Raw genomic sequence first — 57671 nt, forward strand, 5'->3', positions numbered from 1 at the left:
CGGCATCTTCTTTCTCATCAATCCCTGTTGGGGTTCGCTTCATGCTTTTATCTGCGGTGGGTTTTGCGTTTATGTCTGCCTGCGTGAAATACATCAGCAATTACGGTATTCCGGTATTTGAAATTGTGGCGGCAAGGGCGTTGGTGTCTTTGATTATTAGCTACGCCGATGTAAAGCGTAAAGGCATCTCGGCATGGGGGAACAATAAGCCCCTGTTATTGTTGCGCGGTGTGGTGGGCACATCCGCTTTAATGTGTGTCTACTATGCAGTCACGACCTTGCCACTGGCGGAAGCGACAATTTTGCAATACGTACACCCCGTTTCGACCGCGCTGCTTGGGGTTTTATTCCTTAAAGAACGCATTCAAAAATCGACCATGATCTGCATCGGCTTTTGTTTATTAGGTTTATTGGTGATGGTGCAACCGAGCTTGGTTGAGGGCACAAGTGAGGTGCCTTTGTTCAGTATTGGTATTGCGCTGTGCGGAGCATTTGGCAGCTCTATTGCTTACATAATTGTCAGGAAGCTAAGTCAAACCGAGGATAGCTCGGTGATTATTATGTATTTCCCGCTGGTGGCACTGCCCGTATCTATCGTGTTGATTTGGAATCATTTTGTTTGGCCAAGCCTGTTTATGACTATCCTGTTGATTTTGGTGGGTATATTTACACAAATTGGACAATATGGCTTAACCAAAGCGATGCAAACCCAAGAAGCCGGTAAAGCGTCGGCTTATTCGTATGTACAAATTGTCTTTTCTGCATTGTTAGGGGTATGGATATTTAATGAAGTACCGTCAATTTGGACCTATTTAGGCGGCGGATTGATAGTGACAGGGGCATTGATAAATGTATTTGGTAAGCAGTTGCTAGGTCAACGCGTTCGCTAAGAGGGGCGCTATTTTTACTCGCTACATCTATTAAAAAGGCATGCACGATAAAATCGGCATGCCTTTTGTTTTGATTAAGCTGTTCTTTCTGCTTGTCTAGTTAATCAGACCAAACGCTCTAGGCAATGCCAAGCTGATTGATGGAATAAAGGTAATCAACAGTAGAGTTACTATTAATACCGCACAAAACGGCAATATAGCGCGAATTACCCCTTCAATCCTTGCGCCACTGACACTACAGCCAACAAATAATGCAGTCCCTACTGGCGGAGTGGCGATACCAATACATAGATTGAAGATCATCATCATCGCGAAGTGGATTGGATGCATGCCCAGTTGTGTAGCAATTGGCATGAATATTGGAGTGAAAATTAATACCGCAGGGGTTAAATCCATGAACATGCCGACAATGAGCAGGATAATGTTCATCAAGATAAAAATGATGATTGGGTTGTCTGAAATAGACAACATCCACTCACTTATCATGCTCGGCAGGCCAGTAAACGCCATTGCCCAAGACATAATGGTTGATGCGCCAATTAAAAACAGCATGATGCCGGTAATCTCAGCGGTTTCAACACAAATGGTTTTGAGCTCTTTTAAGCCTAACGTTCGATAACTCAGTGATAAACCAAACGAATACAGCACTGCGATACAGGCCCCTTCGGTTGCAGTAAACACTCCGCCAATGATGCCGCCAATGACTACCACCACCAATCCCATGCTTGGGATGGCGCGCCAGGTAATAATCAGTTTTTCGCGCATGGTCAGCTCAACAGCTGCGCTGCGGTAGCCACGTCTTTTGGCAATGATATAAGCCACCACCATACAGCTGAGTCCCATTAGAATGCCCGGCACGTAACCTGCGATAAATAGCGCCGCAATGGAAGTGCCGCCACTGACCACTGAGAATACGATCAAAGAGTTACTTGGTGGGATTAACAGTCCGGCAGGACAAGAGGCGACGTTTACCGCCGTTGAATATGATTTATCGTACCCCTCTTTTTCTAACTCTGGCTCTAAGGTTTTGCCGACGGCAGCGGCGGCGGCAACAGCTGAGCCGGATACCGAACCAAACAGCATGTTGGCTAACACGTTGACATGCGAAAGTGCGCCGGGCAAACGACCCACTAAAATCTTGGCAAATTGCACCAGTCGCGCGGCAATGCCGCCACGATTCATTATGTTACCGGCCAAGATAAAGAAGGGGATGGCCAGCAAGCTAAAGCTATCTATACCTGTGACTATCTTTTGTCCTGCGGTCATAAAGGCCACGTTACTCGGCAGAATAGAGCACATGATCACCAAAGACGACATGGCAATCGCAATGGCGATGGGAACGCTAAACGCAATTAGAAATAGGAATAAACACAACAGCCAGAAGCCAATTGAAATATCCATATTATTCACCTTCCTTAATCGCTTGTGCTGGGGCAAACATCTCAAGGGTGCTCAATAGGATATAAGTCAGCATGATAACGCCTGATAGCGGCAAAATGAGATAAACGTACGCCATAGGGATTTGTAATGCCGGTGAAAATTGCATCATAGTGCGGCTCATCAATAATAAACCACCTTTAACCATCGCAAGGCTAATGAAAGCCACAGAGATAAGGTTGATGACGATGTGAAAGTATTTACGGTGTTTGGCTTTGACAGAGCCAATAAAAAGGGTGATGGCAAGGTGGCCATTTTTACCAAACAAATAACTGGCGCCGGCAAGTCCAAACCAAATCATGGTGTAGCGGGCCAGTTCGTCGGTAAATGAACTAGGGTCGTTGAGTACATAACGGCTAAATACTTGCCAAGTTACGGTGATGACTAAAGTGACAATTGCAATGCCGCAAAATGTCAAAATAGCCTTATCTAGAAAAGTCTTGAACTGACGTAAAACTGAGAACATCCTTCCTCCACGTCAACAGCGGTAGATTAAGCCCTCCGTTAAGGAGGGCGTTGATATTAACGGTGCATATTAAATGGTGAGGTTACATCGCTTCGATTGCGTCGATGTAGTATTTCAATGCAGGGTCTTTCTTCGCATCGTTGATCATAGGAAGTACTTTTTCACGGAACTTACCCGTATCAACTTCGATGAAAGTTACGCCAGATTCTTTAGCGATTTTCATGTTTTTGTCGTCTGTCGCAGCCCAAATCTTGATCTCTTCTTCCATAGACTCAAGCGCCGCTTCTTTCACCAGTTTTTGCTGTTCAGGGTTTAAGCTAGCCCAAGTTGCTTCTGAAATCATGATCAAATCCGGTGTCATCATGTGTTGATCCATTGCATAGAACTTAGCCACTTCTGAGTGCTTCATTTCAACTAGGCTAGAAATGTTGTTCTCTGCAGCATCGATAACCCCTTGCTGCAGTGCAGTGTATACCTCTGTGAAAGGTACTGGCGTAGCTTTAGCGCCAAGTAGACGTACCATTTCCATCATAGTTGGTGACTCAGGGACACGGATTTTAAGACCCGCAAGATCGTCTGGAGAGTTGATAGGTTTTGAGCTGTAGAAGCTTCGAGAACCAGAATCATACAAGGTGATGCCGATAAAGCCTTTGCCTTTACTTGATGCTAGCAGTTTCTCTGCAGCGTCACTGCGCATGAATGTGTGCATGTGGTCTGAGTTGCGAAACAGATAAGGAATTGAAATCGCTTTATAAGTTGGTTCAAAAGACTCAGCAAGTGAGCCATTGATTTTCGCCATATCTAAGGCGCCGGTCACTACTTGCTCTGCTTGATCACGTTCCGAACCTAACATGCCATTAGGGAAGATTTTAACTGTGATGTCGCCATTGGATTTTTCTTTGACCTTATCAGCAAAAATGACCATACCCGCATGCGCCGCACTGTTTAAGTTCATTGCATGACCAAGAGTCAGTGTTTTTGCCTGTGCACCAACGGTGAATAGAACCGATGAAGCAATAAGCGTTATTAGAGACTTTTTCATTCCTGATATCCTTTTGTGGGAATTTTATGCATTTATTTGAATTAACCAATATATGCGTCTATTTGCACTGCAGAAGTAATCTTATATGACAAATAAAGCCCATTTGTGGATCTGACTCTCGCAACGGCGAGATTGAACGGTTTTTCTTCTATTTTTACGGTGGTTGATCACGTTTTGAGCGGGTGCGTAATGAAATGTGACAGTTGATTTGTCGGTTACAGCAAAATAATCGTTGGGTTTTTAAAAGACTAGAAATAAAAATGCAAAATGGAACGCAGGATTAGGAATTGAAAAAGGGGTTAGAATGTAAAATCTAACCCCTTGAGTTTTTGATCTTTAATTGCCTTTGTTCATGAAAATAGAAGCTTCATGTGGGCAAGTTTCGGTTTGAACTTCAAGCAGTGATAGCACTGAGCAGTAGAAGTTATCTTGAGAGAATGGTAAGTCTTTATTTTTCACCACATCCTTGTATTTAAAGGGCGAGGAGTCGTTTAACCAAGTGATAGCCGCAACGTGTTTTTGCACTTCTGGCGCAAATGCGTAAGGCATGCCATGCAGATAAATATCATCTTCCCCTAGCGATTCACCGTGGTCACTGATGTATAGCAAGGCGGTGCGATACTGTTTTGAATAAGTGTCTAGCCAATCGATACTTTGGTCGATGAAGTAGTCGGTAAATAACATTGTATTATCATACGCATTAATGATTTCTTCACTGGAACACTTATTTAACTGGTTGCCTTTACACACAGGGGTGTATTTCTCAAAGCGAGCAGGGTAGCGCTTGTAATACTCAGGGCCATGGCTGCCCATAGAATGCAGGACCACCACGATGTCTTGATTTGGGTGCTGGCTAACATAGTCATCAAGTCCAACGAGCATTCCAGTATCACGACATTCTGGGTCACAGATAGTATTGGTGTCTGGTGACTTGAATGACTGATACTCAACACGTTCAGCTACGCCTTTAGAGCTGGAGTTATTGTCCCGCCAAAGCACTGCAACATTGTTATCTTTGAGGGTATCGAGCGCATTGAGCTTGTTGTAAATAGACTTACTGCTAAATTGCGTGCGAGTATCTGACGAGAACATACAAGGTACAGATACCGCGGTAGAGGTACCACAGCTGGTCATTTTAGAAAAACTGATCACCCCTTTGCGTTTGCTAAGCAGCGGATTGGTTTCGCGAGGGTAACCGTTTAATGAAAAGTGATCAGCACGTCCGGTTTCACCCACAATAAGCACGATCAGTTCGTGGGTATCTTTTACCTTGTGCACGATTTTGGCATCAGGTGCTACGTTTTGCATTTGATCGGCAGGTTTAAGTAAATCTTTATGATCGCCCTTAAAGTATTTACCCGCCGAGTAAATAGGAAACAGAGGCGCCGAATAGTAACGTACGCTTTTGTATTCACGGAAGAACGAAGCGTAGTTTGCTGAGTACGCAAGTAAGGTCAGCAGGATAATGACCACCGACAGCAAAATAGAAATGAGTTTGGCTCTGCTTTCAACAAAGAGAGAGCGGTAATTTAAAGAGACTTTATAAATGAATAGCGCAGGCACAACCGCAAAGATAACCATCACTATGACAAGTTGTGTAGAGAGCAAACCAAAGGCTTCGGCTGTGTCGGTTTGTATCATGTTTTGCAACATGGTTTTGTCGACGACAACGCCGTACGTCCAAGAGAAATAAGCAGCACTTGCGCCAATGAAAAAACCTAAAATGAGCAGAGCTTTGGTAAAAAATCGTCCGCCTAATAGAGAAAAGAACAGAGCATGCACTGCAACTAACAGTACGCCAGCACTTATCACAAATCCGCTATTTCCGTCTGCAATTGGAAAAGCATCCATAAAATGTTTAAAGAAGCTTAAATTGAATAGAGCTGAAAACAATAAGGCGCAGCCCCATATCAGTCTATATTGCGGCGTAATCATCCGTGCCAGTACTTTCATTGTTCCCCCTGAAGGATGTGAGTTTTGTAAGCGCTAGTGTTAAACGCTCAATTACTGTGGTTGGCATTATGCAATAAGTTCACGAAATGACAATGTTGTGCAGCTAGCCAAAATTGAAATTAAGATTGTATAAAATAAATGGAACTTATTTAGATTAGGTGGTTTATGGGAAACTGACTAGTGGATAGGCGCTTGAAAATAATGAAGATAGCAAATTTTGCGTTTGGCAGAATATGATACCAAGTAGTGTGCTTGTCTACTTGGTATCTGACCATTAATGGATGAAGCTAAAAGACGTTATTGGCCTTCTAGTGGAACCACTAAGATATCGATGGGAGAGTTATGAATAAGATGTTTGGAGTACGAGATGATGGTGCTCCAAAAATCATGATGATGACCACAGATCAAAAGGTCACAGCCGTAGTCGGCAATGGTGTTAGGGAGCTTGTCGCCAAGATCGCCAGTACCAATAAGGAAGTGCTTTAATGGTACATCAATATCACTGGTCAACTGCTTTAGTTGCTCCATAGCAACCCGTTTGATTGGTGGTTCTTGGTCATCGAGGCATATATCCACTAATTCGGTATAAATCTCTCCATGTGACCCATCAATATGGACAAATGAAACATCCGCTTCAAATGTTTTTGCCAGAGCGGAAGCTTTTTCTATCAGTAATTTGCTGTCTTCAGATAGCTCTAGTGCGACTAGAATATGTTTGTAGTTCATAACGTCACCCCCCTTCGATTAATAACTCTTTAATCATAGTTATATTTGAAGAGAAAGTGTGCAGGTCAGCTCGCAAATCAGGCACTTAGCATAAAATGAAACACTTCTTATCGCTATTTGCGTCTTATACTCATCTACTGCTTATTCCCACTTTTGTTCCGACTATAAAGAAATAGTGAATCGCGGTAAGTTTGAACTAGGGGTGTTCGATATCATTTTGTTTAGTCGGGTTTTCTTTGTATTCATTGAAACCTGCAACAATGGCATCAATCACCACTTGTTGAGCATTAGTTTTACGCGCTCTATAGCGATAAACCAAAGAGATATCACGGCTTGGGAATTCATAGTCAGTCATCCACTCTATCAGTTCACCGTTTTTGATTGCGTTTTCGGCTATGTATTCTGAAACTAATGCGAAGCCGAAATTGTTTTTTGCCATCTGTACCACAGACTGTGCGCTAGTGAGCGATATCTTAGGGTACAGTTTTACTGTTTCAAGGTGGCTAGTCTTGGTGTTATAGCCGGTGATGAGTTGATGCTGTAAATGCCCGATATAGTCTAACTCTTTCAGTTGCGCTAGTTTCGTCGGTGGTGTTTGCATAAAGGTTGGCGAGGCAACGACTTTAACATCAATGGACATCAATTTTTTTGCAATCAGATTGCTATCGGGTAGGTCTCCTACTAGCACCCCAATATCGGCATCAGAGTCCAAAGTGGAGGTGTCAGAAGCGGGAATGAATTTTAGTTTTAGCTTAGGGTATTTTCTTAGCAGTTCTTCTACTTTGTCTTTAATAAAGTATTGATAAACAAAGTCAGTACAGTCGATGGAGACTCGGCCAGAAATGTCATTTTTGTCATTATTTATATTATCGATTTCTTCCGCGAGATTGAGAAAGTGCGGTGCGAGTCGCTGATAATATTGAGTGCCGGTACTGGTTGGTGACAAGGTTGTTTTAGAGCGGATGAACAAGCGAGTATTCACATCTTCTTCTAAGGTGGATATACGTCTACTTACGGTTGATAGAGGGATCTCTAGCTCCTCACTTGCGGCTTTCATACTGCCTAATTTAACTACTTGGCAAAAGATATAAAAATTGTCGAAGTGCTTAGCCATTAATTTGTTACCTCATCTCCAATAGACCGTTTTAACATACAGCACTGATACCTAAGTTTCGAATGATAATTGATGCAACAGAGCAACTAACTGTGCTTTCGGTTGATTTTAATACAATGACTGTTTAGTTATACAGATATATTAGGCGGAATGGTTGAGGGTTTTCGAGAGGATGGTTATAAAAGCATGACTCAGGGTTAATTTATCAAGCGAAACTTATCTAATAAAAAAGGCTCTAGATGCAATATCTAGAGCCTTTCACATTTACTTTAGCTTATCGAAATAATTACAGTTCGATAGTAGCTGTTTCGCCATCAACCGTTAGCTCAAGAGTGTTGCCAACGAGTTTGTGAGACACTTCAATTTGCTCGCCGTTGTTCTTATTAGGAACAAGAAGAGTCAGAATGTTGTGCTCTTTAGATGGTTTGAATTCCACTTCAACGTGACGGTGGATTTCAAGATCTTTGAATTCGTATGGGTCAACTTCGCCGAAGCCTTCAACATTTTTCACAGAAGTGATGTTGTCTGCAGATTCGTTGATGAAGTTCACGTCTAGATGCGCTTTCTCACCACGGATAGTGAATGATTTCTCAGCCACTTCGTTAGTGAAAGTAGTGTGCATTAGCCAAGTCATGTCTTTCTCTTCAGAAAGAGTTGCTTTGTCTTGAACTACGAATACTTTACCTTGTACAAACCAAATTTTACGTTTGTAAGATTCGATTTCAGGTACGAAGAATTTGTATGATGCAGTTGCATCACCTTCGATCATCTTAATATCAGATTCTGTATCGTAATCAGTGATGTTACCACCGGCTTCAATACAGTAGCGATCTTGGTGACCTTCAAACTTAGTATTCTTGTTCTCGCCGTACTGACCTTTACCGCCAAATAGTGGAAGGTTTTTAGAGAACGTGTGACGACGCCATTTAGTGTGCATGTCTACACCGAAACCACCGTAGTAACCAGTGATAGAAGCAAGAGTTTCACCAAATGCATGTAGAGTGAATGCGTTTTGATCAGCGTGAGAGTGGCTGATAGAACCAAATGGAGAACACTTGAATACCATGTGGATGTGTTCTTCGCGCTCAGTCATCTTGTTGTGGAATGCAGCCCAACCAGTGATTGGGAATACTTTCAACAATGGATCGTTTGAAGGCGCTTTCTCTTCTGGTGCATCCCAAAGGATGTTGAAACGAAGATCGTCGTAGCCAAAGTCCCACCAACCGAAGTTGTAGAATTTAGTGTGCGCTTCAGTATCACGAGCTTTAAGTTGGTTGTAGTACCAAACGTATTCTGGTTTTTGGTTAACACCCGCGTAGTGCTTGATGTTGTAAGCCAGTTTTAGACCAGGGAAGTCACCAATTGAAGACTGGTCACAGAAGCTAGCGCGCTTAGAGTGAACAGGCATGCAGTATAGTGGGAAGTCACCAGTGTTTTCGTAGAATGTTTTGTTGAACATGTCTACGCCACAGTATGCTTTCAATAGGTCGAATGCTTCGCCTAGGAATGCAGTTTGTGTGTTCCAGTAGTCAGGACCTTCAGCCCAACCGCCGTCTTCACCGCCCCATGGTGGGTAGTGTACTGCGTAGTATTCTAGCGCGTAAGCAATGTATTCGCCTGCTTTAGGGTGATCGTGGTAAAGCGCGATACACGTTGGGATAATAGCAGAAGAAATAGAACGAACACCGTGGCTGTTAAGTGGGTTGTTCAGTAGATCAACAGTCACTTTAAGGTGGTGCATGATTTCGTCTAGACGAGTGATCAGTGCGTTCTTAACGATTTCACGCTCTTCATCAGTGAAGTGTGCGTTTAGCCAGTCGTAACCCCAAGCCATAGCTGCAATAACACGGAAAGCCGCTTCGTCATTGTAACCACGAGATGTCACGCCATCTGGATCGTATGTAGCAAGTTTTAGAGTCCAAGCTTTTGCTTTTGCAATTAGAGCGTCGTCATCGTTAACAATACCAGCAATAGATAGGTTACGAGTCGCGTTCATTGCCATTTGGCAATCTACGTACATTTGACGCCAGTAAGGACGCCAAAGAGAAGCTTTACCTACTGTTTCTGGTGGGTATGCTTGAGGCTCGTCGTATGGTTCAGTGTCATAGAACTTTTCAGTAGAGTTCTTGATGAAATCATCATACATACAGAAAGAAGGATCGGCTTTTACTTTAGCTTTAAACTCTGCAAGGTCAGCACCTTGAACTAGAAGACGTGGACGTGCTTCTGAAAGAGTATCCAAGAATGATAGATCAAAGTCTCTCTTTTGTACTTCGATAGGCAGTAGGTCTACTAAGTTACCTGCTGACGTATCATTCTCTAGCTTCATCTTTCTGATAGCATCAAGTGCTTTGTCGTTGCTCATACGAACTCCCGTGAATAAATCGTAGTGTTGGGGGAACAAATAAAAATCTTATAAACCTTATTGTAATACAATTAAGGCGTAATCTCGATTACCATTTTAATAAATGATCAAATTTGTGACCTCTACCGCAGGTCGAGATATTAATTGCCACTCAAGATACCAAGAATATTGCGTTTGTTTTTCGACTTGTATCGGGTATTTCAAAGAGATAACACTTATTCCATCTTGGTAGATGTGCTGCGCTTTTTTATATGAAAGCTTATTTATGCTGCGGTATGTGTTTGATTTATTATGTGTACTAACCCTCACTTTGGCGATAAGCGACAAAGCAACGCCGTCCGTATGTCAGCAAATATAGTCACCATAAGTAATACTTTTCATATAAAAACGACGACAGAATACGCTAGAGGGATATATCTTGTTACACTTATCACCCAAAGGGGTCAGGTCTTGAAATTTGCAGGCGGGGCTTTTAAGCCCCGCCTGCAAATTTCAAGACCTGACCCCTTCACTTACATCCAAGTCCAGCTGCATCATGAGTGGAGTTGCATTGCTTTTTGGGAAGGAAAATTGTTCGCGACCAAAATATGCTGTCAAGCCAATGGATATTCAAGGGTAGAAGGGAAGAATATTTAATTACGAAGAAGTGAATCACAGATGTCTTTGAGGATTCTTGGTGAAACCCATCGTTGTTTGCTAAGTTTAAACCATAGAGTGATAACAAAGGTAGCGACAATGAAAGTAAATATTCAAACACATCATGTATCAATTACCGAAGATTCACGCGCAGAGATAGAAAGCAAATTCGATAAGGTAGAAAGTCACTTTCCTCAACTAATTAGCTGCGACATTATTATTACTAAACAACACGGTCATCATGAAGTTGAAGTGTTCACTAATTATGAAGGTGTACGAGTTTCAGCTAAATCTACCAACGACGTGATGTATCCAGCCATCACTGCTGCAATTAAGAAACTCGATGTAGGCTTAAGAAACCGCAAAGGCCAACTAAAATCAGACTTACACGAGAAACCTACTAGCACCAAACCAGAAATCGCTTCTGATATCATCCAAGAGATGAAACTGGTTTAATCTCCTCTAGGGGGTCAGGTCTTGAAATTTGCACGGGGCGCTTAAAAGCGCCCCGTGCAAATTTCAAGACCTGACCCCTCATTGCATTACATTAAAAAGTGATGAAGATTTGACTTTATAAAGGTCAAACATGTCATATCACACATTTCATTTATAACTCTATTGTAACGTATCGTTAACGATTAATATTTATAAAAATTATTAGCAAATTCAAAGGATTGAACTGCTCATGCGTTATGAGATGGGTTTTATAAATGGACTTAAACAAGGTGCAACGTTACTGGTCATTATTTTAACAGTGCTGATTATCGCCGAGTACTTCTTCTATGGCTTAAACCAATCAATAGTAGCATTTGGCTACGTTGATGATGTGTTTGAAGATTTTTAATAGGTACGGGGCTATTTGCGGGGTCAGGTCTTGAAATTTGCAGCGGCAGGTTTGCCGCTGCAAATTTCAAGACCTGACCCCGCTTTTACGGTTTCTTTTGTAAGCCGTAGGGGAGGGTATTGAATAGGTCTGGAGTAGTGGTGGTGTTTGGGCCTGATGTTGGGGAGTGCCAGTCGAGGAGTAAGATGGCGAGCAGGTTGCGGTGTTCGCCGTGGCTGTAGTCGGTGCTGCCTTTGGCTGAAGGGACTAGGCCTGCTTGCTTGTTGATCGAGTGTTGGATAGCCTTGCGCGCTTTTTCTACTGCGGGATCATTGTCGAATCCAGCTAAAAGAAGACTAATTCCTACTTCAGAAATCACATCTTGTTTGGTGTTGGCGATAATAGAGTCGATGTTCTGTTTAAAATACTTAAAAATCCAAGGATGATCTTGTTCGTTAACCCGGCGCTGATAATAGCCAGAGTCGGCAATTATTAGATGCGTCATTCCATAAATTTTATTTTCATATTGCTGGGTGGTGAGTTGGCTATCATTTTCATCCGGATAGGTGCGTCGCAGAGTTTGAGTAAACAAGCCCACATAGTCACCTAACTGCAACTGCTTTAACCAATACGCTTGGTTGGCCAATTGCGCGGCCCATGCTTTTGTCATTTCTTGATCGGTAAATAGTGCCTGAAAAGGGTACGCTTTTAAGTGCTGACGAAACAGCGCATCATCTTTGTGCTGCAATCCATAACTGTCAATTCGCACCATATAATGCAGAAGATCTAATCCCAGATAGAAATATTCAGGTTTGTCTTTGGTTACTAGCAATCGTCGTTGGCTACGCTCGCCGTTACTTTGGCGATACTCATTCAACCTTTGTTCGGCATAGCTTTTTAATGACTGATGGATCTTTAATGATTTATTAGCGCTGAGATCGCTTGCCAACTGATTAAGCTTAATAGAAATGTCTGCGATATTTTGCCGGATAAGAGGCAGATATTTAGGATCTTGCGTTTGTCTAAACATTCGCAACCCATAGTGCTCTTTTTTGTACGCCGATAGGCTGAAGAGGTCTTGCTCGTAAGTGTGTTTAATAAGGTCTGCTGATGCGCGATATGTTGTGGGCGTTGATGAGTGGGATTGCCAATAAAAAACAACCCCAATAGCCAATATCATCAGTGCGGCGATGAAATATCGTCGGTTCTTGGTCATGTATATAACCCTTTTACTAAAAGAAGCTGCAGTACTTAGCTTTATTTTAGTGGTTATTCAAAGATATAACCTAACTTTAATCGCATTCACACTTACAAAAATAGTGTCTAATTTAATCTGTACTATATAAAGAACAATAAAACGATTAATTGAAATCCAATATATTGAATACTGCGCTTTTACAGGCCTCGATATTGTCGACGTCTTGCGGGATAACCACTACAGTATCATCACCTGCAATCGAACCTAAGATTGAAGAGTCTGTATCAAAATCGATAAGTCGCGCAATAAGTTGTGCACTATCTGGTTTGGTTTTCACCACTACCATAGCTTTATTGTGCTCAATGGAGTCAATTTGAGAGGCAATCGAAGAGTTAAAACGTATCGGACTGCTCTCTGGGGCCAAATAATAGACTTTTTTACCGACAGAGTTCGCTACCTTGATAACGCCAAGTTGGCAAAGTAAACGAGAGACTGTGGATTGACTGATACCTTCAAAACCATGCTCAATTAAGCTTTTTCTTAATTCACTCTGATTATAAAAGCTATTATTTTGCAGGACTTGTTTACATACGCTTTCGAGAGTTCGGTCTTTATTTTGAATGCGATTTAATGTGGGGGTGTCCATAGAGCTTCTACCTTTATAGGGCGTTAAATAAGTGAATTATTTTGTGGCGGATACTAACATTGAAACGAAAAATGGTATTTGAACAAGATCACTGAATCAGAAAATATTTTTCATTTGTAATCAATGTGTTGCATATATTTATCCACCCTTAACGGGTTGGATAAATAGTGAGTTTTGTTGGATTATTATTACTTATTAAGCCACTGAATCTACGTTAATTTGTTGATCAAAGATGATGACCATATCTACTAAATTGCGCAGATTACTATATTTCATATATGAATTATTACCTTCCAATAATGCAAGCATCCTTATCTTAATTAGCCTGAACTTATCTTACTGTGCAACCTATTGAATAACTTTGGTTTATTTATAACCGCATCTAGTGTCAGATGCTTTGTTTCATAATAAAGTGACACGATTATCATAAATGGAATGATTGATGTCGATATTTGGTATTTTGATCACGGAATTTTAGGCGTAACTTAACGGTATCGAAGTTATAGCCAATGAGTTTTATATGGCGACGCTTCGTGGGGATGTATAGAGAACAATCAAGAATCAAGTTTTTGATAACGAGTCATTTTCGACTGTTTTTTATATATAAGTTTAACTGCCAAATACGAGGTTTATTATGAGGCTGGATGGAATCAGTGGTGACATTATTGTTGCTGCAAAAAGAGTTGTTCTTTGCCAAGTAGTATTAGCCGTCGGTGTAGTTTTATTTGAAGTTATTTTCGGTAATAAAGTAGATATGGAATCTGCAGTACTGGGTGTCGTCATTGCGATGATCCCGCCGCTGATTGGTTTTATATATGCAAGCCTTAAGGTTCAAAAGAATCCTAATTATAGCTTACGCGATCTTATGCAAATGAGTCGTGTAGTAAAAATCATATATACCTTTGTAATGTTTATCGTTGCATTCCGATTCTTCGGTCTAGATAACCCAGTTATTTTAGAAGCGTATGTAGTGACTATGATTGGATATTTCTTTGCGCCGTTTATTATCGGCTCACATACATCGGAGTACGCGTAGTATGGAACATATTACTACTGCTCATGACTATATAGAGCACCACTTAACTTTCTTTACTGCAGGTGATGGTTTCTGGGCATTGAACATAGATTCTATGTTGGTGTCTTGGATCACAGGTTTACTTTTCATTGGCGCTTTTCGATATGTTGTAACAAGAGGAACCAGCGGTGTTCCTGGACGTTTTCAATGTTTAATCGAACTTACGTTTGAATTTGTAAATAATCTAGTAAAAGAGATTTTTCAGGCAGAAGATAAATTGATTGGTCCTTTGGCATTAACCACCTTTGTTTGGGTGTTGTTAATGAATGCAATCGACTTACTACCTATCGATTTAATTTCGCAGCTTACTCAAGCCATGGGCTTTACACACTTTAGAGACTTACCGACAGCGGATGTAAACATCCCAATGTCGATGGCACTAGGTGTATTTATTCTGCTTTTAACTTACACATTCAAACACAAGGGACTGAAAGGGTTTATTAAAGAGTTAACAACTCAACCATTTGATAATCCGCTTTTATACCCAGTAAACCTTGTTCTTGAATTAGTAACGTTAATCTCAAAACCAATATCACTAGGTTTACGATTATTCGGAAACATGTACGCAGGTGAAATGATCTTCATCCTGATTGCATTAATGCCATGGTGGATGCAATGGGCACTAAGTGTTCCATGGGCTCTATTCCACATCTTAATCGTTTTCTTACAAGCATTTATTTTTATGGTTCTAACCATCGTCTACTTAGGCATGGCAACTGAAGAACACTAATTATTAACCAGATTTAATTAACAAATTTATATATCGGAGATACAAATGGATATCGTAAGCGCAGTTTTATATGTAGCAGGTGCATTACTGATCGGTCTTGGTGCGGCAGGTGCAGCATCTGGTATCGGTAACCTAGCAGGTAAATACCTTGAAGGTGTAGCACGTCAACCTGACCTAACACCAATGCTTCGTACTCAATTCTTCATCATGATGGGTCTTGTGGATGCTGTACCGATGATCGGTGTTGGTATCGGTCTATACATCATCTTCGCAGTAGCTTAACTCAAATTTTACAAGCTTAAAAAAGAACGATTTATAAGTATTCAAAATTTAGTTTAGTGGTGAAGGTATGAACTTAAATGCAAGCATGCTCGGACAAGCAATTTCATTCGTGATTTTTGTTTGGCTATGTATGAAATATGTATGGCCACCTCTCACAGCGATGTTAGACGAGCGCCAAAAAGAAATTGCTGAAGGCCTACGCCATTCAGAAAATGCAGCTAAAGAGCTAGAAATAGCCAAAGCAAATGGCGCTCAACTCATCGAAGATGCGAAACGCAATGTGACTGAATTGGTTGAACAAGGCAACAAACGCCGTAGTGAAATCATCAGCTTGGCTCAGCAAGAAGCTGAACAAGAAAAAGCACGCATCTTAGAACAAGGTAGAGCCGAATTAGAAGGCGAGCGTCAAAAATTACGTCAAGAACTTCAGGCGAAAATGGCAGACGCTGTAATTGAAAGTGCACAGAAGTTGATTAGTAAGAACCTGGATTCTGAAGCGAACCGAGCTCTAGTTGATCAATTGATAAGTGAAATCTAAGCGGAGGCAATATGTCAGAGTACACCAGTATTGCTCATCCCTACGCCAAAGCATCGTTTGACTTTGCTTTGAGCGAAAACAAGTTACAAGAATGGCAACAAATGCTGTCAATTCTTGTAGCTGTGGCAGAAGAAGAAACTATCGCAAGTGAAATTTCTTCAGCACAAGGTGCAGGCGCACAGCAAGCCGAAACGTTGGCCGGAATCATGATTGAGGTTTGCCAAGGACTAGTTGACGAACATGTCGTAAACCTAATTAAAGTCCTGGCAGAAAATGGCCGCCTTTCGGTTGTAAGAGAGTTGTATGACCTGTTTACCGAGCTAAAGGATGAACATGAACGTGTTATTCCTGTGACTGTCACAAGCTCAGAATCACTTACACAAGAGCAAGTTACGGCATTAACTGCCGCGCTTGAGAAAAAATTAGAGCGTCGAGTTGAACTAGAGCAAGTGCTAGATAACACGATGGTAGGCGGGATTATCGTCCAAGCTGGCGAAACAATCATCGATGGTTCAGTGAACACATCAATCAGCCGACTAGCTAGTCAACTTCACGCGAGATAGGTAACAGATATGCAATTAAATTCAAACGAAATTAGCGATCTGATCAGAGAGCGTATCGCAAAATTTAATGTGAGCACTGAAGCTCGCAATGAAGGTACTATCGTCTCTGTTCGTGATGGCATCATCACAATCAACGGTCTTGCAGATGTAATGCAAGGCGAGATGATTGAATTGCCAGGTGGTAAGTACGCACTTGCACTGAACCTTGAGCAATACTCTGTAGGTGCCGTTGTAATGGGCCCTTACACAGACCTTTCTGAAGGCATGAAAGTAAAAGGTACTGGTCGTATCTTGGAAGTGCCTGTAGGTAACGGTCTACTGGGTCGTGTGGTAAACACCCTTGGTGAGCCAATCGATGGTAAAGGCGCAATCAGCTTTGACCAATTAAACCCTGTAGAAGTTATTGCACCGGGTGTAATCGAGCGTAAATCTGTAGACCAACCAATTCAAACTGGCTATAAAGCCGTTGATACAATGGTTCCAATCGGCCGTGGTCAGCGTGAGCTAATCATCGGTGACCGTCAAACTGGTAAAACAGCAATGGCGATCGATGCAATCATTAACCAGAAAGATTCTGGCATCAAATGTGTGTATGTAGCGATTGGTCAGAAAGCATCAACTATTGCTAACGTAGTACGTAAACTTGAAGAGCACGGCGCTCTAGAGAACACTATCGTAGTAGTAGCATCAGCTTCTGAATCAGCTGCACTTCAATACCTAGCACCTTATGCTGGTTGTACTATGGGCGAATACTTCCGTGACCGTGGTGAAGATGCACTTATCATTTATGATGATCTATCAAAACAAGCGGTAGCTTATCGTCAAATTTCGCTACTACTTAAACGTCCACCGGGCCGTGAAGCATTCCCTGGTGACGTATTCTACCTCCACTCCCGTCTTCTAGAACGTGCGGCTCGTGTAAACGAAGCTTACGTTGAGAAATTCACTAACGGTGAAGTGAAAGGTAAAACAGGTTCTCTAACTGCTCTACCAATCATCGAAACCCAAGCGGGTGACGTATCAGCGTTCGTACCAACAAACGTAATCTCAATCACAGATGGTCAGATTTTCCTTCAGACTCAACTGTTTAACTCAGGTTTACGTCCAGCGGTTGATCCAGGTATCTCTGTATCACGTGTTGGTGGTGCTGCTCAAAGCAAGATCATCAAGAAACTGTCTGGTGGTATCCGTACTGCATTGGCTCAATACCGTGAATTGGCAGCGTTTGCACAGTTCTCTTCTGACCTAGATGAGACTACTCGTAAACAGCTTGACCATGGTGAGCGCGTAACTGAACTGATGAAACAGAAACAGTACGCTCCAATGTCTGTAGCGGCTCAAGCTGTAGTTATCTTCTCTGCTGAGAAAGGTTACTTGGCTGACGTTGAACTCTCTAAAATTGGATATTTCGAACAAGAGTTGTTGGCTTACGCAAACAGCCAAAACCCAGAGTTGATGGCTAAAATCAACGCAACGGGTGATTACAACGACGAAATTGAAGCGGGTTTACACGAGATACTGAAAGGCTTTATTTCAGTGCTGTCATTATAAAAGCTCTGGTTTGTTGACTAGAAATCGAAACAAATAGGAGCAGATAATGGCAAATACTAAAGAGATTCGCACCAAGATAGGCAGTGTTAGTAACACTCAGAAAATCACCAGTGCAATGGAGATGGTTGCGGCAAGTAAGATGCGTAAAGTTCAAGACCATATGGAGCAAACACGCCCATATGCCGAGAACATGCGTCAGGTTATCTCTCATGTCGCGTCGGGTTCGTTGGAATACCAACACCCGTACCTTCAACAGCGTGAACCAAAACGTGTTGCGTACATCATCATTTCATCTGACCGTGGCTTATGTGGCGGCTTGAACAACAACTTGTTCAAGAAAGTATTGGATGACATGCAGCAATGGCGCGCTAAGGGAGTAGAAGTCGATACCACTTTGATTGGTTCAAAGGCTATCAACTTCTTCCAACGCGGTGGTAACGTCGTAGCGCAAACTGCTGGCCTTGGTGATACTCCTAAACTGGAAGATATCCTAGGTACCGTCAACGCGATGTTGGGACACTATGATGAAGGTAAGATCGACAGTTTGTATTTGGTTTACAACAAGTTCGTCAACACCATGGTGCAAGACCCAACGACAGTACAATTGCTGCCACACCCGTCAGATGTAGAAGCCGATGCCAGTGCTAAAAAAGCACGTCGCTGGGACTACATCTACGAGCAAGCACCAAAAGACATTCTCTCTGAATTGCTACACCGCTACGTAGAGTCGCAAGTGTACCAAGGCATCGTAGAGAGCATCGCGTGTGAGCAAGCAGCCCGAATGGTAGCCATGAAAGCGGCCACCGACAACGCTGGTCAACTGATTGACAACCTACAGTTGATTTACAACAAAGCGCGTCAGGCTGCCATAACCCAAGAACTGAGTGAAATCGTCTCAGGCGCCCAAGCGGTATAGGGTTCGGAAAAGAATTTGAGGATTTAGACATGAGTGTTGGTAAAATAGTAAAAGTGATCGGTGCGGTGGTGGATGTCGAATTCAGCCACAACAACGGTCCACGCGTTTATGACGCATTAACAGTACGAGGCGATGCACTTGGTTCGCTAGTACTAGAAGTTCAACAACAAATGGGCGGCGGTATCGTTCGCTGTATCGCGATGGGTACCTCTGATGGTCTACGTCGTGGCCTTGAAGTTGAGAACACTGGCTCTCCAATCACAGTACCAGTAGGTGAAGAAACGCTTGGTCGTATCATGAACGTACTGGGTCACCCTATCGATGAATGTGGTGAGATTGGCCAGAAAGAAAACTACGAAATTCACCGTGCTGCGCCTTCTTATGAAGACCAAGCAAACAGCACTGAGCTACTAGAGACTGGTGTTAAGGTTATCGACCTTATCTGTCCATTCGCTAAAGGTGGTAAAATCGGTCTGTTCGGTGGTGCTGGTGTAGGTAAAACCGTAAACATGATGGAGCTTATCAACAACATCGCGAAAGCTCACTCAGGTTTATCAGTATTTACTGGTGTAGGTGAGCGTACTCGTGAGGGTAATGACTTCTACTACGAAATGAAAGAAGCAGGCGTTCTAGACAAAGTTGCCATGGTTTACGGTCAAATGAACGAGCCACCAGGAAACCGTCTACGTGTTGCGCTTACAGGTCTTACAATGGCTGAGCGTTTCCGTGATGAAGGTCGTGACGTACTACTATTCATCGATAACATCTACCGTTACACACTTGCGGGTACAGAAGTATCAGCACTGCTAGGCCGTATGCCTTCAGCGGTAGGTTACCAGCCAACACTGGCTGAAGAGATGGGTGTTCTGCAAGAGCGTATCACTTCAACTCGCCAAGGTTCTATCACTTCAATCCAAGCGGTATACGTACCTGCGGATGACTTGACTGACCCATCGCCAGCAACCACGTTTGCTCACTTGGATGCAACAGTTGTATTGTCTCGTAACATCGCAGCGCTAGGTCTTTACCCAGCAATCGATCCACTAGACTCAACTTCACGTCAGCTAGATCCTCTAGTTGTTGGTGAAGAGCACTACAACGTGGCACAAAAAGTTCAAACAACGCTACAACGTTATAAAGAACTTAAAGATATCATCGCTATCCTAGGTATGGATGAGCTATCTCAAGAAGATAAGCAAACTGTATCTCGTGCTCGTAAGATTGAACGTTTCCTAACTCAGCCTTACCACGTAGCAGAAGTATTTACTGGTCAGAAAGGTGTATTCGTACCTCTAAGCGAAACACTGTCAGGCTTTAAAGGCTTGCTAGACGGTCAATACGACGATATCCCAGAACAAGCATTCTTGTACTGTGGTTCTATTGATGAAGTGCTTGAAAAAGCGAAAACTATCTAAGAGGCAGAGTGCATTATGGCTATCGGAGTTACAGAGAATACATTTCAACTTAACATCGTAAGTGCGGAAGGTACGCTGTTTTCAGGGCCTGCACATGCCCTTGCGGTTTCAGGCGCTGACGGTGAGTTGGGTATTCGCCCAGGTCACTCGCCACTTCTTAGCAAAATTAAGCCAGGGGTAACTGTATTTGTTACTGGCGAGAAACAAGAAGAACAAGTTCTTTATGTTTCTGGCGGCTTAGTAGAAGTGCAACCTGATGTGGTCACAGTTCTAGCAGATACTGCTTTGCATGGTAAAGATATTGACCGTGCTCGCGCAGAAGAAGCAAAACGTGCTGCATTAGAAAACATCAATAAAGGCGATATGGACGCTAACTTCGCTCAAGCTCAGCTTGAACTAGCGAAAGCCATTGCCCAGTTGCGAGCTGTGGAGCTTACCGGCCCACACTCTCGCCACTAAGAGTCCTAGGACTCATTTATACCAACTTGAGAGTTCGCTCTTGAGTTGGTATCAGTTAATAGGCTGACTTGTTGTCTCTTACCGACAGGTTGGCCTCCCTAAGTAAGCAGTCGAATGTAAGACTTACCAAGGGAATACCGGTTCTTTTAGCAGAGAAACTTCAGAGCAGTAGTAGTTCTGATCCCCTAAGGCCTCAGGTGACTCACCCTCTCTCTGAGGTCCTTTCCTTTCTGCGATATACAAAACACAAATCTTTACACCTTACATATGTTTGCCATTAATTTATTATTGGCATGGGTAAGGTGTGAGTTGCATATGCAGTATGCTGCGTGCTAATGACTTGTTTATAAAGTGCTTTTTAGTTTGAATAGCAAAATATAGAGCATTCGAAAATTGCACTTTGTTTATGAGTGGTTGTGTGAATAAGTTAAAAAAACATCAGCACTGATGAAATTAAAGGCTTTACAGCCTGACAGATTAGTGTAGTATCCAATTTCACTCTGTGATTCAGAGTTATTAATGAAATATAAAGTAAAAGCAAAACCCTTAGAATTCCTTCGTTTGTGTAGTCATCCTCAGTGTTTCCTTAGCTTCATCGTAGCATTAAATAATTCAAAATTTCAGCGTCTCGCAATTTCGCGAAAAAATATGATTTTAAAAATAAGGGACACATTATGTCTAACAAAACTACTGGTATCGTAAAATGGTTTAACGAAGAGAAAGGTTTCGGTTTCCTAACTCAAGACAATGGCGGCCAGGACGTATTCGTTCACTTCCGTGCTATCGCTTCTGAAGGTTTCAAAACTCTAGCTGAAGGCCAAAAAGTGTCTTTCACAGTTGAGCAAGGTCAAAAAGGCCTTCAAGCTGCTGACGTTGTAGCTATCTAAGTTTTAGTCGGCGTAGATGGTCTGTGATCATCTACGCTAACTTTTCGTTGTACACCTATTAATCATTTATATCGTAACACCGCAAGTAAAAACCTGTCACACATCTGCAAGCTGTAAATGTTCGTCTAGTTAGTTATTTTCTTCGCTACATCAATATAAATCCAATTCAAAAAATTCGATCAATTTTAGTTCGTATCGTTATGTATTCGTCTAAAAAGGTAGGGCAAAAAACTTTAAGGAAAACCTATGTCTCGTTCTATGGGACGCAAACGTTTTTGGTTTCAAAAACTGCGTATTCAAACTAGCTCAAAATTTAAAAAAGTCAGCTAATTAATCGTTATTAGTCTGTTGTAAAAAATGTGGACTCAAGCCGTTTTCGTGATCCAGAACGCTTTGAGTTAATATTTCAGTTTCACTTCTCGTCTATTTTCTATTTCAAACAATTCCCCGTCGTTATTTATAAGCATTTTAGTGCTTATCAAATTATTAGTTATGCGTAAATCCCTTGAATTCATTGGCGTCAGGTATTAATTTAGCTGCCATCAGTAAATCCAAAGAAGAATGACCAATGACTACAGAAAACAATCAAAGTCAGCCATGGGCACAGCCTATGCCACAACAGCAATTTGAGTTCATGTCTAAAGTACTTTCTGCTCCTTCACCAATCGGTTTTGAAGCGGCAATGAGCTACGGCGTGATCAAACCAGAATTTGAATCTTTCATGCCACAAGGCTGGGGTATTCATCAATTTAAAGGCAGCGCGAGCATTGTTTTCGATTCTCATCTAGGTCGTGATGATCTAACTAGCGTTATGATCGTGGGTCACGCTGATAAAATCCGCATGCAAGTTCGTAAAATTGATGCGGATGGTAAAGTGTGGATCAACACCGATTCTTTCTTGCCAACCACATTGATTGGTCATGAAGTACAAGTTTTCTGTCAAGATCCTGAAAATCTTGGATCTTACAAAACGATCAAAGGCGCAACCGTTGAAGCGCTTGGCGCTATTCACTTCTCTACTCCTGCGCAACGTAGCGGTACTCAGGGCATTAAACCTGAATCTATCTACCTAGAGCTACAAATGCATGGTGAAGACCGTAAGGCGCAAGTAGAAGCACTAGGACTACGAGTGGGCGACCCAATCTTGCTAGATCGCCCTATCAAACGTGGCGTAGCGGCAGACACTTTCTACGGTGCTTACCTTGATAACGGCCTAGGCTGTTTCTCAGTGACTGAGATTGCGCGTACTTTAGCGGCAGAAGGTCTAGATAACGTTCGCGTTCTTTATACTATTGCAACTCATGAAGAGATTGGTCGCTTTGGTTCAACACAAGTTGTGGGCGAGCTAAAACCTGACATCTTGATTGCAACCGACGTTAATCACGATTACGAAGCGGCGCCTGGCATTGGCAGTCGCAACATGAACCCATTGAAAATGGGCGCAGGCTTTACCATTGGACGCGGCTCAGTATCATCTGAATACTTAGTGCAAACTATGGATGCTCTATGTCGTGAAAAAGGCATTCCATGCCAACTAGACTTCTCTGGCCGTGATATGGGTACAGACGGCATGGCGGCGGCGCTTGCAGGCGTAGACAGCGCGGCAATCACTATTGGTTATCCTATCCGTAATATGCACACTTCATCAGAATCTGCGCATACAGGCGATTTGCTAGCCTCTATCGAAGCGATCACTGAGCTACTTCGTCACTTCAATAGCATGAATGAAGGCAAAGGCATTCGCCAAGATGATCTGAAAAACAGCCATATCCGATTAGATACTCTTTAATCGAGAGCGCTGCTTCATCATCGATAATAAATAGATCAACGCTCGAATGATATTCGAGCGTTTTTACCTTCTATAAGCCAGTCAATACCCCTCTAGGTTCAGAATTTGTCGCTATTTCTGACAATTTGATCGTAGAGGATGATCAACCCTTTTTGACCTTGTATACTCTGGCTTGAAAGATCTTAAATGAGACAAGGGAATAACAATGCCTAAGGCAAGTGAAATCAAAAAAAGTGCTGCAATTGAGCACAACGGTAAAGTGTACTTCGTTAAAGAAATTAACAAACTAACGCCAAGTGGTCGTGCTGGAGCAAGCCTATACCGCATGCGTATGTATGACGTAGCGACAGGTGCTAAAGCCGATGAAAGCTTTAAAGCCGATGAAATCATTAACCTTGCTGATTTCAGCCGTCACCCATCGACTTTCTCATACGTTGATGGCGATGAATATGTGTTCATGGACAGCGAAGATTACACCCCATACAGCTTCAATAAAGAAAGCATTGAAGAAGAACTGCAATTCGTTAACGAAGAGACACAAGGTCTGTTTGTACTGCTCGTTGACGGTAGCCCAGTGGCACTTGAGCTTCCTTCAGTAGTGGAATTGGAAATTGTAGAAACTGACCCTTCAATCAAAGGTGCATCAGCAGCAGCGCGTACTAAGCCTGCAACACTGACTACAGGCCTTATTATTCAGGTTCCTGAATACATTGCTGGCGGTGAGAAGGTTCGTGTGAACACTTCTGACAAAGCATTTATGGGTCGTGCTGACAAATAAATCTCTATTAAAGGTATTTTCTGTTTAGCAGAATTAGCTTTAATACGAAAACGCAGTTGCTGTAAGGCGCTGCGTTTTTTTGATCTTAAACGAGACGAAAAGGGTAAAACAACTTATGCACTGTGGTGCAAATGTGCAAGAGCAACGCTATATTTATGAATAACTGTTAAATTTGTTGCGATGATGTTTATTTGGTGTGAGACTGATTTGCGAGACCTACATTTTAATAAGCTCGGATGAACCGTATTTACTGCGATTGCTTTTAGGTAGGGGCACTATTTTACGGAGTTGTATATGTATAAATCACTGCAAATTGCTATATCGAATATCTCTATATCTCAACTATCTATATCTCAACTATCCATAGCTACCGCACTTGCTGTGAGTCCTATTGCTGCGCACTCAACCGAGGGCGAAGCAAGCACTTACATTGTGAATGGCACGCCCATTTCCGTACAAATGTACCCGTCGTTTGCCAGCGTATATTTTGATCAGCTTGATACATCAGGTCTGTATCAAAACTATTGTGGCGGCACTATCCTCGACCAATATCATATCTTGACGGCCGCTCACTGTGTGGAAGGGGATTCTTACTACTACACCTACACTTCGGTTGCGCCGCAGTTGCAAAATGAACAGCAAGTCAAAAGCACAGTCGGCCTACTGCCTAAGGTGGATTTAATTCGAGCCAGTGAGTTTTATTATCCGAGCACTTTCATTGATAGCGCGAACTTAAGTTGGCCGGATGATATCGCTATTATCAAGCTGGAACAGCCGATGTCGGTATCGGCTTCCGACTATACTCGGTTAGCCTCACTAGCCGATGCCAGTGTTTATAACTTAGTGGGCACTGAAATGGTCTCCATTGGGCACGGTTATACTCGTTCAAATAGCGATAACGATAATATCTTGCAAGGGGTGACACAAAGGATACTGTCTAGCTCAGCCTGTGATTCGGCCAATATCAGTGATAAACAACTGTGTTTGCAAGGTGATATTGACCTAGACTCTCAACTGCGCAATTCCACCTGTGGTGGCGATTCTGGTGGCCCGTTGTTTTGGTATAACGGCAGTGAGTATATTCAAGTCGGAATTACCAGTTTTGGCCCTTCGCAATGCGGCGATCCAAGTGCTGATTATTCGTCAGCGTACACCGAAGTTGCAGAGTATCGAGATTGGATTGATAGTGTATTAGCTGGGCGAGAAACGCCGCAAACCGTGGTTACGGAATTTGATCGAGAAAACTACACCCCAGAAGATGAATCAGCCTCGAGTTTGTTAGAAGAGTCGGGTGGGACGCTGTCTTGGGGTTGGTTACTCACCCTGCTCGTTGGCCGACGATTGCTACAAAATAAGCAACGCAGCTAAAGTGATAAAGCACGCTAGATTAGCGTGCTTATGAGTTTTTAGCGTCGACTGTACAATTAGAAAATGTACTCGAATTTTGCTGCGCCATGCTGTTGGTAGAGCGTGCTTCTTGAGCCATATCGTACAAACCATTCATTGAGAAGCCGACAATTACACCTAAGATAACAAATTGTATTGGCTTTATATTCATACGTCCCTCAAATATCTATCGCCTAGTTACAAGTAATCAGTTACTAGCAATCAGTTACGACCAATCCTATTCTGATACGAACTGGCAGAACACAATTGCTATAATCGTAGACTCAAATGCGCAAGCACGCAAAAATCACAACATTATTTTTATTTAAAGCAAACATCGGCCCAGCGAGCGAGCCCTGCGGTGACTGAACCAAAATAGTTACCACTGACAATAGGGATATTCGGCAGTACCGATTTTACGGCGTTTTGCAGTGTTGTAGAACGTGCAGATCCGCCCGTCATAAATACCACATCGGGGGTAATTTGAGATTGATTTACCGCTTCGAGCACCAGTTTAGTGATTTTTTCTTGTGGCACCTTGATGGCTTCTTCCATTTCGCGCTGTAGCACTGGCACTTCAATAATTTCGGATAGCAGTTTGATTTGTGCTTGATAATGATCGGCTTCAGACAGGGCGATTTTGGTTTTTTCTGCCTCAGAAACAATGCTGTAGCCAAGCGCACCTTGATGGACTTCGATCATGCGTGCCAGTTTGGCAGGATCAACCGCTTCACGTTGCAATTGTTTAAGCACGGGCAGATTCTCTTTGGCGTAAAACTCTCGCTGTGCTTGCACGTTGTTAATCAAGATAGAATGCCAAAACTGACTGATAGGTAGTTCTAACCCAGAAAGCTTACGCCCACCTTTACCCAGCTCAGTCATAAACTGTTTATAGGCAATATGGATATCCAAATCATTGCCACCCACAAGTTGACCCGTATGTCCAAGCAGGGGTTGCTTGCGATCGCTTTTACCAAGCCAATCTGGCCCCATTTGAATCATTGAACAGTCGGTGGTGCCACCGCCGATATCCACCACCAACACGTTTTTGTTCTCAGTTAAGGTGCTTTCGTAATCAAGCCCCGCTGCAACAGGTTCAAATTGAAACTCAATGTTTTTAAAGCCCGCTCGGGTTGCGGCGCGCAGTAAGATATCTTGAGCTTGTTGGTTGGACTTTTCTCCGCCTCGCCCCAAAAAGTTAACCGGACGCCCGATAACCGTATCGGTGATGGAGCGCTCAAGAGAGGTTTCTGCTTGAGATTTGATGTTCTCCATCATGGCACACACCAAATCTTCAAAGAATGCGAGTTGCACCTCTTTTAAACCATGAGCGCCAAGAAAGGATTTTGGTGATTTGATGTAGTAAACATCTTTTGGCTCTTGCAAATAGAGGTCGAGCGCAGCCTGACCAAACAAGATATCTTCTTCCATCACGTCTATCCCTTCTTCTAGGTTGCTACGGATAGCACGCTTTAAGATAGCTTCACCATGCTCGGTGATTGGACGGATATTTTTACGACGAAACAGATACTCAGATATGGATTCTGAGGTGGGTGCACATAGAGTTGATGAAATGTATTTCTGATTGTTGTCCAATGGAATATGAACGGCTTGGTTATCGATAATGTGTGCGACTGAGCAGTTTGCTGTGCCGTAGTCAAAGCCGATTGCCATAATGTTCTCCAAAGGTCTATTTTCTAGAAAGGGGCGCAATTAAACACTGTTTCGACGGATAGGGTCAAGAAAATCACACAATTAATAAAAGCGTAATTTGTTAGCACAGGGAAAAATGATATTTATCTAGCATCTTAAAGATGACAGTCTGAGGTCTAGAGAAGGATATTTGCTGGCTTTATATAAAAATTTGTAGTGTAAATAAGCAGATAGATGAGATCTTTATTGCATCAAATGCTAGCAATCTCTAAGATAGCGGCCATTTATTGCAAATAATACCGCTTCTCATTTGCGTTTGTGTCACAATTTTGACTTTTAAGGGCGAGTTGTGCAGGTATTTTCGTAAACAATGGGGTGAGATCAAAGTGTTTCTACGACAGGTATTATTATATAACTCCAGTGAATAATCGTACTGAGCGTTTGTCTCAAAATGTATTTCCGTATTCAATACAAGCTAAATCAAAGATTTAATGAGAACCTTATGAACCACAATATAATGCGAGTTCTGTTAATAACGGGCTTATCTATGCTCAGTTCGCTCGTTTTCGCTTCTTCGCAGGCCACATTACAAAAGTCGCAAAAAATAGAGGCTCAAATCACTAACAGTGCGGCGAATAGCCAAAAAAAGGTGCTCAAAAGCAGTGAGCAGGCCATTCAACTGGAAGCGGATATTGCCTCTCTTAAACGCGAAGTGCACAACCTTGAGGTCTATCATCAGCACCTTAATGGTTTGATAGCTAGCCAAACTGAAGAGTTAGCCAGTTACGATTCTCAAATCTCAAAAATTGATGATACGCGCCAGAGCATTGTGCCTTTGATGTATGAAATGTTGGCAGGCCTTGAAGGCATCAGTGCCAATGACCGTCCTATCCGAACAGAGGCGCGCGCGAAGCGACTGGCTAGCCTGCAACATATGATGACGCAAGCGGACATCAGTGACGCAGAAAAATATCGCCGCATTTTGGAAGCCTACCAAATTGAAATGGATTACGGCACTAAGATGGGAGCCTATACAGGCGCGATTCAATTTGCAGGTAAATCCATGATTGTTGAGCAGTTATACCTAGGGCGCATCTCTTTGGTGGCACGTTCTAACGATCGCCAAAGATATTGGGCATGGGATGCTAATCAAAAAGTGTGGCTTGAGCAAAATAGCAGTGTTGGACATGACATTGACAAAGCCTTTGATATTGCCGCCAAGCAAGCCTCGCCGTCGCTACTTGAATTACCTGTATCGTTAACCCAAGGCCAGGAGAAGTAATCAATGAAACACTACCTAGCCATAATGACACTGAGTGTGGCGATGCTATTGAGCGCGGCGCCAAGTTATGCCAACCAAAGCCTGCTTAATCAAACCACGCAAGCCAAAGCCGCTGAGCAAAAAGCCAATAAACAGCGTGAAGGCGAGTTTGCCGCTACAGAAGCCAAGCTGAAACGCGAGCTAAAAGCCTTGCAAGCCAAGCGCAATAAACTCAATCAAGAGATTGAAACGCTCAGTGATACCTTCCAAAATAATGAACAAACACTGGCCGATAAAGAGAAGCAACTGACATTAGCCACCGGCAGTTTAGGTGAGATCTTTGGCGTGGTCCGTCAAGCAGCTAAAGATGTACAAATGGAACAGCAGCGCTCAGTGGCCTCGATTGGTTTAGAGAGTGATGTTGCTTTGGTGTCGGGCATTATCGATGCGAAATCCATTCCGGCAAAAGATGAGTTGTATGGTTTGTGGCGCTCTTATGCTCGCCAAATACAAGCCAGCGCTCAGGTGACGCGGGTGACGATCCCTTATGTGAACCAAGCTGGTGAAATTTCCCACAAACAAGTGCTGCGCATGGGCGCATTTGCGTTGGCGGATGAAAATGGCTATTTGGTTTGGGATGCCGCTCAGCAGATGGCGACCCGTTACAGCGTTCAGCCTGAGCATCCGCTCCTGTCGAGCATGGACCTTAGCAGTGGCACGCCAACGATTGCCGTTGATGCCACTCGTGGGGCGTTACTCGATCAACTGGCCAATAATCCAACTTTATTGCAACGCATTGAGCAGGGCGGCATTGTTGGTAAAATCATTATTGGTTTGCTATTGATTGGTTTGCTTATTGGTGTGTACCGCGCACTTGTTTTGATTTCTATTAAGTCGAAAATATCGAAACAGCTCAAACAGACAGATAATCCAACCTCAAATAACCCGCTAGGTCGCGTTATCTTGGTCCATCAAGAGGATAAAAGCCCCACTATTGAAGCCCTTGAACTGCGTCTACTGGAAGCGGTTATGGATGAGCAAGAGAATTTAGACAAAGGCATTTCTACCGTTAAGCTCTTGGCCGCTATTGCGCCAATGCTAGGACTATTGGGCACGGTAACGGGCATGATTGATACCTTCCAAACCATTACTCAATTTGGCAACGCCGATCCTCGTATTATGGCAGGCGGTATTTCTATGGCATTGATAACAACGGTGCTTGGCCTTATTGCGGCTATGCCATTGCTATTGGTACACAACATGCTGTCTAGTTTGTCAGAAGGCATTCGCAATATCATTGAGAAGCAAGGTGTGGGCCTAGTTGCCAAAAGAGCTGAGCAAGCCCAGCAAAGAAAACTCGCTCAATCTGATGCGCAAGGTGCTAGCCAAGAGGTTAGCGCGTAATGAGCGACGTATTGGCATTTTGGACTACCTTAATGGATCTCCCCATTTACGGCTCTATTGAGCAGTTGATGTTTCGAGGTGGCCCCGTTTTATGGTGGCTTGCCTTTGTGATGCTGTTTTTTTGGGTATTGGTGCTCGATAGGGTGATGTACTTTGTATGGGTGTTTCCCAAGTATCAACAGCAATGGGTCTCAAAGTGGCAACAGCGCAGTGACCGCCATTCATGGTTTGCCTTGTCGCAACGAGAAGCTTGGCTATCGGAATCAGAACTTAATTTGAATAAGTCATTGTCGCTAATGAAAGTGTTGATCTCTTTATTCCCTATGCTTGGATTATTAGGGACAGTGACTGGCATGATTTCCGTCTTTGATGTGATGGCCGCGCAAGGCAATAGTGAGCCGCGCTTAATGGCCGCTGGCATCTCAATGGCGACCATCCCCACTATGGCGGGCATGGTAGCTGCGCTGGTGAGCATGTTTATTTATTCCAGATTGTGTGGGCTTGCAGAGCGTAAGCAATTGCATTTAGAACGCTTGTTACGCACCCACACCGGTTAGCCAAATGCTAACCCAGTTTTTAAAGGTTTATTAAAATGAGATTAGGACGACGTCGCCAGCGCAATGATGAAGCGCAAGTGGATATGACCTCGATGCTAGACATCGTATTTATCATGTTGATCTTCTTTATTGTGACCAGCTCTTTTGTGCGTGAGTCAGGGGTGGAAGTGAACCGCCCGCAAGCGGCCAATGCCACTAGCCAGCAAGATGCCGGCATTTTTATCGCAATTACCGACAATAACTTGGTTTATATCGACAAACGTTTAATCGATATAGAGCGCGTGCAAGCAACGCTAGAGAACTTACTTATCGACAAACCGGATGCATCAGTGGTGATTCAGGCTGATAAATTTGCCTTTAATGGCACTGTGGTGAAAGTGATGGATGGCGTAAAAGGTGCAGGTATCGAGAAAATTGCCCTTGCCACTGTGGCGAAATAGAGACGGTTGATGAAACGATTATTGATCGCTTTGCCGATGGCACTATTACTGACATTTTTTGTATTTGGCTTTATGACTTGGTTGGTCAACTTAGGCAAAAGCCCTTTGCCTGAACAGCAGTCAATCGTGCGCTTTGATATCTTACAAGTAGAGCAAGATAGCCACTCCCAAAGGCGACAGCGCCAGTTGCCAGAGCCCCCACAAACGCCGACTAAACCCCCGGAAATAAAGACCAGTCACTCTAGTCAGGTTTCGGATACACCTTTTACTATGCAAAAGTTTGAGTTGCCGTTAGTGGCGGTGGATACTGCGGTGTCAGGGTTGGCGATTGCTAATCCGGGGCCGGTGAGTATTGGACAAAACCAACAAGTCATGCCATTACAACGAATTGAACCTCGCTATCCTGCTCGAGCATTGAGCCGTAAAATAGAAGGCTATGTGGTGATGAGCTTTACCATTAATGATCGCGGCCGACCGACTGATATTAAGATTGTAGATAGCAAACCAAAACGTATTTTCGACCGAGAAGCGATGCGCGCATTACAGCGCTGGAAGTATCAACCGCTGGTGGTTAACGGCAAAGCGATAGCGCAAAAAGGGCAAACCTTGAAGTTGGAGTTTAGATTGCAAAAATGAAGCACTTACTATTGGCTCTAACCCTAATGATTAGCCTAATAGGGGGCACAGTTCAAGCACAAACGTTAAGTCGTAATGTGGCTACTCGCGTGTATCAAGCCTATGAATTGCAAAGCAATGATCACAATGACAAAGCGATTAAAATTTTACAGAATATCTCAACGAGCCGCGTCTACGACACCTCTGTCGTACAAAGAATGCTCGGCATTTTGTATTGGCAACAAAAGCAAACCCATCTGGCAGAAAAGGCGCTTTTTAAAGCTGTAGAAGCTAATGGGTTACCAGTAGAACAGCATCTCGAAACCTTGCGTATGCTTGCCGATATTCAGCTCTCTAATGGTCACACTCGCTCTGCAATCAAGACTTATCATGAGATCATCGCGCAAAATAATACGCATAAAATTATTGCCATCAACGCCATCCAACAAGTGTGGCTGCGCATCGCACAAGGCAACTATCAGTTGCAGCAGTGGCAACCCGTGATTGATGCAACTAACAAATATGTCGCATTGGGCGGAGCCCCTCAAGTGTCCGTGTTAAATTTACGTTTAGGGGCAGAGCTGTCACTACAAAAATGGCATAGTGCACTTAAAACCACATTGGCCTTACGTGGGTTAGAGCCTGATATTGCTCGCTGGTGGGTGCAGACCATTAATTTGTATTTGCAAACAGAAAACTACCCACAAGCATTGGCCGCAATGAAGCAGTATCAACGAGCAGGTTTTACCTTAACTGAAGCTCAACGCCGCATGATGGCGCAATTGTATTCCAAGCAAAATGTCCCTCTTAAAGCAGCTGAAGTTTTTCACGCATTAAACAAAGCAGACAACACCCAAGCAAAAGATCTCGCCATAGAAGCGCAATATTGGCAACAAGCCAGAGCTTGGGACAAATCATTAAAAGCTTGGGCAAGAGCCACTGCAAAAGACAGTAAATATCGCTGGTCCTATATCCAATTATTAATGCAAAATAAACAATACAAAACCGCATTAACTCAACTGAAAAAACAAAAAACCAGCTCAAGAACTGAGCTCACCAGCGTTGAGGCCTACTACCGCCTAGGCGACATCCCCAACGCCCTACGCCACGCCCAAAAAGCAAACCAAATAAACTCAACCCCCTCAACAATCAATTGGGTCAAATACTTAACCCAATTAAGCGGGGTCAGGTCTTGAAATTTGCATTCTAGAATAAAATATCGCACCATTCTGCCATTATCACTTTGCTCACTAGAGAAAATACACATGAACAATGATGCAGACATTATTACCACGTTAGAAGAGCTTGAAGCGTTTTTAGTTGCGGTTGAAAATGGTGGCTTTAGCCTAACCAATGTGGCTGGACTGGCTTTAGCAACTAGCAATAAAGATGGTCGCCGTTTTGTTGCGGTGCTTGATGACAACCATCAGCTTCTACTTTCTCGTTGGGTCACAGAAGATGTATTTCAAAATGGCCAAGATCTTGTAAGAAGAGGTCCAACACGTCACTAATCTAATCGGGGTCAGGTCTTGAAATTTGCAGGCTAGATTTTATCTAGCCTGCAAATTTCAAGACCTGACCCCATTTTCTGCCCCTATTTCCTTACTTGGTAAGGCGAGGAATATCCTCTTTTAGAATAGTGAATACAGCTAGGTGTTTGCGTTGATTTCCAGCAACATAGCGTATTTGTAGGCCATTGTTTTTAGTAGACCCATCTAGCGTAGTTAAAACTGTTTCGGGTACATCAATACTGATTAGATCGTGTTCATTTGGACGTTGATTTAATGCATGAGATAACCATGCAGTAAGATCATTGTCTCCTGATACTTCGATTTGATAGTTAAGTGTATCGTCCCATAAATCAGTATTCGTCAAGTTAAACGAAATATTAATGCCATCGTTTTCACCTTCCGCGATGGTGATATCTTTGAATTGAGCGTGATTGATCAAGCTTTCTTGCTCAGAATCATAACTTGGTGTCGATAGTGTAAATGTTGCTTTATACCATAAGTGGTCTGAGACAAAATCACGTTCTTCGTATGTCGGTTCTCCATGTTCGTCGACATGCATTCCAGAGTGTTTTTCATCCCATTGATAAGTATCGTCTTCACCATGAGGTCCAGGGAAATAAGTGTTAATTCTTGGCCCAATTAATGAGGCATCTACCAACTCAATATCTTCAGCGTTCGCATTGTAGTAAATGAAATCAATACGATCACGGTCGTCTAATCCTCGACCACATTCATTGACGTATGATGCACCTTGTGTCCAGCTATCATTTATATGGAATGGCCAAGTTGCTCCCATATTGGTTGTTGGATCAGGATAGAGATGACGATAGCTGTCGGTATATCCTGCATCCAGAATGCGTCTATGAGTCATAAAGTCATGAACCGTTCCTTTTCGATCATACATATTGGCTGTATCTTCAGTCCAATCTAGTCCAGAGGCTTCATTTAAGTCTCCACCGAAAATGATAACTGCATTATTTTCAAGGTAAGGGGATAGCTGTTCAAGCATGTAACTAGCTTGACGTGGGCGGTATGATTGAAGATTTAATGCATCAAGATCTTCTTGACTGGTGATCGGGAGACAGCCGGCATGAGCTTGCCATGTTATACCGTTACCACCTCTTGCATCGTAAGTGATATAGCGTGTGTAATCTAAGTGATTTGAAAAGACAATAACGTCACGTCCATTAACATCAAGGACAGCACCAATATTTCCACCGTATTCATTATGAGCATCAATGGTATTTTTTATAGGATGCTTAGACAAGATTCCAACACTTCCAACACTATTATTTCCATGGTAATAGTGCATACCAAGTCGCTCTGCCATTCTTGCTGTTATTCCAGTCGCTTCTTGGAAAAAGATAATGTCTGCATTGGCATGTTGAAGTTCTTTTACAGCAACCTCGAACGAACTAGTATCATTGAAATCTCGATATAAATTTTGCCACATATTGGCAGATACTATGTTTAAAGTAGTAGTGTAACTTTCTGGAGGAGTGATCTCAGGAGCCGATGTATTGCTGTTATCGTTGCTGTCGTTACACCCAACTAGTAGAGCGGATAATAGAAGGGGGACGTACAGTTTATTGTTCATGATGATGCCTTTACAAAGAGAGTGAATTCAGGCACTGATATTAATCATGCAATATGACGGCAATAACGATTCTTCGGTTAGATTAATTTAGCTTTAGGTATAGATTTTATTAAATGCTACGTCATTAATTAGTCACATATTGGCTCATCACTATAGTCCTTGGTAAAAATTATGCGATTTTCCAAAATTAATTAAATTATCTTAATTAGTTAAAAAATTTGCCTCACTTATCGTATCTTGATAAGTTCCGTTTTATAGGTGTTTCACTAATCTAATTGGGGTCAGGTCTTGAAATTTGCATGGCTTGCTTGAGCAAGCCATGCAAATTTCAAGACCTGACCCCCTAGGGAAAAACAATGGCAAGAACAGCGCATGCGCTTCATATATTGGTGAAGCATAAAGATAAAGCTGATGACATCATGGCTCAGCTTAAAAAAGGCAAGAAATTTTCAGAATTAGCACGCAAGTACTCCACTTGTCCTTCGGGGAAAAAAGGGGGCGATCTGGGCGAGTTTAAAAAAGGTCAGATGGTGCCTCAGTTTGATAAAGTGGTTTTCACCGCCGAAACAATTACACCGCATCTGGTGAAGACAAAATTCGGTTGGCACATTGTGAAGGTGCTTTGGCGCACCTAGAACTTAGATGCTTAAATAGCGAGGCATTTCTATGCACGGAAAAGCAGAATATTGAGTTCTGCTTTTTTATTTTTTGCGCGTATCACTCTACTGTTCAGTTTGCTTATAGAAGGTAGAAGCAAGCTTACGCAAGCCTTCTTATCTTCGTTATCGCTTATTCAGTCACTGCAATAAAGGGATCAGAAGTCGCTCTGAAAATGCTTGATGATAAGGCGTTTTTGTCAATAAGCCTTTATTTTAAAATCAAAAATTGCAAATCCATTATTAAGTATTTTTTGACTAGCGAGTATGATGCTTTTATTCCGATTGGAATTTCTATTTTTCAAATATTAGGTTCATATTACTAATTTATTGCTGCGTTTCTAATGGTTTGAGAGGCGCTGCAGACAGGATAAAACAATGACTCACATCACCACCAAAGATTATGTGTACGCCATGAGTAAAGACAACGTTGCCGTTGCACATGTACAACAAAATCAAACATTCTCTGTTGATACCTTCGATTGCTTTCGTAACCAAATGGAAGGGGTTGGCTATATTCTCGAAGAGATTGATTTTGCAAAGGTAAACCCAGCTACAGGCCCAGTATTTATTGAAGGCGCGGAAGTAGGGGATGTGCTTGCCATTACTATTCATGATATTGAGTTGGCAGCAATGGGCTCTATGGTGTCCTCTGATCTATTTGGTAGCCTTTCACATAAGCTTTCTGGTTCGATTGTACAACCTGTTGAGATCATCGGTGAAAGCGCACAGATTGCGCCAAATCTTGCTGTGCCATTGTCTCCTATGGTAGGTGTGATTGGCACTGCGCCAAAAGAGGGTGCAATTGCCTGTGGTAGCCCTGGTGAGCATGGTGGCAATATGGATACTAAAGAGATTAAGAAAGGATCTATCGTGTATTTACCGGTAAATCATGCCGGGGGATTGCTATCTCTTGGTGATTTGCATGCCGCAATGGGTGATGGTGAGCTTTCTGGAACGGGCGTTGAGATTTCAGGTAAAGTCACACTTTCTGTTGAGGTATTAAAGCAATCACAATTGCCGACACCTTCGGTATTAAATGGCGAACTGTTTACCTTTATCGCATCTGATCCAGATCTTGATAAAGCGGCGACGGCAGCCGTTGAAAAGACTCATCAATATCTTATTTCTGAACATCAACTCGATGAGCATGTTGCGTGTCGCTGGATGAGCGTGGGCGCGGACTTAGGTGTGTCGCAGATAGTGAATCCATTAAAAACGGCGAAAGTAACGGTCAACCTATCTTGGCTTAAATAGTATTCTCTAGGGGGCGGTTCTCTGGGGGTCAGGTCTTGAAATTTGCATGGATTGCGTGAGCAAGCCATGCAAATTTCAAGACCTGACCCCCTTCTTTTATGCCAACTAAAAGAAAAAAGATAAGCATGGCCTAAAGAGCCACGCTTATCTTTAGTTTAGCTGCGGGGGAGAGCAGCTTATCCTTTGGTTAATTGATCAGGTTTCATGGCCTGATTCACATCGTTGGTCATTACGAAGTGCAATTCGCCTCCTGCTTTCATCTGAGAGAAATCAAAGGTGAAGTTTTTATGCAGAGGTTTACCGTTAATGGTAACTGACTTGATGTATTTGTTTTGCGCACTGTTATTTTCAGCAGTAATGGTGAATACACCATCGCCCATTGGTACTTGTACCTTATCAAAGATAGGGCGTGCGACCGTTAATACAGGGTCAGAACCACTGACTTGATACAATCCCATTGCTGACATGACATACCAAGCCGACATTTGACCAACATCTTCGTTACCCGCAATATCACCACGGTGTGGTCCATACAGGGTTCGCTGAATTTGGTCGACAACTTCTTGTGTGTGCCAAGGTTCGCTAGTCCAGTTATATAGGAATGGAATATGGTGAGATGGCTCATTACCAAACGCCACTTGCCCAATCATACCGGTCATATCTGCGGTCTTAGTACATTCAGATTCGTCTTTGCTGTCACAGGTATTTGAGAACACTTCTTTAAGGTTACTCAAGAAGTCATCGTTTCCGCCCATCACTTGTTTTAAGCCTTCGACATCTTGCGGCACAAACCAAGTCCATTGCCATGCTGTACCTTCGGTATAGTCACCGGTTTCATGAACGGTTTGATATGGATGGAATACGCCGTCATCAGAGGTCGCCCATTCGCCTTCTGACCAAATTGGACGCATGAAGCCCGTCATATTGTATTTTTCTTTCCAGTTTTCATCTGGATTGTCGGCGTTAGAGGCATTCCAATATTTATGCCAGTATTGCGAGCGACGTTGGTAGGTTTTGACGACGTCATCTTTGTGGGCGGCTTTGGCAATATTCACAATCGCGTGGTCAAAGTTAGCCATTTCTAAGCCGTAAGAGACCGATTCATTATTGCCGTGGTCGTGCCCTTTAGCGGGTACAAAGCCACATAAGGAATCTTTGGCGGAGGCTAATGGGTCACATTCAGTGGTTTCAGGCGTACCATCGGCCATTAAACTACCATCAACAAATTGCAGGTTGGTTTTCTGCACTTTGTCGTAGTTTTCCCAGCCATAATCTTTCACATCATTTTCACTCTTATAAACAGATGAGCGCAGTGCGGCTTCAAGAGCGGTTTGTTTTTCTTGATCGGTAAATTGGTCAGGGAATTTAGTAATAGCATCCGCTAAAACGGCGACAGCAGGGTAGGCCACCATAGTGCCGGTGTAATCTCCATGCAATTCCCATTTAGGTAAGATGCCACCCTCTTGATATTTACGAATCAAGTCTTTGGCCAATTCCACCGCATGTTTAGGCTCTAGAATTGTTTTTAGCGGGTGTAGGGCGCGGAAGGTATCCCATAGAGAGTAAACACTAAAGACTGGTGAATCTTGCGGTGCTTGTTTGACTTCGGCAGAGTTACCTCGGCTCATGGTGCGATATTGCCCGTCCGTATCTTGGTAGATATGTGGTGCAACATTGGTATGGTATAGCGCAGTATAGAAGGTGACTAATTGATCTTTAGTGCCACCTACCACTTTGGTTTCATTCAGTTTTTTGTTCCACTCAGCTTTGGTATATTCTCTGGCTTCATCAAAAGAGCGAGTGGCATCTTTATCGAAGTTGTTCTCAGCACCTTCAGGGCTAGTGTAAGAAATAGCCACTTTGGCATTTATGACATGATCTTTTACGGAGTCAGGTGAGGTGTTGAAATCCAGAACCAGCGCACCATCTTCAGCCCACTCATCTTCTTTGTGATAAACAGGGTTATCAACAAAATCGTGGTCAAATTGAACGTAAAAATAGACAGTTTGTTCTATGGTACCAAATGAACGGAAAGTTTGTTGCACCCGAACTGTACGATTATCCACTACTTCATAATGGTTGTAGGCATAATCTTTATTAAATGCGTTTAATACTAAGCTGACTTTTTTATTAGCCCCATCTTCAAATGTATATTTATGATAACCAATACGTTCGGTAGCGGTTAATTTTACATCAATATTACCTTCTTTAAGTTTGACATGGTAATAGCCAGGAGAAGCTTCTTCAGTTGTTTTATTTAGGTGCGGGCGATAACTCTCAATTTTTGTACCATCTGGCATACTTTCATTGGTAAATGGCAGCATTTGGAAGTTAGATAAACCATTGATACCAGTACCACTTAACGCTGTGTGTCCAAAGCCAATCAAAGTATCAAACTTATCGTGATAACCTGAACACTCCGCCCACCAATCGGTTCCCATATCATCGGTGACAGGTGTCATTTGAATCATCCCATTTGGCGCAATTGCACCAGGGAAAGTGTGCCCTGTTTTAGCTGTTCCGATGAAAGGGTCAACATATTGAGTGAGGTCTGTCGCGGGTAAAATCTCTGGAGTGGTTGTTTTTGAAGCATTTATCACACTCCAATTTTCAGTAGCTTGGGTAGTTTTGACGGGTAGTTGTTCAGTGGCAGACTTCGCTGTATGTTCTGCGACCTTGTCATTACTATCATCATTACAAGCGGTTAATCCACCAAGAGCGACTACGATGGATAATGAGAGCAAGCTGAGATTATGTTTCACTGTATTTCCTTTGTTTATTTTATATTAGGAATATTATTTTTAATAAGATAATACAAATGGATATTTATTCTAAATAACCGTATTTAATGAATATTAAGATAGATAATTATGATTAATATAAATATTTAAACTTGTTTGTATTACATTACAATGGTCTTACAAATCAATTGGTTGCACTTTATTGGTTATTTTCTTGTGGGTTTGAATTTGCCGTTAAAGTATTTTTTATTGACTAATTAAACTGTGATTAATATCCCATGAAAGTTTAATTTCTCATGAAATGTAACATTCCATTTTTACGAGCACCTTCAAATTTAATTATGTGACTAATTCGTCATTTTAATTATCTGTTTTCCAATAATTTAAAAAGCAATTCCTACCTACACGAAAAAATAATAAGGACTACCCTATGCTCGAAGAGTTAATAAATGTAGAGCTAATCAATGTAAATATTGTCTCTAAAAATAAACAAGACCTCTTCAAGGAACTCGCTGCACCACTACTGAAAGAGTCGAGAATTAAAGATTTAGATGTATTTCTTAAAGGAATTGAAACTCGAGAAGCACAGTGTACAACGACAACTGATGGAATTGCGTATCCCCATTGTAAAAGTGAAACCGTTATTTCGCCTGCTATTTCTGTAGGCATAGCCCCTGACGGTATCGAATATGGTCAAGACGATGATGAGCCTCAACCAAAAGTCTTCTTTATGATTGCGTCTCCGGCAGACAGTGATTACCACATCGAAATATTGAAGGCACTATTCGTTAAATTTGAACCTGAATTTGTAACTAACTTGTGTAATGCAAAATCCTCACAAGATGCACTAAATATAATAAAAAAGGACTAATATCGTGACTACTCAAACTTTTTCCCGTCTGAAAGGACATTTATTATTTGGTACCTCCCACATGCTCCCATTCATCGTGGCTGGTGGGGTGTTATTATCCATTGCGGTAATGTTATCTGGTAAAGGGGCTGTGCCTGACAGTGGTATTTTGGCCGATATATCGACGATAGGTATTAAAGGATTAGTTCTATTCCCTATTATTCTTGGTGGTTACATTGCGTACTCTTTAGCGGACAAACCTGCTCTTGCTCCAGCGATGATTGCTTCTGGTTTAATGTCTGATATTGGTGGTGGTTTCTTAGGGTGTATCGTGACAGGTTTCATTGCCGGTTATGTAGTAAGACAGCTTAAAAAGATCCCAATACCGGCCAATATGAAGGCATTAGGTGGTTTCTTCCTATACCCTCTAGTAGGTACGTTAATCACCTCAGGTATCGTATTGTGGGGTATTGGTGAGCCAATCAAACTGGGTATGGGCGCGATGAACGCAGGCCTTACTAGCATGGCTGGCGCAGGTAAAGTGGCTCTTGGTGCATTGCTTGGTGGTATGACTGCATTTGATATGGGCGGTCCGGTAAACAAAGTAGCAACTCTATTTGCACAAACTCAAGTAGGTACTCAACCTTGGTTGATGGGTGGCGTTGCAATCGCTATCTGTACTCCACCACTAGGTATGGCTCTTGCGACTTTCTTGTTCCCTAAAAAATTCAACTCTGATGAAAAAGAAGCGGGTAAAGCGGCTATCATCATGGGTTCAATTGGTATCTCTGAAGGTGCGATTCCATTTGCTGCCAACGATCCATTGCGTGTGCTACCAGCAATCGTCGCCGGTGGTATCGTAGGTAACGTGATAGGTTTCATGGCCGATGTATTGTGTCATGCTCCGTGGGGTGGATTGATTGTACTACCTGTTGTTGAAGGCCGTACCTCTTACCTAATCGGTATTATTGCAGGCTCACTAACGACGGCGTTAATTGTTGGTTTGTGGAAACCTGTGGTCACTGAAGATAATGAAACGGTTAAAGATTCTACAACAGCTCCAAGCGCAGCCCTCCCTGCAGGTAACTCAACAGGCTACCCTGATATTGTAGCGGTATCTTGTTGCCCATCAGGTGTAGCGCATACCTTTATGGCTGCAGCTGCTCTAGAAAAAGCGGCTAAAGCGGCGGGCATTAATATTAAAGTTGAAACTCAAGGCCAAGATGGTATTCAAAACCGTATTACTGCTGACGATATTAAACATGCTAGGAAAGTGATTTTAGCGCACGATATCCAAGTGAAAGAGTCTGAACGTTTTGCAAGCTTAGAAACGGTAGAATGTTCAACTAAAGACGCTATTAAGAACGCTGCAGGTTTATTTGCTTAGGTTTTGACCTTAATAACCTTCAAATTACGCGTCCAATATTGAAAGTTATTATTTAAAATCTGTATTGTTCTTGTGGGAAGAAAGCTTAGGCTATCTTCCCATTTTTTATTATCCTGCCTCTATGACACCTATCGACATAAATGACTCATCCACTTAGTGGTATTTCTAATAAGCTTAGTCATTATCTAAAATATAATAATGCCAACTAATTGCTATTCTATTGATTTAATATAGTAGTCACTAGAACTACTTTATCTATGCATGATTTCCCCGCCTAGTACTTGCCAGAGTTATATAAGGTTTCTTTAGATGTGTAATGAGAAGTGACATCATAGAGAGTCATTCAATCTTCGAATATTTCGTGGCCAAACAAACCTATTATTTTCATTCATATACCAATTACAGTTATCCAGTATTTTAACAAGCTAGTCTGATCCGTTAACTACTAGGATAGATATCCCTATCTAAGTGTGTAGTTCTGTATGAGAGTCGATCATCTGGAATTGATGTAGAGGCTTAGCTGTTGACTAAAATCACTTGAGGATAGGGTGTAACAGATACTGCGTTATTACTATTTAGCAATGTGTGTTTAAAGATGCTCTTCGAACTTAATCCTAAATTGATACCAATCGTACTAAATAACTGGTCATTCTAGCTTGTTAAAATGCTCGATAACGGCGTTAGAATTTTTGATTGTAGAATAACTACTTATCGAAAAATTCTGCCTTATTCTCGAGCATTTTTCCTGCGCTAGCTCTGATCACTTACTTAGTGTGATTGGTATGACTCATAGGCTGGTGCTAATTTTGCAAGAGCATCGTTCATTTCTAGCTATCACCTTGGATCTCTATGCACATAATGTTGGCTGAGTTCATTTAGTGCACTCCACCAAAATTTAATCCGTTTGTTTTCGCCTATCCACATACTATCGATGGGTTCTGTTCAACCATCGCCGTTAATACCTAACGTAAGGGTTAACCTGCGTTTGTCTTAGCAGGTCTTGTCTCCACAATGTAGCTGAGATAAACGATAGGGTAGATGGTATTAATACGGCATAGATTGGCATTCTATTATGCCTTCTATTACTGTCTTTGTGAGGCATGATACTTGGCTAGGTGAGGCGCCTTTGCATTGCGAGAATTCTTTGCTTTGAGCGGGAATGTTTTTGCTTGTTAAGATACTCATCAATCTCTGCATATATGTTGTAGCACTTTGTTTTAATGGTTCAATATTTTACAGTTGAAATAGGACTAAAGGGTATCGAGAGCAAAAATGATAGAACAATTGGGATTGATATTTAATGAAAGGAAATAAAAAAGCTTGGCTCCGAAGAGCCAAGCTGTATTTGTGACGCTATTTTTGCATTGTTAGCCTGAAGTGGTATTAGCTTTTCGCTAATTGCTCAGGTTTCATTGCTTGGTTTATATCATCCGTCATTACAAAGTGAAGCTCACCGCCTGCTTTCAAATCAGTGAAATCGAAGGTAAAGTCTTTATTTAATGGCTTACCGTTGATAGTCGCTGATTTAATGTATTTATTGGTATCGCTGTTGTTGTCTGCGGTAATAGTAAATACCCCATCTTGCATTGGGATTTGTACTTTATCGAACAGAGGTCGCGCTAGGGTAAATACAGGATCAGAGCCACTGACTTGATAGAAGCCCATCGCTGACATGATATACCACGCCGACATTTGACCTTCATCTTCGTTACCCGCCATGTCATCACGAGCCGTGCCATACAAGGTGTGCTGAATTTTATCGACCACCTCTTGAGTGTGCCAAGGTTCAGATGTCCAGTTGTATAGGAACGGAATATGATGCGAAGGTTCATTACCAAAGGCAACTTGTCCTAGCATACCCGTCATATCGGCGGTTGTAGTACATTGCGCAGGGTCATCGCTTGCACATTTATTGGTGAAGACTTCGTTTAGGTTACTCAAGAAGGCATCATTACCCCCCATAGTGGCTTTTAGACCGTCAACATCTTGCGGTACAAACCAAGTCCATTGCCATGCGGTACCTTCGGTGTAATCGCCGGTACCGTGGTTAGTTTTATATGGATGGAATTCGCCATCATCAGAGGTAGACCATTCGCCATTAGACCATACTGGACGCATGAAGCCCGTCATGTGGTATTTTTCTTGCCAGTTTTCACTTGGGTTATCAGGGTTAGAGGCGTTCCAATATTTATGCCAGTACTGAGAGCGTAGCTCGAAGGTTTTAGCAATATCATCACGGTGTACTGCGTTGGCTATCATCACTACTGCATGGTCAAAGTTGGCCATTTCTAAGCCGTATGAGACGGACTCATTTTGACCATTTTGCTCACCTTTAGCAGGAACGAAGCCACATAGAGACTCTTTTGCTGAAGCCAATGGGTCACATTGAGTATTGGTTGGTTCGCCTAAGCTGTTACGTGATCCATCCACATATTTTAAGTTATCTTTTTGTACCCCATCGTAAACTTTCCAACCTGGATCAGTATTAGAAACTTGTGCGTAGCTCTTGAAGTGTGTAGAGCGCATAGCCGCTGCTAAAGCGGTTTGTTTTTCTTGTTCGCTAAATTGGTCTGGGAACTTGGTGATGGCATCGGCGATCACCGCAACCGCTGGGTAGCCCACCATAGTACCGCTGTAGTCACCGTGAAGTTCCCATTTTGGTAGAAGGCCACCTTCTTGGTATTTTCTAAGGAGATCTTTAGCTAATTCAACCGCGTGTTGTGGTTCAATAATAGTTTTTAGTGGATGCAATGCACGGAATGTATCCCACAATGAATAGACACTATAAACTTTAGAGTTAGGGTCTGTTGCAGTTTTAACAAAATTTTGGTCCCCGCGAGTCATACTGCGATATTGTCCGTCAGCATCTTGGAAAATATGCGGTGCCATATTGGTGTGGTATAGCGCTGTATAGAAGGTTGTTAGGTTCTCAGGTGTACCACCTTCTACTTTGATTTCATTCAGTTTTTTATTCCACAAGCCTTTGTTATAAGCACGGGCTTCATCGAATGTACGAGTACCTTCGATATCGAAGTTTTCCTCTGCACCTTGCGGGCCAGTATATGATATCCCCACTCTGGCATTGATTTGGTGAACACTAGGGTCACCACTAAAATCAAGCAATAACACGCCGTTTTTATCTTGGCTCCATGATGAGGTTGATGGGATGTCATGGAATTCTGGATTTGGTTTAAAGTTATGGTCAAATTTCACATAGAAATAAGTTGATTGATGTAAGGTAAAGAATGAGGCAATTGTTTGTTTGATGCGTATGGTTCGATTATCAATAATTTCATAGTCAACGGAGTTGAATTGTTTATTGTATCGGTCAAAAACGAAGCTGACTTTTGGCTTAGCAGCATCTGGGAAGGTGTATTTATGATAACCAACACGCTCAGTAGCGGTAAGTTGCACATCAATATTACCTTCTTGAATTTTAACGTGGTAATAACCCGGAGTGGCTTCTTCAGTCGATTTATCTAGATGGGGGCGATAAGTCTCAATTTTAGAACCACTAGGCATGCTTTCGGTGGTATACGGTAACATTTGGAATTCGTTTAAACCGCCAATACCTGTACCGCTAAGAGCAGTATGACCAAAGCCTAGAATTGCTGTGAAATCAGTATGATAACCTGAGCATCGCGTCCACCAATCAACGCCTTCATCGTCAACAATCGGAGTCATTTGTATCATCCCATTGGGGGTTACGGCGCCTGGGTGCGTGTGCCCGGTGCCACCTGTGCCAATAAAAGGGTCTACATATTGAGTAAGATCTTCAAGTTGTCTAGGTTGAGCTGCAGTGAGAAGTTGTTGTTGCTCAACTTTTTGTGCCGGGGTTGGTGTTGTTTGTTCTACTGTTGGCGTCGTTTTTTCAGCATTGCTTGCGGTTTTATCACTATTATCATTACATGCGGTCAAGCCGCCCAATGCCACTATGATGGACAATGAGAGTAAACTAAAGTTATGTTTCACAGTAACTTCCTTTTATTAATTGTAGGAGATATTATTTTTTATTATTATTTAGTAGAACATAAATATGTTCTAACTGAATGCTATTAAATTAGTTGTGATTCAAATATTAAATAATACAATATAGTTATTTTTCAATGTATTATATTTTTGGTGTGAATTGAATTCGTGTATATATTAATTCTTGGAATGTTTATTTTTAGTGATTTAAGTCTCAATGAAGTTTAATTTAAAATGGGAATTTACATTTCATTTTTATTAATAATATCATTAATTAAATATAAAAATGAATAGCGTGTATTTTCTGAGTTTTCATTTATATCTGAAAGTGAATATATATCCTTGAATCCTAATTATTTGCATTGTTTTGTGGATATTTATTTTAAGCATAATATGGATGTATAAAGTTTGGCCTAGAAAGACCAAGCTTTATACATAGGGTTATCGAAGTTGCAATAAATTGAAGACGACGTTAGCTTTTGGCCAATTGATCCGCTTTCATTGCTTGATTCACGTCATCAGTCATTACAAAGTGCAATTCACCACCGGCCTTCAGATCTGCAAAATCAAAAGTGAAGTTTTTATTGAGTGGTTTACCGTTAATTGTTACGGATTGAATGTACTTATTGGCAGTACTGTTATTTTCTGCGGTAATGGTAAATACGCCATCTTGCATAGGGATTTGTACTTTCTCAAACAGAGGGCGAGCCACTGTAAGAACTGGGTCGGAACCACTGACTTGATAAAGTCCTAATGCAGACATCACATACCATGCTGACATTTGGCCTTCATCTTCGTTACCGACGATGTCACCACGATCTGTGCCGTACATAGTGTGCTGAATTTTATCAACCACTTCTTGTGTATGCCAAGGTTCGCTAGTCCAGTTGTATAGGAATGGAATGTGTTGTGATGGTTCATTACCAAACGCCACTTGTCCTAACATACCAGTCATATCCGGTGTGGTTGCACAGGTCGAATCTTTAGCACTGTCACACACATTTGAGAACACTTCGTTTAAGTTGCTCAAGAAGGCATCATTACCACCCATTACGGATTTCAGCCCTTCAACATCTTGTGGTACAAACCACGTCCATTGCCATGCAGTCCCTTCAGTGTAATCGCCCGAACCACTATTAGTTTTGTAAGGGTGGAATTCACCATCGTCAGAGGTAGACCACTCACCGTCAGACCATACCGGACGCATAAAGCCAGTCATATTGTATTTTTCTTTCCAGTTTTCGCTAGGATTATCTGGGTTAGAAGCGTTCCAATATTTGTGCCAGTACTCTGAGCGTAGTTTGAATGTGTTCGCTACATCCGCACGGTCTGCAGCATTGGCAATCATCACTACCGCATGGTCAAAGTTGGCCATTTCTAAACCGTAGGATACGGATTCATTTTGACCATGGTATTGCCCTAGTGCAGGAACAAAACCACATAATGAATCTTTAGCTGGAGCCAATGGATCACATTTAGAGCTCATTGGTTCATCTAGGCTGTTTTGAGAACCATCTACGTATTTTAAGTTCTCTTTTTGTACGCCGTCATACACTCTCCATCCAGGGTCGAATTTCATGACTTCGTTGCCGCTCTTATAAATTGCCGAACGAAGCGCTGCGGCTAATGCAGTTTGTTTTTCTTGAGCGGTGAATTGGTCTGGGAACTTGGTAATAGAATCGGCGATAACTGCAACAGCAGGGTAGCCCACCATAGTGCCAGTATAGTCACCGTGCAGTTCCCATTTAGGTAAAATACCACCTTCTTCATATTTTCTAATCAGGTCTTTAGCAAGCTCAACCGCGTGTTTAGGCTCAATGATGGTTTTGAGTGGATGCAGTGCACGGAATGTATCCCATAGTGAGTACACACTATAAACTTTAGAATCAGGATCATTAGCATATTTAACAAAAGCGTCGTCGCCTCGGCGCATTGTACGATATTGTCCGTCTACGTCTTGGAAGAGATGCGGCGCTAGCTCGGTATGATAAAGCGCGGTATAGAAAGTGGTGAGATCTTCAGGTGTACCACCTTCCACTTTGACTTCATTAAGTTTTTTATTCCATAGGTCTTTGGTGTAAGCACGTGCTTGTTCAAATGTGCGAGTTCCTTCGATATCAAAGTTTTGCTCTGCACCTTGCAAGCTAGTGTACGAAATACCGACTTTGGCATTGATTTCATGCGCATTAGCATCGTCGCTGAAATCTAACACCAATGTGCCTGACTCTGTTGGTCCCCACCACCCTTTGATTTGATGAAATTCAGGTTTGATTTTAAATTTATGGTCGAACTGCACATAGAAATAGGTATCTTGCTGCAGTGTATAGAACGAAGAAATTGTTTGTGTCACACGTATGGTGTGATCATCAACAACAGAGTAGTCGACTTTATTGGTTTGTTTATTGAAGTCGGTAAAAACTAAATTAATCTTAGGTTTAGCTCCATCGGGGAAGGTGTATTTATGGTAGCCAACACGTTCTGTTGCCGTGAGCTGAACATCAATATTGCTTTCTTTAATTTTTACATGGTAATAACCAGGAGAGGCTTCTTCGGTCGATTTATCAATGTGCGGATGATAGGAAGTAATATCAGCATCTTTTGGCATGGTTTCCGTGGTAAATGGCAACATTTGGAATTCATTTAAACCGCTGATCCCGGTACCACTAAATGCGGTGTGACCAAAGCCGATAAGCTCTGTCTCATCATCATGGTATCCAGAACACACTTTCCATTTGTCAGTGCCAGCATCATAGACAATCGGTGTCATTTGCACCATGCCACTTGGCGCGACTGCCCCAGGATGAGTATGGCCAGTACCGCCGGTACCGATGAAGGGGTCAACATATTGCGTTAAGTCATCAAGTTGTCTAGGTTGAGCTGCAGTCAGTAGGGTTTGTTGCTCGGCTGCTGGTGTGGTTTCTGTGGCTGTTGTCGCTACCGTTGGCGCTGTTTTTTCAACGTTTGATGTGGTGTTATCACTGCTATCATTACAAGCGGTTAAACCACCTAATGCAACAATGATAGATAGCGAAAGTAAACTTAAATTATGTTTCACAGTAACTTCCTTTTTATTATTTGTAGGAGAGGTATTATTTTTATTATTAATAAGGTAATACAAATTATCACCTATCTTAAATTCACTAATCAGTAGACATGCTAATAAAGTCAAAATAATGAGTATTTAATGTTTAAATGCTAACGCATTAAATAATACAATATTAAGTGGGGGTATTTAAAATTCACAATACTAATATTACGCTGATTGGTTGCCGTATAAACTATGAGTAAAGTACTTATCATTCCGTGACTTAGCTCTCACAGAACTTTGTATTTATATGGAAATTAACATTGCATTTTTAATTAATTAAATTAATGCAAAGCATTTTTTATGCATATATTGATTTTTAATTCATTAATTTAATGATTATTTTTAATATATATTTAAGGTGAAAGGTATGGTGTGAAGGAATAATTGTTATTTTTGCTAGGAATATTATGCATTAAAATAAATCAGGTGACGATATATTTAATCTAGAAAAATAATAAATACTTAATGACCGAATTAAGTCAAAATCAACAGCGAATACTCACTGCTCAAAAAGCGTAAAACAGCATTGGTGTTGTTTATCGATAGCTAAAAATGAAGCTAAATGTTTCCACATTTATGCCATGAAAAGTTAAAGTAACTCGTATATGGTAGACAGTTCAATGTTTGCATTACACCGCGATGATAGTGCGGTGGCTACAGGGTTTAAAAAGAGGTTTTACAATGAGTTATAAGTTGGAAGTGGATCTACACACTCACACCTTAGCAAGTGATCATGCCTATAGCACCATACATGATTATGTGCGTGAAGCGCCTAAGCGTGGCATTCGTTTATTTGCCAATACCGACCATGGCCCTGATATGGAAGATGCACCGCATAAGTGGCATTTTGTTAACAGCCTGACCTTTCCTCGAGTAGTCGATGGCGTGGGTATTTTGCGTGGTATAGAGAGCAATATTAAAGATCTTGAAGGTAATATCGATATTGATGAATCTATCCGTAGCAACCTAGATATTATTCTTACTGGCTTTCATCCTCCAGTGTTTGCACCTCGAGATATCGATTCAAACACAGAAGCGATGAGCAATGTCATTAAAAGTGGCAAAGTGCATGTAGTGACGCACCCTGGCAACCCTAATTTCCCGATTCATATTGAAGAGATTGTTAAGCTAGCAGCAAAAGAGAATGTTGCGCTTGAAATTAATAACAGCTCATTTTTATATTCAAGAAAAGCCAGTTACGGCAACTGCAAAATATTGGCAACCTTAGCCAAACAATACGATGCGCCTATCAGTGTCGGTTCAGATGCTCATAATGCTTGGGATTTAGGACGCTTTGATGTTGCGAAAGCACTGATCACAGAAGTCGGCTACCCAGCGCAACGTGTGGTGAATAACACCGTAGACTCTTTGTTTGCTTACCTAGCGACAAAAGGTATTGATATAGCAGACGAATTTGAATTTTAACCCTATATAGTTAAGTCGATTGTGTAGTTTAATAGGGAATACAAAATGGATATGCCCAATAGCATCGTTGGGCTTTTTATTAACTTTTAATGCCAATCACACTAAGTCAGTGATCAGAACTAGCGCCGTTATCGAGGATTTTAACAAGCTAGAATGCCTCGTTATTTAGTAGGATTGGTATAAGCATGTGATTGAATAATGAACCTAATAACGAAAACTGTAGCTATCTCTTATGTTGTTTTACTTTCGGTCATTATGGGCTTCGCGCTTTTTTCTGGCGTGGTAGTAGCACCGGTACTGTTTAATTCGATTACCTCATTAGGGGAGCCTGTACTTAGTCGCTTTCAAGAAGGTTTGTTGATGACATCGGTGTTTGTACGTTTGTCTTACCCACTAGCTATTATTTGTTTGATATCACTGGTTTATGAGTTGGTTCAATATCGGAAAAAAAGTGCGGATTGGTTAGCTCTGATCAGTATGATTTTGATGGTAGTCACTGGATTATTATTCGTTTTCTATTTCGTTCCTGAAATCGTTCATATGCAAGAAAGAGGGCCTTTGGTTACGCAAAGCGCTATGTTTTCTTCTATTCATAAAACTTCGGAAATTTGCTTTAAAGTGACGGTTATTTCTGGAATTGTTTTAGCAGTACGCAATATTATTAAGTTAATTCGATAAAGCTTATAAGGTTAACCAAGCTTTATTTTTATCATTTTTACCTTACCAAACCCCATATTTGAAAACATAGTTTAGTTATGGGGTTTAACTATCTTGGTTCATACTCCCTCTCATTATTCAACTGAGCGCATTGGCTTTGTGCAAAATCATCTTCTTAATGCGCTTTTGAATACATTTATGAGTAAGGGTTAGCAATGAGTTTCAAGATAAAAAGTTTAGTATTAGTCGGTATTTCCGCTTTAGCATTAAACGGCTGTGACAGCGATACTGTGGATCATATTCAAGATGAGCTGCAAACCACGCTGATAAATGCCGGACAAGAGCTGAATAACGTTAAGGTTGAAGCGGAACTAGAAAAGACTTTTCATCTTAGCCATGCCGATGCCGTTTATGTGACTAAACACCATTTTGAACAAGCGGAATACGTATCGAACGTCGCTAACCCTATCTTTACTGATGTGAAGTTTAACTTTGTTACTTCGTCTGTTGCTGCTGGTTGGGAAAATACTCTTGGAACCCCACAGCAATGGGATACGCAAGCCGAAAATAATGTTCGTCGCATGCTTGGGCAAATAGCTTTTATAGTGAATACTAAAGAATTTGCAAATCGCTTTGATAGTGCAGGTTTAGAAAAAATGGATGCGAGAGCATTCCATTCAGGTATTGGCGATGCGAGAACTATTCCATCTAACTATGCGGCATTTAAAGATGTTGTGAATGATAGTATCCAGTCTTGGAATGATGCGACTTACCAAATTGCGGCCTTTAATGTTTCTGCAACTGATAAAGAGACGCTAAATAACGCTCATTTTGATAGCGTGCAAGGCGAGCCTAAGCTGTATGCCAATTTAAGCGCGGCGCAAAAAAGCGCTGATTTGCACCAAAACGCGGCTCAGTTGCTGCGTGAATTAACTCATACCGTTGGTTACGCACATGATAGTGTGCTACCGAATAATATCCCTTACTATGTTCAAGCGATAACCTCACCAGGCGGTATGAACGATATCAACTGTGATATTTTATTGAACAATGGTCAGTTGCAAAATGGCGTATGGGCTTCGCGTTGCAATTCAGATGCGTTAGATGCAGATCCTGCAACGCAAACACCACCACTGACCGCAGACGATGGTGCTGAGTATTTAAATATCAATTTATTTGCTCGATTCTTTGGTAAATCAGATGCGTCGTAAGGCCAATTTATTCTAGCGATTTGTTCTCAATATGAATGGCTTTGTGTGATAAACAAAAAAGAAGCCGACAAATGCAAATTTGTCGGCTTCTTTGGTTTTTTATTATTGATATGCCGAGTTTATATTACGCAATAACGACAAGTGTTATCCGTCAAACGTCGGTTTTAGGTTATACGTTTCTTCTAGCGCGACCACGGACAAAGAAGCCAGAAAGAATCAGCATTAAGGTCAAGAAATCAAAGCTACCACCGCTTGAACCTTGCACATCGCCGCCTTCTTGTGAATCATTGTCGCTGCCATTATCGCCATCAGGAGTGTTGTCTCCATCTTCAGAGCCGTCGTCACCTTCAGGTAAGTTATCACCGTCGTCTTCAGAACCTTCATCATTATTGTTGAATGCCAATACAATAATTGTTGGATCGTGGTCAGAAGAGCGGTAAGCGTCGTTAAACTTCACTAGGTCGCCAGTGTACTGGTTAGCGTATTGGAACAAAGATGATTCAACCGCGTTAATTGACCATACTTCAGCATCAACAACGAAATCTTTTAGCTCATTATCAACTAACACGTAATCTAGCGTACCCATAGTGTCGTTGTATGAATAGCTGTAAGTCTTTGGCTTAAGCTCTTCAACAATGTCTAGGTAATCAAATGATTCTTCGATTAACGCGCCTTCTTCACCGTGCAGTAGAGTACCGCTTGTTGCATCTCCACCAATGTAAGTGTTGCGCGCTGCATGGATTTCATAGTCTGCTGGTGCATTGTCACGGTTGGTTAATACCAAGATAGCATCTTCTTGACCGTAGCTGTTAAGGTCGCCCATAACCACTTTGTAACCGTCAATCTTGTTCAACTCTTGAGCCAGTTGGTAAGCCGCTGATACACGGAAGTGCTCACAGCTACCTTGCAGGTTCACATCGTTTTCTTGATCAGTCGTTGCTTCATCTTCCCAACACGTCGAACCTTTTGATTTGAAGTGGTTGGTCGAGATCACCAGATCTTTTTCTGCATTTTCAACAGCGAAAGAAGCGGTGAATGCATCACGCTGATACGCGCTCTTAGTGTTGCCATTTTCTGTTACGTGCTGCTGTGGCAGTTCAATCACGTAAGTGTCATTTAGCGTAGCTGTGCTAGGGCGATAAATGATTTTGTTAGTGATTGCATCTGTACCGACAAAGCCTTCACCTTCAAGGTCGCTAGGCATAGCAATTTGGTAGTGATCCGCTTCGTCTAGGCGGCTGTTTAGCGCTTCAACCAGAACATGGATAGCAGAGTCTTCGTCAAAACCGTTGTTTTCAATTTCAATTAGACCGTAGATGTCAGCGTCGATAGCAACCAATGCGCTAACGATTTTCTCTAATTGCATATCAAATTCAGCAACGCTTTCTGCGCCACGGTTGCTGTTGGTTGGATTATCACGACCACCAAATGGAGAGTTAAAGAAGTTAAGCACGTTGAAGCTAGAAACCACTAAGTCTCCCTCTTCTAGGTTAGGTGCTTGTGAACGTTCGTTCTCAACAAAAGTGCTGTTGTCAGCCGTGTTGTGTACGTATAGGCGGTATTCAGAATAAGAGTAACCTAGTACGCCCGTTAGGCCTTCGTCGCTAAGTTGCGCGCCAACACGGATGTAGTCATCACTAGTGCCTGTGCCGTTGTCTTGGGCAAAGTTAGGGTACCAAGGCACAACGCCGTCTGCTGCATCCATTGATGATTCAACGAATAGACGACGATCAGCGTTGCTTGCATCTTGCTCAGCTGCGCCAGCCGTTAATGGCGTGTTCAGTTGGTTTGGATGGTAGTTAACGGATTGATGAGCCAATACCATGTTGTTGCGGTATGCGCTGTAATCAAAGCCAAAAGTACGTGCAACGCGCATGTCAGTGTCAGCGTTTACACGTACCAACATACCTTCGTAACGCTCTAGCGTTTGCTCGAAGTTTTCATCGCTTTCAAGGGCGGTAATTGTCGTTGGCTCAATGTTTTCACCTTCGCCAAGCACTTCAACAAATGCGCGCGCTGAGGTAGAACCTAGCTGAGTCCAAGAGTAGTGCTCTTGCACTTTTGCGGTAACCGCAACTTCGTCCCCGACCTTGATGTTGCTAACAGCAGCGTTAACAAAAATGCCGTTTGACGCATTTGCAGTCGTGTCTGCTGGATCTTGCATAAAGAATCCAGTAAGAAGATCGTTATCTAGATTTGAACTTTGTACGTGAGTGACAACGCCTTTTACAACAAACGTTTCTTCTGATTCAAACTGATAGTTTGCCGGGTCGGTGTACGGTGACCACTGACCTTCGCCTTGCAGCTGTGCAATAGTGGCTTCTTCACCAACTGGTGCTTCAGGCGCTTCGCCCGAATCACAATTGGCTGCGATATTACCTATGTCGCTCCAGTCATCTTGAGGGAATGTTAGCCACTGTGATTCATTCCATGTGCCATTCGCTGAGTATTCACAGCGAACTAGAGTTCTTTCATCATGAAAAAAGTGTTTAGACTCACCACTTGGTCCAAATAAATCAATCACTTCACCATTGAGCGTGATGCGCAGAGGATCGTCGCCGTTGAAGTTTGCAATGGTGCTATTTTCGGCATTGAAGAGTGCTTTTAAGTCAGCGTCTGCACTTGCATGTCCAACCACATATGTTTCGAAAGGCTGTAGAGTGATTCCGTCTAGTGCAAAGTTTGCAGCCCAAGTTCCACCAAAGTTGGTTTCTTTTTGCAAAAGATAACCGTCTAGAGTAATTGTGCTATCGCCAATGTTGGCAATCTCAATGGCTTTATTAAAACCGGAGCCTTCAACAACTTCTGAAATTATAATATTGGCATTTGCACCGCCAGCCGCTAATAAGCAGGGTAGAGTCCAAGCCATTTTTATCTTGTTCATTGTTTTCCTTGATATAGGTTGTTTTTCTTGGCCGGAATCTTAAGTATTAAATATTACATTTATATTTTTTGATAAATTTATAAAAATAGATAATTTGTTTATAGCTATATATGTATTCGTTTCTTGACCATAAATACTCAACTTCATGTTTATTAATCTTAATTTTGTTTAATAAATGCTCTTTTGTAATGTAATTAAAGTATAAGTGTCACGGTAAGTTAATATTTCCCTTCTTTGGTTAAGCCAGCAATAAGTAATTATTCATGACAAGTTAAAAGTTGTCATAATTCCTTAATTTATAAACTTTAGGATGCATCGCATATTCAACATCACAAGACTGAAATTGAAAAAATAGGAATTGAAATGAACAAGAAAATATTAGCTTTAGCTGTTGTAGCTGGCTTAGTAGGTTGTAATTCTTCTAGCTCAGATAATGAAGCGCAAAGCGGTGAATCATTTGACCTTCGTATTTTGCACATCAACGATCATCACTCAAAACTAGATGCAACAGGTCCAGTTGAGTTGACTCTTGGTGGTGTTGAAGCTGAAGTTGAAGTAGGTGGTTTCCCACGCCTTGTCACTAAGTTTAACGAACTGCAAAACGACAACACGCTTCGTTTGCATGCGGGTGATGCAATCACAGGCACTATGTACTACAGCTTGTTCCGTGAAGAGCTTCCTGATGCACTAATGATGAACCAAGTATGTTTTGATGCATTCGCACTAGGTAACCATGAATTTGATGACGGTAACGAGCAACTGGCTCACTTCATCGATACTTTACAAAATGGCACTGACGGATGTGGTACAGAAGTACTTGCTGCTAACATCGAAGTACCTTCAACTAACCCTATTTACGATATGTATGCGCCGTACAAAGTTTTTGACGTAGCAGGACAAAAAGTAGGTGTTATTGGTATTGATATCGCGGCTAAAACTCAGGCGTCATCTTCTCCTTCAGAAGACACTACTTTCCTAGATGAAGTAGAAACTTCTCAACAATACATCGATACCCTACAAGAGCAGGGCGTAGATAAGATCGTATTGCTTACGCACTACACATACGATAACGACGTTGCAATGGCTAAGCAGTTAACTGGCGTTGATGTCATTGTAGGTGGTGACAGCCACACGTTACTGGGTGACAAAGAATTCCACGAGACAATCGGCTACGGTAACCCACTAGGTGAATACCCAACAGTAGTGACTAATGCTTCTGGTGACGAAGTGTGTGTTGTTACCGCTTGGGATAACGCGCAAGTACTTGGCGAGCTAAACATCAGCTTTGATGAAGCAGGCAACGTAACTCAGTGTGCGGGTACTCCACACCTATTGCTAGGCGATGAGTTCACTAACCCAGACGAAGACAGCGACGGCACTCTAACTGCAGAGCAGATTGAAACAATCGAAACTTACATTGCAGATACTCCACAGCTAAGCATTGTTGAGAAAGACGACGGCACTTCTGAAAAACTGGCACATTTTGCTGACCAAGTTGAAGAGAAAATGCTAGAAGTTATCGGCAACAGCAACGGCCTACTATGTAACGAGCGTACGCCAGGTTCTAACCACTCTTCTGGTTCTCTTTGTACTGAAGGCAGTGAAGAGCGTGAGTTTATGAATAAGCACGGCAGCATCATGGCTAACGTAGTTGCAGAAGCGTTTGTAGACATGTCTTTGCGTTCTGACCTTGCGATTCAAAACAGTGGTGGTGTACGTACCACTATCGAAGAGGGTGATGTTTCTGTAGGTCACGCATTCAACGTTCTGCCATTTACTAACTTCCTAGTGAACTTAAACATGACAGGCCAAGAGATCATCAACACGCTAGAAGACGCGATTGATAACGTAGTAGCAAACAACTCAAGTGGTGCATTCCCTGCGGCAGCAAACCTACGTTTTGATGTTGATATGAACGCAGACAACGGTCAGCGCGTAAGCAATGTAGAAGCTCGTCGTAAAAACACTGACGGTACATTTGGTGAGTGGCATGACATTGAACTAGACAACGAGTACGTAGTAGTAACAAACGACTTCATCGCCGCTGGTGGTGACCGTTACGACTCATTTGTTCCAGTATATGAAGATGCAGACCGTCGTGAAGATACTGGTCTTCTATACACAGATTCTTTGATTAACTACATCAAGAAGCTAGAAGCAAACGGTCAGTCTTTAGAAATCCCTGAAGCGTCTGAAATGTCTGTACAAAACTTCACTCCTTTAAACTAAGAGTGCTGAGCTAACACAGCTTAATGCAAATTAGCGTATAAGACTTGAGGCTTATTATATTTTTAATAAGCCTCATTTTTATTTTTAATAATAAATAAAAAGAGAGCACTTCTGCCAAGGCATTGCGCTTTAGTTATGAATACTAAAAGGGCTCATTTTTTATGCATCGACAAGCAAATACGATGGCACATAAAGCCTGTTTCTGGGTGCTCGCTGACACTTCGCACTCCACAGTTAAAAAGCTGAGAAATTGTTCAATCAAAGTGTGGGTTATATCAGCGCCATGACGAATATTGCAATGTCGAATGAAATAGCGGTTCTAATAGAGGTAGGGTTTTTCTATTTGATAGCTGTAATGGCGTACCCTGATCTCTGTCCGTATAGTCTCCAAAAATGTGAATCGCCCCATAACCGTTACTTTATTAATGCACTATATACAGTTCAAGTTAAGATAATCACTATGAAAAAGGTGCATAAATCGTTTGATTGGCGCATCGATAATGCTAACTTTTAGACATCAACACATTATTATCAATAGTTTGTAATATATATAAAAGTGCTATGCAGACCTCGTAAACACTTTTGCATCTTTTTTATCTGCTAAATTCTCATAT

48 protein-coding genes (1 of these 48 only partly in view) are annotated in these 57671 nt (G+C 42.0%); 31 read left to right on the top strand and 17 right to left on the bottom strand.

Annotated elements, in window-relative coordinates; genetic code table 11:
* Window positions 1-890, top strand: the 3' portion of a protein-coding gene (locus QV280_RS13220; protein WP_172972802.1) for a DMT family transporter. Its footprint begins 4 nt before the window's first position; the window shows 890 of its 894 coding nt (coding positions 5-894); its start codon lies off the left edge, out of view; it ends in the stop codon at window positions 888-890.
* A gap of 96 nt (window positions 891-986) precedes the next feature.
* Here the strand turns inward: QV280_RS13220 and QV280_RS13225 are convergent, their stop codons facing one another.
* From QV280_RS13225 to QV280_RS13255, 7 genes are all read right to left on the bottom strand, one after another.
* Window positions 987-2291 carry a TRAP transporter large permease gene (locus QV280_RS13225; protein ID WP_152820276.1) on the bottom strand — a complete coding sequence of 435 codons (1305 nt, stop codon included), beginning with the start codon at window positions 2289-2291 and terminating at the stop codon, window positions 987-989.
* Between the two features lies 1 nt (window position 2292).
* Entirely contained in the window at window positions 2293-2793 is a 501-nt protein-coding gene (locus QV280_RS13230; protein WP_152820279.1) for a TRAP transporter small permease, read from the bottom strand.
* Between the two features lie 82 nt (window positions 2794-2875).
* Window positions 2876-3835 carry a TRAP transporter substrate-binding protein gene (locus tag QV280_RS13235; protein ID WP_152820282.1) on the bottom strand — a complete coding sequence of 320 codons (960 nt, stop codon included), beginning with the start codon at window positions 3833-3835 and terminating at the stop codon, window positions 2876-2878.
* Between the two features lie 336 nt (window positions 3836-4171).
* Window positions 4172-5788 (bottom strand): phosphoethanolamine transferase, encoded by a 1617-nt coding sequence (locus tag QV280_RS13240; protein WP_152820285.1) that lies wholly within the window; start codon window positions 5786-5788, stop codon window positions 4172-4174.
* A gap of 297 nt (window positions 5789-6085) precedes the next feature.
* Window positions 6086-6514 (bottom strand): universal stress protein, encoded by a 429-nt coding sequence (locus tag QV280_RS13245; RefSeq protein WP_152820288.1) that lies wholly within the window; start codon window positions 6512-6514, stop codon window positions 6086-6088.
* A gap of 196 nt (window positions 6515-6710) precedes the next feature.
* Window positions 6711-7628, bottom strand: coding sequence for a LysR family transcriptional regulator (locus tag QV280_RS13250; protein ID WP_152820290.1), 918 nt, complete (start codon window positions 7626-7628; stop codon window positions 6711-6713).
* Window positions 7629-7914: 286 nt separating this feature from the next.
* Window positions 7915-9993, bottom strand: coding sequence for a DUF4962 domain-containing protein (locus QV280_RS13255; protein WP_023403303.1), 2079 nt, complete (start codon window positions 9991-9993; stop codon window positions 7915-7917).
* A 735-nt stretch (window positions 9994-10728) separates the two neighbouring features.
* On the opposite strand from QV280_RS13255, the gene hpf reads away from it, so the two are divergent.
* Both hpf and QV280_RS13265 read left to right on the top strand, forming a co-directional pair.
* On the top strand, window positions 10729-11085 hold the full coding sequence (gene hpf, locus QV280_RS13260; protein ID WP_152820292.1) for a ribosome hibernation-promoting factor, HPF/YfiA family: 357 nt from the start codon (window positions 10729-10731) through the stop codon (window positions 11083-11085).
* Between the two features lie 229 nt (window positions 11086-11314).
* Entirely contained in the window at window positions 11315-11473 is a 159-nt protein-coding gene (locus tag QV280_RS13265; RefSeq protein WP_172972803.1) for a hypothetical protein, read from the top strand.
* A gap of 85 nt (window positions 11474-11558) precedes the next feature.
* Here the strand turns inward: QV280_RS13265 and QV280_RS13270 are convergent, their stop codons facing one another.
* Window positions 11559-12668 (bottom strand): DUF3541 domain-containing protein, encoded by a 1110-nt coding sequence (locus tag QV280_RS13270; protein WP_152820295.1) that lies wholly within the window; start codon window positions 12666-12668, stop codon window positions 11559-11561.
* 145 nt (window positions 12669-12813) lie between these two features.
* Window positions 12814-13296, bottom strand: coding sequence for an arginine repressor (locus QV280_RS13275; protein ID WP_152820299.1), 483 nt, complete (start codon window positions 13294-13296; stop codon window positions 12814-12816).
* A gap of 634 nt (window positions 13297-13930) precedes the next feature.
* Here QV280_RS13275 and QV280_RS13280 point away from each other — a divergent pair.
* The 13 genes from QV280_RS13280 (at window position 13931) to QV280_RS13340 (ending at window position 25647) form a co-directional block, all read left to right on the top strand.
* Window positions 13931-14332, top strand: a complete 402-nt coding sequence (locus tag QV280_RS13280; RefSeq protein ID WP_152820301.1) for an ATP synthase subunit I — start codon at window positions 13931-13933, stop codon at window positions 14330-14332.
* A 1-nt stretch (window position 14333) separates the two neighbouring features.
* Window positions 14334-15101 (top strand): F0F1 ATP synthase subunit A, encoded by a 768-nt coding sequence (gene atpB / locus QV280_RS13285; RefSeq protein WP_152820304.1) that lies wholly within the window; start codon window positions 14334-14336, stop codon window positions 15099-15101.
* Window positions 15102-15146: 45 nt separating this feature from the next.
* The gene (atpE, locus tag QV280_RS13290; RefSeq protein ID WP_004730405.1) at window positions 15147-15383 is read left to right on the top strand and encodes a F0F1 ATP synthase subunit C; all 237 of its coding nucleotides are present in this window, start codon (window positions 15147-15149) and stop codon (window positions 15381-15383) included.
* 67 nt (window positions 15384-15450) lie between these two features.
* On the top strand, window positions 15451-15921 hold the full coding sequence (locus tag QV280_RS13295; RefSeq protein ID WP_152820306.1) for a F0F1 ATP synthase subunit B: 471 nt from the start codon (window positions 15451-15453) through the stop codon (window positions 15919-15921).
* 11 nt (window positions 15922-15932) lie between these two features.
* A complete protein-coding gene (locus QV280_RS13300; protein ID WP_152820308.1) occupies window positions 15933-16484 on the top strand; it encodes a F0F1 ATP synthase subunit delta in 552 nt (183 codons plus the stop codon).
* A 9-nt stretch (window positions 16485-16493) separates the two neighbouring features.
* Entirely contained in the window at window positions 16494-18035 is a 1542-nt protein-coding gene (atpA, locus tag QV280_RS13305; RefSeq protein ID WP_152820310.1) for a F0F1 ATP synthase subunit alpha, read from the top strand.
* A 46-nt stretch (window positions 18036-18081) separates the two neighbouring features.
* On the top strand, window positions 18082-18951 hold the full coding sequence (gene atpG / locus QV280_RS13310; RefSeq protein ID WP_152820312.1) for a F0F1 ATP synthase subunit gamma: 870 nt from the start codon (window positions 18082-18084) through the stop codon (window positions 18949-18951).
* Window positions 18952-18980: 29 nt separating this feature from the next.
* Window positions 18981-20366, top strand: a complete 1386-nt coding sequence (gene atpD, locus QV280_RS13315; RefSeq protein WP_152820315.1) for a F0F1 ATP synthase subunit beta — start codon at window positions 18981-18983, stop codon at window positions 20364-20366.
* A 15-nt stretch (window positions 20367-20381) separates the two neighbouring features.
* A complete protein-coding gene (locus QV280_RS13320; RefSeq protein WP_152820317.1) occupies window positions 20382-20825 on the top strand; it encodes a F0F1 ATP synthase subunit epsilon in 444 nt (147 codons plus the stop codon).
* A gap of 674 nt (window positions 20826-21499) precedes the next feature.
* Window positions 21500-21712: a transcription antiterminator/RNA stability regulator CspE gene (gene cspE, locus QV280_RS13325; RefSeq protein WP_021714528.1), complete on the top strand. Its 213-nt coding sequence runs from the start codon at window positions 21500-21502 to the stop codon at window positions 21710-21712.
* 568 nt (window positions 21713-22280) lie between these two features.
* Entirely contained in the window at window positions 22281-23501 is a 1221-nt protein-coding gene (locus QV280_RS13330; protein ID WP_152820320.1) for a M20/M25/M40 family metallo-hydrolase, read from the top strand.
* Window positions 23502-23706: 205 nt separating this feature from the next.
* The gene (efpL, locus tag QV280_RS13335; protein WP_023403317.1) at window positions 23707-24279 is read left to right on the top strand and encodes an elongation factor P-like protein EfpL; all 573 of its coding nucleotides are present in this window, start codon (window positions 23707-23709) and stop codon (window positions 24277-24279) included.
* Between the two features lie 294 nt (window positions 24280-24573).
* A complete protein-coding gene (locus QV280_RS13340; RefSeq protein WP_152820322.1) occupies window positions 24574-25647 on the top strand; it encodes a S1 family peptidase in 1074 nt (357 codons plus the stop codon).
* Between the two features lie 28 nt (window positions 25648-25675).
* On the opposite strand, the gene QV280_RS13345 is transcribed toward QV280_RS13340, so the two are convergent.
* Window positions 25676-25837 carry a hypothetical protein gene (locus QV280_RS13345; protein WP_172972804.1) on the bottom strand — a complete coding sequence of 54 codons (162 nt, stop codon included), beginning with the start codon at window positions 25835-25837 and terminating at the stop codon, window positions 25676-25678.
* Between the two features lie 149 nt (window positions 25838-25986).
* A complete protein-coding gene (gene yegD, locus QV280_RS13350) occupies window positions 25987-27339 on the bottom strand; it encodes a molecular chaperone (RefSeq protein ID WP_152820324.1) in 1353 nt (450 codons plus the stop codon).
* A 481-nt stretch (window positions 27340-27820) separates the two neighbouring features.
* On the opposite strand from yegD, the gene QV280_RS13355 reads away from it, so the two are divergent.
* The 7 genes from QV280_RS13355 (at window position 27821) to QV280_RS13385 (ending at window position 33106) form a co-directional block, all read left to right on the top strand.
* A complete protein-coding gene (locus QV280_RS13355) occupies window positions 27821-28600 on the top strand; it encodes a DUF3450 domain-containing protein (protein WP_152820326.1) in 780 nt (259 codons plus the stop codon).
* A 3-nt stretch (window positions 28601-28603) separates the two neighbouring features.
* On the top strand, window positions 28604-29983 hold the full coding sequence (locus QV280_RS13360) for a MotA/TolQ/ExbB proton channel family protein (protein ID WP_152820328.1): 1380 nt from the start codon (window positions 28604-28606) through the stop codon (window positions 29981-29983).
* The gene (locus tag QV280_RS13365) at window positions 29983-30540 is read left to right on the top strand and encodes a MotA/TolQ/ExbB proton channel family protein (RefSeq protein ID WP_152820330.1); all 558 of its coding nucleotides are present in this window, start codon (window positions 29983-29985) and stop codon (window positions 30538-30540) included. The genes QV280_RS13360 and QV280_RS13365 overlap by 1 nt, the downstream gene beginning before the upstream one ends.
* Window positions 30541-30575: 35 nt before the next feature.
* Window positions 30576-30980, top strand: coding sequence for an ExbD/TolR family protein (locus QV280_RS13370; RefSeq protein ID WP_152820332.1), 405 nt, complete (start codon window positions 30576-30578; stop codon window positions 30978-30980).
* A 9-nt stretch (window positions 30981-30989) separates the two neighbouring features.
* Window positions 30990-31616, top strand: coding sequence for an energy transducer TonB (locus QV280_RS13375; RefSeq protein WP_152820334.1), 627 nt, complete (start codon window positions 30990-30992; stop codon window positions 31614-31616).
* Window positions 31613-32791, top strand: a complete 1179-nt coding sequence (locus QV280_RS13380) for a tetratricopeptide repeat protein (protein ID WP_152820336.1) — start codon at window positions 31613-31615, stop codon at window positions 32789-32791. Before QV280_RS13375 ends, QV280_RS13380 begins: the two co-directional genes overlap by 4 nt.
* 69 nt (window positions 32792-32860) lie before the next feature.
* On the top strand, window positions 32861-33106 hold the full coding sequence (locus QV280_RS13385) for a hypothetical protein (protein WP_021714543.1): 246 nt from the start codon (window positions 32861-32863) through the stop codon (window positions 33104-33106).
* A gap of 91 nt (window positions 33107-33197) precedes the next feature.
* Here the strand turns inward: QV280_RS13385 and QV280_RS13390 are convergent, their stop codons facing one another.
* Window positions 33198-34703, bottom strand: coding sequence for an endonuclease/exonuclease/phosphatase family protein (locus QV280_RS13390; RefSeq protein ID WP_152820338.1), 1506 nt, complete (start codon window positions 34701-34703; stop codon window positions 33198-33200).
* A gap of 356 nt (window positions 34704-35059) precedes the next feature.
* Between QV280_RS13390 and QV280_RS13395 the strand changes: the two genes are divergently transcribed.
* Window positions 35060-35338: a peptidylprolyl isomerase gene (locus QV280_RS13395; RefSeq protein ID WP_152820340.1), complete on the top strand. Its 279-nt coding sequence runs from the start codon at window positions 35060-35062 to the stop codon at window positions 35336-35338.
* A 399-nt stretch (window positions 35339-35737) separates the two neighbouring features.
* The gene (locus tag QV280_RS13400; RefSeq protein WP_152820342.1) at window positions 35738-36616 is read left to right on the top strand and encodes an acetamidase/formamidase family protein; all 879 of its coding nucleotides are present in this window, start codon (window positions 35738-35740) and stop codon (window positions 36614-36616) included.
* A gap of 176 nt (window positions 36617-36792) precedes the next feature.
* On the opposite strand, the gene QV280_RS13405 is transcribed toward QV280_RS13400, so the two are convergent.
* Window positions 36793-39378, bottom strand: a complete 2586-nt coding sequence (locus tag QV280_RS13405; protein WP_152820344.1) for a GH92 family glycosyl hydrolase — start codon at window positions 39376-39378, stop codon at window positions 36793-36795.
* A gap of 409 nt (window positions 39379-39787) precedes the next feature.
* Between QV280_RS13405 and QV280_RS13410 the strand changes: the two genes are divergently transcribed.
* Window positions 39788-40228: a PTS sugar transporter subunit IIA gene (locus tag QV280_RS13410; RefSeq protein WP_152820346.1), complete on the top strand. Its 441-nt coding sequence runs from the start codon at window positions 39788-39790 to the stop codon at window positions 40226-40228.
* A gap of 1 nt (window position 40229) precedes the next feature.
* Window positions 40230-41594, top strand: coding sequence for a fructose-specific PTS transporter subunit EIIC (locus tag QV280_RS13415; protein WP_367869574.1), 1365 nt, complete (start codon window positions 40230-40232; stop codon window positions 41592-41594).
* Window positions 41595-42977: 1383 nt separating this feature from the next.
* On the opposite strand, the gene QV280_RS13420 is transcribed toward QV280_RS13415, so the two are convergent.
* Both QV280_RS13420 and QV280_RS13425 read right to left on the bottom strand, forming a co-directional pair.
* The gene (locus QV280_RS13420) at window positions 42978-45566 is read right to left on the bottom strand and encodes a GH92 family glycosyl hydrolase (RefSeq protein WP_152820348.1); all 2589 of its coding nucleotides are present in this window, start codon (window positions 45564-45566) and stop codon (window positions 42978-42980) included.
* Between the two features lie 469 nt (window positions 45567-46035).
* Window positions 46036-48618 (bottom strand): GH92 family glycosyl hydrolase, encoded by a 2583-nt coding sequence (locus QV280_RS13425; protein WP_172972805.1) that lies wholly within the window; start codon window positions 48616-48618, stop codon window positions 46036-46038.
* Between the two features lie 714 nt (window positions 48619-49332).
* On the opposite strand from QV280_RS13425, the gene QV280_RS13430 reads away from it, so the two are divergent.
* The 3 genes from QV280_RS13430 to QV280_RS13440 all read left to right on the top strand — a co-directional run bounded on the left by QV280_RS13430 (window position 49333) and on the right by QV280_RS13440 (window position 51944).
* Window positions 49333-50076, top strand: coding sequence for a phosphatase (locus QV280_RS13430; RefSeq protein ID WP_152820352.1), 744 nt, complete (start codon window positions 49333-49335; stop codon window positions 50074-50076).
* Window positions 50077-50274: 198 nt separating this feature from the next.
* Window positions 50275-50754, top strand: a complete 480-nt coding sequence (locus QV280_RS13435) for a DUF4149 domain-containing protein (protein ID WP_152820354.1) — start codon at window positions 50275-50277, stop codon at window positions 50752-50754.
* Between the two features lie 194 nt (window positions 50755-50948).
* Window positions 50949-51944 carry a hypothetical protein gene (locus tag QV280_RS13440; protein ID WP_152820356.1) on the top strand — a complete coding sequence of 332 codons (996 nt, stop codon included), beginning with the start codon at window positions 50949-50951 and terminating at the stop codon, window positions 51942-51944.
* A gap of 169 nt (window positions 51945-52113) precedes the next feature.
* Here the strand turns inward: QV280_RS13440 and QV280_RS13445 are convergent, their stop codons facing one another.
* Window positions 52114-54828, bottom strand: coding sequence for an ExeM/NucH family extracellular endonuclease (locus QV280_RS13445; protein ID WP_152820359.1), 2715 nt, complete (start codon window positions 54826-54828; stop codon window positions 52114-52116).
* 363 nt (window positions 54829-55191) lie between these two features.
* On the opposite strand from QV280_RS13445, the gene QV280_RS13450 reads away from it, so the two are divergent.
* Entirely contained in the window at window positions 55192-57057 is a 1866-nt protein-coding gene (locus QV280_RS13450; RefSeq protein WP_152820361.1) for a bifunctional metallophosphatase/5'-nucleotidase, read from the top strand.
* A gap of 142 nt (window positions 57058-57199) precedes the next feature.
* Here QV280_RS13450 and QV280_RS13455 read toward each other — a convergent pair whose 3' ends face one another.
* Window positions 57200-57364, bottom strand: coding sequence for a phage integrase N-terminal SAM-like domain-containing protein (locus QV280_RS13455; RefSeq protein WP_367869575.1), 165 nt, complete (start codon window positions 57362-57364; stop codon window positions 57200-57202).
* Between the last annotated feature and the right edge of the window lie 307 nt (window positions 57365-57671).

This window comes from Vibrio sp. B1Z05, from assembly GCF_052955985.1.

Excerpts from the sequence above, each read along its gene's own strand:
- yegD (WP_152820324.1), bottom strand. The coding sequence starts at position 27,339 with ATGGCAATCGGCTTTGACTACGGCACAGCAAACTGCTCAGTCGCACAC.
- QV280_RS13250 (WP_152820290.1), bottom strand. The coding sequence starts at position 7,628 with ATGGCTAAGCACTTCGACAATTTTTATATCTTTTGCCAAGTAGTTAAA.
- QV280_RS13355 (WP_152820326.1), top strand. The coding sequence starts at position 27,821 with ATGAACCACAATATAATGCGAGTTCTGTTAATAACGGGCTTATCTATG.
- QV280_RS13330 (WP_152820320.1), top strand. The coding sequence starts at position 22,281 with ATGACTACAGAAAACAATCAAAGTCAGCCATGGGCACAGCCTATGCCA.
- QV280_RS13390 (WP_152820338.1), bottom strand. The coding sequence starts at position 34,703 with ATGAACAATAAACTGTACGTCCCCCTTCTATTATCCGCTCTACTAGTT.
- QV280_RS13395 (WP_152820340.1), top strand. The coding sequence starts at position 35,060 with ATGGCAAGAACAGCGCATGCGCTTCATATATTGGTGAAGCATAAAGAT.
- QV280_RS13440 (WP_152820356.1), top strand. The coding sequence starts at position 50,949 with ATGAGTTTCAAGATAAAAAGTTTAGTATTAGTCGGTATTTCCGCTTTA.
- QV280_RS13410 (WP_152820346.1), top strand. The coding sequence starts at position 39,788 with ATGCTCGAAGAGTTAATAAATGTAGAGCTAATCAATGTAAATATTGTC.
- QV280_RS13275 (WP_152820299.1), bottom strand. The coding sequence starts at position 13,296 with ATGGACACCCCCACATTAAATCGCATTCAAAATAAAGACCGAACTCTC.
- QV280_RS13235 (WP_152820282.1), bottom strand. The coding sequence starts at position 3,835 with ATGAAAAAGTCTCTAATAACGCTTATTGCTTCATCGGTTCTATTCACC.
- QV280_RS13320 (WP_152820317.1), top strand. The coding sequence starts at position 20,382 with ATGGCTATCGGAGTTACAGAGAATACATTTCAACTTAACATCGTAAGT.
- efpL (WP_023403317.1), top strand. The coding sequence starts at position 23,707 with ATGCCTAAGGCAAGTGAAATCAAAAAAAGTGCTGCAATTGAGCACAAC.
- QV280_RS13360 (WP_152820328.1), top strand. The coding sequence starts at position 28,604 with ATGAAACACTACCTAGCCATAATGACACTGAGTGTGGCGATGCTATTG.
- atpG (WP_152820312.1), top strand. The coding sequence starts at position 18,082 with ATGGCAAATACTAAAGAGATTCGCACCAAGATAGGCAGTGTTAGTAAC.
- QV280_RS13340 (WP_152820322.1), top strand. The coding sequence starts at position 24,574 with ATGTATAAATCACTGCAAATTGCTATATCGAATATCTCTATATCTCAA.
- QV280_RS13385 (WP_021714543.1), top strand. The coding sequence starts at position 32,861 with ATGAACAATGATGCAGACATTATTACCACGTTAGAAGAGCTTGAAGCG.
- QV280_RS13375 (WP_152820334.1), top strand. The coding sequence starts at position 30,990 with ATGAAACGATTATTGATCGCTTTGCCGATGGCACTATTACTGACATTT.
- QV280_RS13400 (WP_152820342.1), top strand. The coding sequence starts at position 35,738 with ATGACTCACATCACCACCAAAGATTATGTGTACGCCATGAGTAAAGAC.
- QV280_RS13225 (WP_152820276.1), bottom strand. The coding sequence starts at position 2,291 with ATGGATATTTCAATTGGCTTCTGGCTGTTGTGTTTATTCCTATTTCTA.
- atpA (WP_152820310.1), top strand. The coding sequence starts at position 16,494 with ATGCAATTAAATTCAAACGAAATTAGCGATCTGATCAGAGAGCGTATC.
- QV280_RS13345 (WP_172972804.1), bottom strand. The coding sequence starts at position 25,837 with ATGAATATAAAGCCAATACAATTTGTTATCTTAGGTGTAATTGTCGGC.
- QV280_RS13255 (WP_023403303.1), bottom strand. The coding sequence starts at position 9,993 with ATGAGCAACGACAAAGCACTTGATGCTATCAGAAAGATGAAGCTAGAG.
- QV280_RS13365 (WP_152820330.1), top strand. The coding sequence starts at position 29,983 with ATGAGCGACGTATTGGCATTTTGGACTACCTTAATGGATCTCCCCATT.
- QV280_RS13230 (WP_152820279.1), bottom strand. The coding sequence starts at position 2,793 with ATGTTCTCAGTTTTACGTCAGTTCAAGACTTTTCTAGATAAGGCTATT.
- atpB (WP_152820304.1), top strand. The coding sequence starts at position 14,334 with ATGGAACATATTACTACTGCTCATGACTATATAGAGCACCACTTAACT.
- QV280_RS13435 (WP_152820354.1), top strand. The coding sequence starts at position 50,275 with ATGAACCTAATAACGAAAACTGTAGCTATCTCTTATGTTGTTTTACTT.
- QV280_RS13450 (WP_152820361.1), top strand. The coding sequence starts at position 55,192 with ATGAACAAGAAAATATTAGCTTTAGCTGTTGTAGCTGGCTTAGTAGGT.
- cspE (WP_021714528.1), top strand. The coding sequence starts at position 21,500 with ATGTCTAACAAAACTACTGGTATCGTAAAATGGTTTAACGAAGAGAAA.
- QV280_RS13280 (WP_152820301.1), top strand. The coding sequence starts at position 13,931 with ATGAGGCTGGATGGAATCAGTGGTGACATTATTGTTGCTGCAAAAAGA.
- QV280_RS13245 (WP_152820288.1), bottom strand. The coding sequence starts at position 6,514 with ATGAACTACAAACATATTCTAGTCGCACTAGAGCTATCTGAAGACAGC.
- QV280_RS13370 (WP_152820332.1), top strand. The coding sequence starts at position 30,576 with ATGAGATTAGGACGACGTCGCCAGCGCAATGATGAAGCGCAAGTGGAT.
- QV280_RS13240 (WP_152820285.1), bottom strand. The coding sequence starts at position 5,788 with ATGAAAGTACTGGCACGGATGATTACGCCGCAATATAGACTGATATGG.
- QV280_RS13265 (WP_172972803.1), top strand. The coding sequence starts at position 11,315 with ATGCGTTATGAGATGGGTTTTATAAATGGACTTAAACAAGGTGCAACG.
- QV280_RS13445 (WP_152820359.1), bottom strand. The coding sequence starts at position 54,828 with ATGAACAAGATAAAAATGGCTTGGACTCTACCCTGCTTATTAGCGGCT.
- hpf (WP_152820292.1), top strand. The coding sequence starts at position 10,729 with ATGAAAGTAAATATTCAAACACATCATGTATCAATTACCGAAGATTCA.
- atpD (WP_152820315.1), top strand. The coding sequence starts at position 18,981 with ATGAGTGTTGGTAAAATAGTAAAAGTGATCGGTGCGGTGGTGGATGTC.
- atpE (WP_004730405.1), top strand. The coding sequence starts at position 15,147 with ATGGATATCGTAAGCGCAGTTTTATATGTAGCAGGTGCATTACTGATC.
- QV280_RS13380 (WP_152820336.1), top strand. The coding sequence starts at position 31,613 with ATGAAGCACTTACTATTGGCTCTAACCCTAATGATTAGCCTAATAGGG.
- QV280_RS13300 (WP_152820308.1), top strand. The coding sequence starts at position 15,933 with ATGTCAGAGTACACCAGTATTGCTCATCCCTACGCCAAAGCATCGTTT.
- QV280_RS13295 (WP_152820306.1), top strand. The coding sequence starts at position 15,451 with ATGAACTTAAATGCAAGCATGCTCGGACAAGCAATTTCATTCGTGATT.
- QV280_RS13430 (WP_152820352.1), top strand. The coding sequence starts at position 49,333 with ATGAGTTATAAGTTGGAAGTGGATCTACACACTCACACCTTAGCAAGT.
- QV280_RS13270 (WP_152820295.1), bottom strand. The coding sequence starts at position 12,668 with ATGACCAAGAACCGACGATATTTCATCGCCGCACTGATGATATTGGCT.